The 57,671-nt window shown below is 41.3% G+C and carries 52 protein-coding genes (1 of these 52 running past the window's edge); 28 read left to right on the forward strand and 24 right to left on the reverse strand.

Annotated features, from left to right (window positions below; all coding sequences use genetic code 11):
- Positions 1-248: 248 nt before the first annotated feature.
- Both LX92_RS14300 and LX92_RS14305 read right to left on the reverse strand, forming a co-directional pair.
- A complete protein-coding gene (locus LX92_RS14300; protein WP_109652391.1) occupies positions 249-1,673 on the reverse strand; it encodes an L-serine ammonia-lyase in 1,425 nt (474 codons plus the stop codon).
- A 777-nt stretch (positions 1,674-2,450) separates the two neighbouring features.
- Entirely contained in the window at positions 2,451-3,938 is a 1,488-nt protein-coding gene (locus LX92_RS14305) for a hypothetical protein (RefSeq protein ID WP_109651923.1), read from the reverse strand.
- A gap of 535 nt (positions 3,939-4,473) precedes the next feature.
- On the opposite strand from LX92_RS14305, the gene dnaK reads away from it, so the two are divergent.
- On the forward strand, positions 4,474-6,381 hold the full coding sequence (gene dnaK, locus LX92_RS14310) for a molecular chaperone DnaK (RefSeq protein WP_109651926.1): 1,908 nt from the start codon (positions 4,474-4,476) through the stop codon (positions 6,379-6,381).
- Between the two features lie 170 nt (positions 6,382-6,551).
- Here the strand turns inward: dnaK and LX92_RS14315 are convergent, their stop codons facing one another.
- Positions 6,552-7,454, reverse strand: coding sequence for a metallophosphoesterase (locus tag LX92_RS14315; protein ID WP_109652394.1), 903 nt, complete (start codon positions 7,452-7,454; stop codon positions 6,552-6,554).
- A gap of 160 nt (positions 7,455-7,614) precedes the next feature.
- Here LX92_RS14315 and LX92_RS14320 point away from each other — a divergent pair, with 160 nt between their 5' ends.
- Positions 7,615-8,568 carry a hypothetical protein gene (locus LX92_RS14320; RefSeq protein ID WP_109651929.1) on the forward strand — a complete coding sequence of 318 codons (954 nt, stop codon included), beginning with the start codon at positions 7,615-7,617 and terminating at the stop codon, positions 8,566-8,568.
- Here the strand turns inward: LX92_RS14320 and LX92_RS14325 are convergent, their stop codons facing one another.
- The 4 genes from LX92_RS14325 to LX92_RS14340 are packed head-to-tail and all read right to left on the reverse strand — an operon-like array spanning position 8,569 to position 10,758.
- Positions 8,569-8,961, reverse strand: a complete 393-nt coding sequence (locus LX92_RS14325) for a VOC family protein (RefSeq protein WP_109652400.1) — start codon at positions 8,959-8,961, stop codon at positions 8,569-8,571.
- Positions 8,958-9,533 (reverse strand): GNAT family N-acetyltransferase, encoded by a 576-nt coding sequence (locus LX92_RS14330; RefSeq protein WP_262509849.1) that lies wholly within the window; start codon positions 9,531-9,533, stop codon positions 8,958-8,960. The genes LX92_RS14325 and LX92_RS14330 overlap by 4 nt, the downstream gene beginning before the upstream one ends.
- 12 nt (positions 9,534-9,545) lie before the next feature.
- Positions 9,546-10,112: a GNAT family N-acetyltransferase gene (locus tag LX92_RS14335; RefSeq protein WP_109651932.1), complete on the reverse strand. Its 567-nt coding sequence runs from the start codon at positions 10,110-10,112 to the stop codon at positions 9,546-9,548.
- Position 10,113: 1 nt separating this feature from the next.
- Positions 10,114-10,758 carry an alpha/beta hydrolase gene (locus tag LX92_RS14340; protein ID WP_109651935.1) on the reverse strand — a complete coding sequence of 215 codons (645 nt, stop codon included), beginning with the start codon at positions 10,756-10,758 and terminating at the stop codon, positions 10,114-10,116.
- A 66-nt stretch (positions 10,759-10,824) separates the two neighbouring features.
- On the opposite strand from LX92_RS14340, the gene LX92_RS14345 reads away from it, so the two are divergent.
- From LX92_RS14345 to LX92_RS14390, 10 genes are all read left to right on the forward strand, one after another.
- On the forward strand, positions 10,825-11,247 hold the full coding sequence (locus LX92_RS14345) for a PaaI family thioesterase (RefSeq protein ID WP_109652405.1): 423 nt from the start codon (positions 10,825-10,827) through the stop codon (positions 11,245-11,247).
- Positions 11,228-12,355 (forward strand): chorismate-binding protein, encoded by a 1,128-nt coding sequence (locus LX92_RS14350; RefSeq protein ID WP_223308382.1) that lies wholly within the window; start codon positions 11,228-11,230, stop codon positions 12,353-12,355. The genes LX92_RS14345 and LX92_RS14350 overlap by 20 nt, the downstream gene beginning before the upstream one ends.
- 54 nt (positions 12,356-12,409) lie before the next feature.
- The gene (menD, locus tag LX92_RS14355) at positions 12,410-14,182 is read left to right on the forward strand and encodes a 2-succinyl-5-enolpyruvyl-6-hydroxy-3-cyclohexene-1-carboxylic-acid synthase (RefSeq protein WP_109651941.1); all 1,773 of its coding nucleotides are present in this window, start codon (positions 12,410-12,412) and stop codon (positions 14,180-14,182) included.
- A gap of 14 nt (positions 14,183-14,196) precedes the next feature.
- Positions 14,197-14,535: a DUF2853 family protein gene (locus LX92_RS14360; protein ID WP_109651944.1), complete on the forward strand. Its 339-nt coding sequence runs from the start codon at positions 14,197-14,199 to the stop codon at positions 14,533-14,535.
- A gap of 88 nt (positions 14,536-14,623) precedes the next feature.
- On the forward strand, positions 14,624-15,460 hold the full coding sequence (locus tag LX92_RS14365) for a CvfB family protein (RefSeq protein ID WP_109651947.1): 837 nt from the start codon (positions 14,624-14,626) through the stop codon (positions 15,458-15,460).
- 189 nt (positions 15,461-15,649) lie between these two features.
- Positions 15,650-16,249 (forward strand): SPOR domain-containing protein, encoded by a 600-nt coding sequence (locus LX92_RS14370; protein ID WP_109651950.1) that lies wholly within the window; start codon positions 15,650-15,652, stop codon positions 16,247-16,249.
- 1 nt (position 16,250) lies between these two features.
- Entirely contained in the window at positions 16,251-17,168 is a 918-nt protein-coding gene (gene menA, locus LX92_RS14375) for a 1,4-dihydroxy-2-naphthoate octaprenyltransferase (RefSeq protein WP_109651953.1), read from the forward strand.
- 23 nt (positions 17,169-17,191) lie between these two features.
- Positions 17,192-17,950, forward strand: a complete 759-nt coding sequence (locus tag LX92_RS14380; protein ID WP_109651956.1) for a LytR/AlgR family response regulator transcription factor — start codon at positions 17,192-17,194, stop codon at positions 17,948-17,950.
- A 711-nt stretch (positions 17,951-18,661) separates the two neighbouring features.
- On the forward strand, positions 18,662-20,629 hold the full coding sequence (locus LX92_RS14385) for a sensor histidine kinase (RefSeq protein WP_109651959.1): 1,968 nt from the start codon (positions 18,662-18,664) through the stop codon (positions 20,627-20,629).
- Positions 20,630-20,664: 35 nt separating this feature from the next.
- On the forward strand, positions 20,665-21,345 hold the full coding sequence (locus LX92_RS14390) for a metal-dependent hydrolase (protein WP_109651962.1): 681 nt from the start codon (positions 20,665-20,667) through the stop codon (positions 21,343-21,345).
- Here the strand turns inward: LX92_RS14390 and LX92_RS14395 are convergent.
- Complete coding sequence (locus tag LX92_RS14395; protein WP_109651965.1) at positions 21,338-22,132, reverse strand: SDR family oxidoreductase; 795 nt, start codon at positions 22,130-22,132, stop codon at positions 21,338-21,340. The genes LX92_RS14390 and LX92_RS14395 overlap by 8 nt on opposite strands.
- Positions 22,133-22,179: 47 nt before the next feature.
- Between LX92_RS14395 and LX92_RS14400 the strand changes: the two genes are divergently transcribed.
- The 3 genes from LX92_RS14400 to LX92_RS14410 are packed head-to-tail and all read left to right on the forward strand — an operon-like array spanning position 22,180 to position 25,215.
- The gene (locus tag LX92_RS14400) at positions 22,180-23,232 is read left to right on the forward strand and encodes an o-succinylbenzoate synthase (protein WP_109651968.1); all 1,053 of its coding nucleotides are present in this window, start codon (positions 22,180-22,182) and stop codon (positions 23,230-23,232) included.
- Positions 23,223-24,158 (forward strand): CPBP family intramembrane glutamic endopeptidase, encoded by a 936-nt coding sequence (locus LX92_RS14405; protein ID WP_109651971.1) that lies wholly within the window; start codon positions 23,223-23,225, stop codon positions 24,156-24,158. The genes LX92_RS14400 and LX92_RS14405 overlap by 10 nt, the downstream gene beginning before the upstream one ends.
- On the forward strand, positions 24,142-25,215 hold the full coding sequence (locus LX92_RS14410; protein WP_109651974.1) for an AMP-binding protein: 1,074 nt from the start codon (positions 24,142-24,144) through the stop codon (positions 25,213-25,215). The genes LX92_RS14405 and LX92_RS14410 overlap by 17 nt, the downstream gene beginning before the upstream one ends.
- A gap of 123 nt (positions 25,216-25,338) precedes the next feature.
- On the opposite strand, the gene LX92_RS14415 is transcribed toward LX92_RS14410, so the two are convergent.
- On the reverse strand, positions 25,339-26,967 hold the full coding sequence (locus tag LX92_RS14415; protein WP_109651977.1) for an acyl-CoA carboxylase subunit beta: 1,629 nt from the start codon (positions 26,965-26,967) through the stop codon (positions 25,339-25,341).
- A 77-nt stretch (positions 26,968-27,044) separates the two neighbouring features.
- On the opposite strand from LX92_RS14415, the gene LX92_RS14420 reads away from it, so the two are divergent.
- The 3 genes from LX92_RS14420 (at position 27,045) to ettA (ending at position 30,014) form a co-directional block, all read left to right on the forward strand.
- Entirely contained in the window at positions 27,045-28,028 is a 984-nt protein-coding gene (locus LX92_RS14420; RefSeq protein ID WP_109651980.1) for a Gfo/Idh/MocA family protein, read from the forward strand.
- 74 nt (positions 28,029-28,102) lie between these two features.
- Positions 28,103-28,285: a CAL67264 family membrane protein gene (locus LX92_RS14425; protein ID WP_109651982.1), complete on the forward strand. Its 183-nt coding sequence runs from the start codon at positions 28,103-28,105 to the stop codon at positions 28,283-28,285.
- 37 nt (positions 28,286-28,322) lie between these two features.
- Complete coding sequence (ettA, locus tag LX92_RS14430) at positions 28,323-30,014, forward strand: energy-dependent translational throttle protein EttA (RefSeq protein WP_109651985.1); 1,692 nt, start codon at positions 28,323-28,325, stop codon at positions 30,012-30,014.
- A 55-nt stretch (positions 30,015-30,069) separates the two neighbouring features.
- On the opposite strand, the gene LX92_RS14435 is transcribed toward ettA, so the two are convergent.
- Entirely contained in the window at positions 30,070-30,882 is an 813-nt protein-coding gene (locus LX92_RS14435; protein ID WP_109651988.1) for an MBL fold metallo-hydrolase, read from the reverse strand.
- A gap of 584 nt (positions 30,883-31,466) precedes the next feature.
- On the opposite strand from LX92_RS14435, the gene LX92_RS14440 reads away from it, so the two are divergent.
- On the forward strand, positions 31,467-32,354 hold the full coding sequence (locus tag LX92_RS14440) for a hypothetical protein (RefSeq protein WP_109651991.1): 888 nt from the start codon (positions 31,467-31,469) through the stop codon (positions 32,352-32,354).
- Between the two features lie 84 nt (positions 32,355-32,438).
- Here the strand turns inward: LX92_RS14440 and fumC are convergent, their stop codons facing one another.
- Positions 32,439-33,836, reverse strand: coding sequence for a class II fumarate hydratase (gene fumC / locus LX92_RS14445; protein ID WP_109651994.1), 1,398 nt, complete (start codon positions 33,834-33,836; stop codon positions 32,439-32,441).
- Positions 33,837-33,993: 157 nt separating this feature from the next.
- Here fumC and LX92_RS22455 point away from each other — a divergent pair, with 157 nt between their 5' ends.
- Positions 33,994-34,170, forward strand: coding sequence for a hypothetical protein (locus tag LX92_RS22455; protein WP_170117854.1), 177 nt, complete (start codon positions 33,994-33,996; stop codon positions 34,168-34,170).
- A 49-nt stretch (positions 34,171-34,219) separates the two neighbouring features.
- Here the strand turns inward: LX92_RS22455 and LX92_RS14455 are convergent, their stop codons facing one another.
- From LX92_RS14455 to LX92_RS14490, 8 genes are all read right to left on the reverse strand, one after another.
- A complete protein-coding gene (locus LX92_RS14455) occupies positions 34,220-36,733 on the reverse strand; it encodes a TonB-dependent receptor domain-containing protein (protein ID WP_109652000.1) in 2,514 nt (837 codons plus the stop codon).
- Positions 36,734-36,746: 13 nt separating this feature from the next.
- Positions 36,747-37,268, reverse strand: coding sequence for a hypothetical protein (locus LX92_RS14460; RefSeq protein ID WP_109652003.1), 522 nt, complete (start codon positions 37,266-37,268; stop codon positions 36,747-36,749).
- A gap of 153 nt (positions 37,269-37,421) precedes the next feature.
- On the reverse strand, positions 37,422-37,769 hold the full coding sequence (gene arsC / locus LX92_RS14465; RefSeq protein WP_109652006.1) for an arsenate reductase (glutaredoxin): 348 nt from the start codon (positions 37,767-37,769) through the stop codon (positions 37,422-37,424).
- A gap of 13 nt (positions 37,770-37,782) precedes the next feature.
- Positions 37,783-38,400 carry an HAD family hydrolase gene (locus LX92_RS14470; RefSeq protein ID WP_109652008.1) on the reverse strand — a complete coding sequence of 206 codons (618 nt, stop codon included), beginning with the start codon at positions 38,398-38,400 and terminating at the stop codon, positions 37,783-37,785.
- A gap of 17 nt (positions 38,401-38,417) precedes the next feature.
- Positions 38,418-39,516 (reverse strand): peptide chain release factor 2 gene (prfB, locus tag LX92_RS14475; RefSeq protein ID WP_109652009.1). Its coding sequence is split into 2 segments (ribosomal slippage): positions 38,418-39,452 and positions 39,454-39,516, totalling 1,098 coding nucleotides; the frame shifts between segments, so codons are not numbered across the junction.
- A 64-nt stretch (positions 39,517-39,580) separates the two neighbouring features.
- On the reverse strand, positions 39,581-40,438 hold the full coding sequence (locus LX92_RS14480; protein ID WP_109652408.1) for a transglutaminase-like domain-containing protein: 858 nt from the start codon (positions 40,436-40,438) through the stop codon (positions 39,581-39,583).
- Between the two features lie 41 nt (positions 40,439-40,479).
- Positions 40,480-41,427, reverse strand: coding sequence for an alpha-E domain-containing protein (locus LX92_RS14485; RefSeq protein WP_109652011.1), 948 nt, complete (start codon positions 41,425-41,427; stop codon positions 40,480-40,482).
- A gap of 6 nt (positions 41,428-41,433) precedes the next feature.
- Positions 41,434-42,897, reverse strand: coding sequence for a circularly permuted type 2 ATP-grasp protein (locus LX92_RS14490; RefSeq protein ID WP_109652013.1), 1,464 nt, complete (start codon positions 42,895-42,897; stop codon positions 41,434-41,436).
- 193 nt (positions 42,898-43,090) lie between these two features.
- Here LX92_RS14490 and LX92_RS14495 point away from each other — a divergent pair, with 193 nt between their 5' ends.
- Both LX92_RS14495 and LX92_RS14500 read left to right on the forward strand, forming a co-directional pair.
- Complete coding sequence (locus LX92_RS14495) at positions 43,091-45,487, forward strand: zinc-dependent metalloprotease (RefSeq protein ID WP_109652015.1); 2,397 nt, start codon at positions 43,091-43,093, stop codon at positions 45,485-45,487.
- A gap of 53 nt (positions 45,488-45,540) precedes the next feature.
- Positions 45,541-46,563, forward strand: a complete 1,023-nt coding sequence (locus LX92_RS14500) for a threonine aldolase family protein (RefSeq protein WP_109652017.1) — start codon at positions 45,541-45,543, stop codon at positions 46,561-46,563.
- On the opposite strand, the gene LX92_RS14505 is transcribed toward LX92_RS14500, so the two are convergent.
- Positions 46,558-46,881 (reverse strand): YegP family protein, encoded by a 324-nt coding sequence (locus LX92_RS14505; RefSeq protein WP_109652019.1) that lies wholly within the window; start codon positions 46,879-46,881, stop codon positions 46,558-46,560. The genes LX92_RS14500 and LX92_RS14505 overlap by 6 nt on opposite strands.
- Positions 46,882-47,103: 222 nt before the next feature.
- Between LX92_RS14505 and LX92_RS14510 the strand changes: the two genes are divergently transcribed.
- Positions 47,104-48,204: an OmpA family protein gene (locus LX92_RS14510; protein ID WP_109652021.1), complete on the forward strand. Its 1,101-nt coding sequence runs from the start codon at positions 47,104-47,106 to the stop codon at positions 48,202-48,204.
- Positions 48,205-48,482: 278 nt separating this feature from the next.
- Here LX92_RS14510 and LX92_RS14515 read toward each other — a convergent pair whose 3' ends face one another.
- Together LX92_RS14515 and LX92_RS14520 are read right to left on the reverse strand one after the other, a co-directional pair.
- Positions 48,483-48,935, reverse strand: a complete 453-nt coding sequence (locus LX92_RS14515; protein ID WP_109652023.1) for a thioredoxin family protein — start codon at positions 48,933-48,935, stop codon at positions 48,483-48,485.
- Between the two features lie 42 nt (positions 48,936-48,977).
- Positions 48,978-49,304, reverse strand: coding sequence for a YbaB/EbfC family nucleoid-associated protein (locus LX92_RS14520; RefSeq protein ID WP_109652411.1), 327 nt, complete (start codon positions 49,302-49,304; stop codon positions 48,978-48,980).
- A gap of 141 nt (positions 49,305-49,445) precedes the next feature.
- Between LX92_RS14520 and LX92_RS14525 the strand changes: the two genes are divergently transcribed.
- From LX92_RS14525 to LX92_RS14535, 3 genes are all read left to right on the forward strand, one after another.
- The gene (locus LX92_RS14525; RefSeq protein WP_109652025.1) at positions 49,446-51,503 is read left to right on the forward strand and encodes a S9 family peptidase; all 2,058 of its coding nucleotides are present in this window, start codon (positions 49,446-49,448) and stop codon (positions 51,501-51,503) included.
- A gap of 78 nt (positions 51,504-51,581) precedes the next feature.
- Positions 51,582-52,622 (forward strand): PLP-dependent cysteine synthase family protein, encoded by a 1,041-nt coding sequence (locus tag LX92_RS14530; RefSeq protein WP_109652027.1) that lies wholly within the window; start codon positions 51,582-51,584, stop codon positions 52,620-52,622.
- A 125-nt stretch (positions 52,623-52,747) separates the two neighbouring features.
- Complete coding sequence (locus LX92_RS14535; RefSeq protein ID WP_109652414.1) at positions 52,748-54,007, forward strand: aminotransferase class I/II-fold pyridoxal phosphate-dependent enzyme; 1,260 nt, start codon at positions 52,748-52,750, stop codon at positions 54,005-54,007.
- A gap of 59 nt (positions 54,008-54,066) precedes the next feature.
- Here LX92_RS14535 and LX92_RS14540 read toward each other — a convergent pair whose 3' ends face one another.
- Both LX92_RS14540 and LX92_RS14545 read right to left on the reverse strand, forming a co-directional pair.
- On the reverse strand, positions 54,067-55,185 hold the full coding sequence (locus LX92_RS14540; protein ID WP_109652029.1) for a GTP cyclohydrolase: 1,119 nt from the start codon (positions 55,183-55,185) through the stop codon (positions 54,067-54,069).
- Between the two features lie 104 nt (positions 55,186-55,289).
- Entirely contained in the window at positions 55,290-56,354 is a 1,065-nt protein-coding gene (locus LX92_RS14545) for a transporter (protein WP_109652030.1), read from the reverse strand.
- 87 nt (positions 56,355-56,441) lie between these two features.
- Here LX92_RS14545 and LX92_RS14550 point away from each other — a divergent pair, with 87 nt between their 5' ends.
- Both LX92_RS14550 and LX92_RS14555 read left to right on the forward strand, forming a co-directional pair.
- Entirely contained in the window at positions 56,442-56,705 is a 264-nt protein-coding gene (locus LX92_RS14550; protein ID WP_109652033.1) for a DUF4834 family protein, read from the forward strand.
- Positions 56,706-56,739: 34 nt separating this feature from the next.
- Positions 56,740-57,671 carry the 5' portion of a YfhO family protein gene (locus LX92_RS14555; RefSeq protein WP_109652036.1) on the forward strand. 1,507 nt of this gene lie beyond the right edge of the window, so only the first 932 of its 2,439 coding nucleotides appear in the window; its start codon is at positions 56,740-56,742; the stop codon falls past the right edge of the window.

Consider the following 57,671-nt stretch of genomic DNA (forward strand, 5'->3'; position numbering starts at 1 on the left):
AAGGTCGGGTACGGCCGGCCCTAAAAAGAACCCCTCCCTTTTTCCGCAAACCTTGGAAAAAAACGACCCTCCCGGATCGATAATTGATGACAACATAGGAATATAGATCATATGATCTATATATCTTTTATATGTTCATTCCTTAAAATTCCTACAAAAAACCGAAAGAACCAAGTGATTCAGCAGAAAAGGGCGATGTAAGCAATTACAAATGAGTACAAATGTTTTTAAACGGATAATCAAAAAAATCAACAATCACTTAGGTAAACCCCAACAGCGAGTCCGCCTTCCGAGGTTTCCTTGTATTTGGTGTTCATATCCTTGGCGGTTTCCCACATGGTCTGTACTACCTTATCCAAACTTACCTTGGCTTCCTTGGGGTCAGAACCCAAAGCCAGTTCCGCGGCATTTATGGCCTTTATGGCGCCCATGGAGTTTCGTTCTATACAAGGTACCTGCACCAATCCCCCAATGGGGTCACAGGTAAGGCCCAAATGGTGTTCCATCGCAATTTCAGCGGCCATCAATACCTGTTCGGGACTTCCGCCCAAAAGTTCGGTCAAGGCACCTGCGGCCATGGCCGAGGACACACCGATCTCTGCCTGGCAACCTCCCATGGCTGCGGAAATTGTAGCTCCTTTTTTAAAAAGACTTCCTATTTCACCGGCTACGGATAAAAACTGCTTAATGTCCTTAAAATCGGCATCGTGGTTTTCTATGACCAGATAATACATGAGTACGGCCGGGATTACGCCGGCACTACCGTTGGTAGGGGCAGTAACGACACGGCCCAAAGAGGCATTTACTTCGTTTACGGCCAAGGCAAAGCAACTTACCCATTTTAAGATCTGTCGGAATTTGACCTCGGTATGTCGAATGGTCTCCAACCATTCCTCAGGATTTGAGTAGGGCATGTCACCTTTTAGGTTTTGGTGCATGGCAAAGGCACGCCGGCGCACGTGGAGTCCACCAGGGAGAATACCTTCGGTATGGCAACCGATATACATACATTCGAGCATGGTATCCCAAATGCGGCGCATTTCGTGGTCTATCTCGGCATCGGTACGAAGGGAGCGCTCATTAAGGAGTACAATTTCTGAAATACACTTTTTTTCCTGTTCACAATAGGCCAGGAGTTCATGGCCTTTGGTAATGGGTAAGGGAAAGGTTTTGAAGGTCTCCCTATTGCGCTTGGCATTCTTTCGTTCTTCGACAACCACAAAACCCCCACCAATGGAGTAGTAGGTCTGTGACTTTTTCTTACCATCGGCAAGCGTCGCCACAAATTTTAACCCGTTGGCATGAAAGGGAAGGAATTTCCGATTGAAAATAATATCGGTTACCGGATCAAAGGGTAAGGGTACCGCATTATTGAAATTTAATATTTTAGTGTTTTTAATGTTTTGTACAATGGCATGTATGTCATTCACAGGCACATATTCGGGATTGGCCCCGGAGAGTCCCAACATAACGGCATAGTCCGTGGCATGGCCTTTTCCGGTTAGGGAGAGGGAACCGTACATATGTATTTGAATACCCGCTACTTGGTCGAAGATGTTTTCCGACCTGAGTTTGGCAATCCAACGTTCGGCAGCACGCCAAGGTCCCAAGGTATGGGAACTTGAAGGACCGATGCCGATTTTCAACATATCAAAAATACTGATACACTCTATCTTAACATCCATCTTTTCCATCATGTAAAGATATAATTATTGTTGGATGAAACCCCGTATTATATTTTTCTTGTAGACAAAATTCCACATTGGTTTTACAGGGTTTGGCAGCGTATATATTCCTGTGGGAAAGCTTGTTTTTCGTTGTGATGTTTCTTTAAGGCTAAAACGAAATGAAAGGGAACTTCAAAAGTTTATGGTCAGGTAGAAGACCATAGTACTGACTAGATCTTATGATAAAGTCGGTTTGTCCTTCAAACGAAAACAGGAAGTCAGGGAACAAAATCCCTTCAATCACCCCGTAAAATGGGTGTTTCCCTATAATTCAGCAGTATCTTGAATGACATGCTGTCAGTTTATTGTTGACGAAACTATATGTGGGAATATTATTTCCATTCCCCAACAATGTTATTTTATCAAAATAAATAAGTCGTTTTCACCAAAGTCATAGATTGGTAATTGGGTTGAATTTTTGGTTCCTAGTATTATAGGGTCGTGGTAATTTATTGTTTTTAATCCCCTAGGATGGTTAAACAAGCATGTTCAACGTGCCTAAATTTTTATAGAAGTGGTAATGTTTTGGTTTCTTTGATGAATATGCCGTTATTTTATTTGATCCATTGACGCGTTACATGATGTCAAATAGGTTTTGAATTGAAAAAAAGCCGCTCTAAGCGGCTTTTTATTAGTACTGAATGTATAAAATAAAGGTTTTTGCAACACGTATCGATTCAAGTTGTTGTGTTCTGTAAATCAGATTCGATCTTTTTCTTTCGTTTAAAATTTTACAGCTTTATTTTTTTTGATTGTATGTATGTTCATGTTTGCTTTCTGTATTTTAGGTTTATTGCATGGATGGTTTTTAACATCCCTGATCATAGGATTTACGACGATCATTTTTTCTATTAGAGCATCGTAGTAAGCTTTATCCTTAATTTTGCATTGTTCATTGTATCTTACCCCATTTACATCAGTTATGTCGGATAATCCCATCGATTTCCCAGCTGCGGAATTGTCAACTAAAACGCAATCATACTGAATCCTGTTTTTAGCAGGATTCTCTGCAATGGTATTAGCCCTATCTTCCCGCCTTAGGTTGTTAAAACTATTAAAAATATCCACACCCTTTTCTTGGATTAGATCCAATTGGTCATACGTTAGGTATTCAACTTCCGCAAATAATTCTAAAAGTATATCTGAGTTCGTAACATACATTGGTATGTAGGATTCACTTGTGGGATCGTTTTGTTCACAATAATCAGGATTAGGGCCTCCATCCCTGCCTTGTCCCCCAGGTAAATTCTTATTAGTAGTTTGAGGTATGTACATACATGATGGAAATGATAAACATTGTCCTGCTAGGAATGCAGGAATATTTAGTTTTGGTAAAATGATAACTGGTGGATCCTCTCCTTCTTCAATGGGTTCTAAACATAAAAAATCCAGGCTTGGGGTGCTTATCTTCTTTAAGATCAATCCATATTGGGGAGTTTGATCCATAACCTGGGCTTTAATTGCAGCTCCATTGATAATACCTAAATTATTTAGGACATTCAACCAACTTGAAGATAATCCTCTAACATCTTCTACAGAATCGCCCCATCCAGAGCTTTCTCCCTTCCAAAGTCTTATAGCATCGTAAGTATCTAACCATGGAGCATCTGCCATTAAATCAGCAATTGAGAATCTAGTGTTACCTTGTTGGACTAAATCGGCATTTCCACCATTACTTCCACTTTGATGACTACATCCAAGGGCATCTGAACAAGAAGAGGGTATTGCTCCGCCGTTTGAAACATTTTCCAATTTGGACTTATAAATATTTAATACTTCACTAGGGTTGGTAAATCCTGATAGGTCGATAGGTACGTTTTGAACATATACAGCTATGGTACTACTCCAAGGATTTCTATTACCTTTTGTAATCGTATAATAGTAATCTCTGGGTGACACGTAAAAACCCGTTTTTAAACAAACTTGATTAGGTTCTACTGGTGCTTGCTTTTTAACATAAGACTCACTATAGGGATTGAATGGACTCCAACTGGTTATTTCAGAGACATCCATATATATAGTGCCACTACCATAAAATGAAACAGAGGCAGTACCATCATCAAAGTTACGCAGTTGAATATTAAAACCACCCTGTGAGCAAACAAACCCTTTAGATTCAATCGCTACCTTATCATTGGTTTGCGCTTTGTTTTGTTGTGCATTTAATAAAATGGAGTTGATAAATAAAAGGATTAGTAATAATTGTCTCATAAATTTATTTTTACTTTAAGTATATCTAACGGGTTGTTAAATAATTTGTTGCGTGGTCAGATCCCTGATTTGGTAAAAAAGCCGAAGGTTTCTAAAAGATATAAATCTTTTCTTCAATGTTTTATGTCATAAGAAGTTTTCATAGGACCGCCTTTCCAAACAATAAATAATTCTAAGGTTTTAAATATTATTGATCGATCAGAAAGAATAAAAGAGGAAATTAAGGGTGTTTTATACTTGGGGGTTAAAACTTTGTCAACACGGTTTATCCCCCCTGTTTTTCGTTTAAGACTTGTTACGTTCTGTTGGCCTTGGAAATTCGGGTCACCCTATCAAAATTAAAGTCGGTTTGTCTTTCAAGGCTATGAAGTAAGTTGTCAAACAAGAATATGACAAACACCCCGTGAATGGCTATTTTATTGGTGGTGCTGCCGCATCATGGATGACATCATGTCAGTATGTCGGCAATTGGCATATTGTTTGTCATTCCCTTATCGACATATAAAAGTAAGCACTAATATTTAAAACATAAATAATGAGCAAGATTATAGGTATAGATTTGGGTACGACCAACTCCTGCGTTTCCGTAATGGAAGGTAACGAGCCTGTTGTAATTCCCAATGCCGAAGGTAAGCGAACTACACCATCAGTAATCGCATTTGTTGAAGGTGGGGAAATCAAAGTAGGGGATCCTGCAAAAAGACAGGCAGTGACCAACCCACATAAAACCGTTTACTCGATCAAACGTTTTATGGGTAACAAGTTCTCCGAATCTCAAAAAGAGGCGCAACGTGTTCCTTATAAAGTGGTAAAAGGGGATAATGATACCCCAAGGGTTGATATAGACGGACGTTTGTATACGCCCCAGGAACTTTCAGCGATGATCCTTCAGAAAATGAAGAAAACCGCTGAGGATTATTTAGGCCAGGATGTTACCAGAGCGGTAATTACCGTACCAGCCTATTTTAACGATGCACAAAGACAGGCTACCAAAGAGGCCGGTGAGATTGCCGGACTTAAGGTAGAACGTATCATCAACGAACCTACCGCGGCTTCTTTGGCCTACGGTATGGATAAAAAGGACACTGACCAGAAAATAGTGGTTTTTGACTTTGGTGGTGGTACCCATGATGTTTCCATCTTGGAATTGGGTGACGGTGTATTCGAAGTATTGTCTACCGATGGGGATACCCACTTGGGAGGTGATGATGTTGACCAAAAAATCATTGACTGGTTGGCTGAAGAATTCAAAAAAGATGAAAGTATAGATCTTCGTGATGATGCCATGGCATTACAACGTTTGCGTGAAGCTGCCGAGAAAGCGAAAATCGAATTGTCTTCTTCTTCACAGACCGAGATCAACTTGCCTTACGTTACAGCTACGGCTACAGGACCTAAACACTTGGTGCGTTCTTTGACACGTTCCAAATTTGAGCAATTGATCGCTGATTTGGTGAAAAGAACCATTGATCCCTGTGAGTCGGCCTTAAAAGCTGCCGGACTTTCAAAAAGTGATATCGATGAAATCATCTTAGTAGGTGGTTCAACACGTATCCCTGCCGTTCAGGAAGCTGTTGAGAAATTCTTTGGTAAAAAACCATCGAAAGGGGTGAACCCGGATGAGGTTGTTGCCGTAGGTGCTGCCATTCAAGGTGGTGTATTGACCGGTGATGTTAAGGATGTATTGTTATTGGATGTTACACCATTATCATTGGGTATCGAGACCATGGGTAGTGTTATGACCAAGTTGATCGAGGCCAACACCACGATCCCTACCAAAAAATCGCAAGTGTTCTCTACAGCGGCTGACAACCAGCCATCGGTTGAGATCCATGTGTTGCAAGGGGAAAGACCAATGGCAGCGGATAACAAAACAATAGGACGTTTCCATTTAGACGGAATTCCACCTGCACCAAGAGGTACACCTCAAATTGAAGTGACTTTCGATATTGATGCCAATGGTATCATCAAGGTTTCTGCAACCGATAAGGCTACCAATAAAACACAGGATATCCGAATCGAGGCTTCCTCAGGATTGACTGAAGAGGAAATCAAAAAGATGAAAGCGGAAGCAGAGGCAAATGCTGAAACCGATAAAAAAGCCAAGGAAACCGCCGATAAATTGAATGAGGCCGATGGAATGATCTTCCAGACCGAAAAACAATTGTCAGAGTTTGGTGATAAACTTTCCGATGATAAGAAAAAGCCGATTGAAGCAGCTTTGGAAGAATTGAAGAAAGCTTATGAAAGCAAGGATCTTGCAGTCATTACACCTGCCTTGGACAAAATCAACGAAGCTTGGAAGGTAGCTTCTGAGGAAATGTATAAGGCCCAAGCGGAAGGTCAACAAGCCGGAGCTTCACCCAATGGTGAGGAAACAGCCAGTGCCGATGCCGGTGAAGGTGATAACGTTGAAGACGTAGACTTCGAAGAAGTCAAGTAGCCTGTCCTGAGCGCAGACGAAGGGTAGACTTCGAAGAAGTCAAGTAGCCTGTCCTGAGCGCAGACGAAGGGTAGACTTCGAAGAAGTCAAGTAGTTATAAAGACTACGTTATAGTAAAAAGCATCCTGATGATACTATCAGGATGCTTTTTTTATGCAATGCGTTTGCGTTCAACGGATGCGCAATCCGCGATCAGGCTCCCGACCATAGCCTTTTACGAGGAGTGAATCGTTATGGAAAGTGACCCTGGCAAATGAAGTACTGTCTCGGGTGTCGAGCATACCTTTGAAGTTCAGGTAATGTACACCGTCTTTCTGAACATAGCTTCCGTAGTGGTTATGGCCATTAAAATAAAACTTTACACAGTCGTACTTATCAATGATTGCCAGGAGATGTTCATAATTCCAAAGATTATGGTCATTGGTTTCCCCAAGCGCGGGAAAGTGACAATAAAAGCCCACACGTTCGTTCTTTTCGGTGGCCTGTTTCAATTCATTTTCCACCCATTGCAATTGTTCGGTACCCAAGCCGCCATTCCAATGTTTCAAATTGGGTAACTCCCTTTCGGATAATAGGTTGAAAAGGGAATCGGTCTGTTGTTTTTTTGTTTCCGTTAAGGCGCCATGTACACTTAGGTCATTTCCATCCAAAACAATAAAACGCCATTTGTTCTTAACGATGCTGTAATACCGTTCCTTTAGGTCCATTTTGTCAAAGACCATGGGTTTTAGGGAGTCGGCAACTTTAAAATCATGGTTGCCCAACACATGGTACCGGTCCGATTTGAGTCCGGCCCAAATAGGGATAAGGGTATCGAAGCTGTTAAAGTCCCTATCGATAAAATCCCCAAGGTGGATGGTATAATCCAAGGTATGGGTGTTGAGCTCATTTACGGCTTCCTGCAACTTCCCCGAGGCTTTCTTGTAAAAACGGATTTCGGAAGGTTCACAATAACAGTATTGGCAGTCGGCAATTACCCCAATCTCAAAGTCAGGATATTCCGGTACGGGTTTTTCCTTGGTGTTGCATCCTATGATCAGGAGTAAGGGAATAAAGGCGGCAAATTTTTTCATTTTGTTGGTTTTTCTTGGTTTCGCTATCATTAAAGGTTTAAAGATACAGGACAATTCATTTGAAAATACATGTACGGTCAACGAATTTTCATGGCATACCACAATATTAATGGTACGGATTTTGTTTTATTGTTGCAGTATTATAAAGTACTTTTGATCTATGGTGAAAAACTACACGACTTCTTTTTTACATTCCTTGATGACGATAACAACCCTTTTGGGTGTTGTTCTAGTAGGGTATTCCCAACAACCTAGGATTTTTACGATCGCCGATTTCGATTTAAAGGGCCCTGTAAAATCATGTCTGGTCATTACATCCTATGGAAAGGAAGCCTATGATTTTGATATGGAAGGCAAATTGACCAAGTCGGTTACCCGGTATAGCGACACCGATTATGATGTAACCTATTACAAATACAAGGGGGAGGAGCTTGTGGAAAAACGTTTTGAGAATTATAGGAACAACATCTTTGAAAGCAGCACTTCCTATGCCAATTTTTATGAGATAGATACCATACCTGTACGTAAGGTCACCGAAAAGATAATCTCATACGATAAGGAATTCCTGGACCGCTATGAGTATATCTATAATGCCGATAATATTTTGGTCAAGATCATTAGGACCAATAATGATGGCAATGACGAAACGTTGATTGAATACGCTGATTACAAAGGGGAACAGACCCAGACCAATTCATTGAATGGAACGGTTTTGAAATCGGTTCGAAAATCAACAAGGATCGGAAAGGATAAAAAGAAGCAGAAGGTGGTGTTGACCAAGAACTTTCTGGAAGGGGAGCCCCAATCAGCCACGGAAGCCATTTATGATTTGGAAGGGAAATTGATTGCTGAGACAAAGTTTAAACAAGATCCTAAGAAGCAGCAGTTTGTTCCCGTGGAAAAAATCATTTACGAACATGACGAAAAGGGGATGCTCGTTAAGTGCACATCCAAAAAAGGTAAAGTGGTCGATGTGAAGGAATACATTTACCAGTACGATAATGGGGAGGAAGGCAATTGGATCAAAGAGATCATTACCCCCCAAAACAGTTATACGTCCCGCAAGATCGAGTATTACAAGGTAGCCGAGGAAAAACCCCCTGTGAAAGAGTAATTATCCCTTGGGCTGTAAAAGGTCCCATAGATTGCCATAAAGGTCTTGGAAAACAGCGACCGTGCCATAGGGTTCTTCCCGTGGTGCTTCATTAAAGACAACACCTTTCGCTTTCATCCGCTTATAATCCCTCCAGAAATCATCGGTATGAAGAAAGAGTAAGACCCGGCCACCGGTTTGGTCACCAATACGTTCTTTTTCCTTGTCAGAGTCTGCCTTGGCCAATAACAAAGCGGTACCCATGGCTCCGGCAGGGGACACCAAGACCCAACGTTTATCACCCTCCAAGGGAATGTCTTGCCGTAGTTCAAAACCCAATTTTTGGGTGTAAAATTTAAGGGCCTTGTCATAGTCCTCAACAATAAGGGTAATGTTCGCGATTATTTGGTTCATAGGGATTTTCCTTGGGGTTTGTTTTGCCATTCTTCCTTTAAAATACCATAGCAACAGGTATTGCGCTTAAATCCATCCAAAAGATATACGTTTTTACGTAAGATGCCCTCAAGGACCCCACCTAATTTTTCAACGGCCTTACGTGAGCGTACATTGCGCTCGTCGATACGGAATTCTATTTTTTCAAAGCCCATGGTATCAAAGGCGTGATCGATCATCAGGTTTTTCATATGGGTATTGAGTCCGCTTCCTTGGAAATCCTTGCCAATCCATGTTGAGCCGATATGAAGCACCTTGTTTTTCCAATCGATATGCATATACCTTGTGCATCCGGCAAAGGACTCCTTTCTTTTGTCGTACACCAAAAAGGGAATACCCTGGCCTTCACTTTGCTGTTGCAATGCGGTTGCCACATAATTTTTCAAGGCTTCGGGGGTTTCGATATCCGAAGGGGAAAATTGAACCAACTTTTTTTCTGAAGCTATGGGTATAAGATGCTTATAGTTGTCCATGGTCAACGGTTCGAGCCGCACATGGTCATTTTCCAAAGTGATTGAAGGGGTATTTGGCACGGGTACGTTTATTTACAGGGATTCATATTCATTTTTGGTCATGCGATATTGTATTAATGAAACATAACGGTTGTCGGCAATGGTATATCCTCTTTGTACATCGTGGTCTTTGAATTCGGCTTCTTTGATCATACCGTTTTTGACCATTACTTTGCCCGATGCTTCATTGGTGGTTAAATAAACAGCGATGATCTTGTTGAGTTGCAGTTCTTCGAATCCGAACGAAATAATGGCTTTGGCCGCTTCTGTGGTTATGCCCTTGTTCCAAAAAGGTTCAGCTAGCCAATAGCCTAACTCCGCCCGGTTGTTTTCCTTGTTGATGTCGAGTCCGATAGCTCCGATCAAACCAAGGTTGTCCTTAAGCCGAATGGCAAACATATAGTTGTCTTTTTCCTTGAAACCGGCATTTGCGATTTGGATCCAGGCAATGGCATTTTCCTCGAGATAAGGGTGTGGTATACTCCGCGTATTCTCCGCGATTTTTATATTACCGGCATAGGTAAGGATATTGGGGATGTCAGCGGTTTTTATCTGATCTAAAATAAGTCGTTTGGTGGTAAGTGTAGGAAACTGGTCCATGTTAAAGAAATTGATTTAGGAGTTCTTTTTGTATCTCATGCTTACCAACGAAGATAATCTGTTTGGCCCTTCCAGAAAACAAAGTCACCATTCTTTTTGATTCCAGTTGCAACCGTTCCGGGGTAATGTACTCGTCTTGGTCACCCACTAATAAGGTGACCTGGGTCTTGTTCTTGGCCAAAAATTCGAAATCGTCCGGTACAAGTTCCTTGGGAAGTCCCCCGGCATATAAAACCAAATGGTGGCATTTCAGCTTACGGTGTGCCACCCACCTTGTGGCAATGGAGACCCCTTGTGAAAAACCGAACACAATCAGCTTACAGGTTTCGGGAATGTTTTCCCTTGCCCAAACAGCATCTAGGTAGGCCAGAACATTAGTGGTTTCCATGGCGGTATTCTCTTTGGTCAACCAACTGGCCCCGACATGGCGGTATTGGTTGTTCAAATAGTATTTTGAGGGGGCTTGGGGGGCAATGATATAATTTTCATCGGGCGGGAGCTCGTTAAAATACTTAAGAAAGTACCTGCTTAAATAGCCGATACCATGAAAGACCACCCATACATTTCTTGTTTTTGCGGTAAGCGTATTCAGTGTTTCGTACGAATTCGTAGCTTGGAATGTCACCTGTTTTTCAACCTGATCCATATAAATTCAATTATTCTGCGGGAGTTTGTTGCCTAAGTTATGCTTAATTTTACAAAAAATTATTTGATGGACGAATACAAAGAAAAGATCCTAAAGGTTTGCAATGAGTCCTCCAAGAATACTTTGATGCAAACGTTGGATATAGAATATGTTGAAATAGGGGAGAATTTTTTAGTGGGCAAAATGCCAGTAACCCCTAAAGTGCACCAGCCCGATGGGGTTTTACATGGTGGCGCCATGGTGGCATTGGCCGAGAGTGTTGGTAGTATGGCTTCCTATATTTTTCTGGATGCCCAAAAGTATTTTGTCCGGGGTATTGAAATCTCGGCCAACCATATCAAGAGTGTTTCATCGGGTGAGGTGTTTGCCAAGGCGACCATTCTGCACAAAGGAAGGACCACCCAACTCTGGGATATAAAGATTACCGATGCTGAAGATCAGTTGATATCAATCTGTAAATTGACTACGATTGCCTTACCCAAAAAATAGGATGTTCCCGGAAGTGTTAAAGCGGGTAGGGGAGCAGTTGTCGAATGCCCTGCCATTTGTGGTTTATCGAAAACCAAATAGGAAGGAGATCCATGCCATTTTACAAAAGGATGACATGGTACACCATACCTCGGATTTTAGTGAAAAGGGATTCGTTTTTGCCCCGTTCGCAAAGCAATCCCCGGTTATTTTATTGCCATACGACGAACAGCTGACAGCCGAGATTCCCAGCGATAACCCATTTGTCATGGGGGCCGTGGATACCTTGGAATCGGTTGCCCAGGATAAAGATTATCATCTGCATCTTGTGGCCCAGGGTATTCAGGAAATACATAAAGGGAGGTTGGACAAGGTTGTACTGTCAAGAAAAATGGAAGTGGATTGTCCGAGTGCCCCATTGGAGGTTTTTCAGCGCTTGTTGGCTACCTATGATACGGCCTTTTGTTATCTGTGGTACCACCCTAAGGTGGGCATGTGGTTGGGGGCAACCCCGGAAATTTTATTGCGTACTTCGAATAACAGCTTAACGACCATGTCCTTGGCCGGTACAAAACCTTTTGTTGAAGGCGTTCGCCCTGCATGGGGGAAGAAGGAATTGGAAGAGCAACGCTTGGTTACCGATTATATCCTAAGGGCCTTAGAAGACAAGGTATCGAACATCAGGGAATCGGAAGTGGAATCTTCACAGGCCGGGAATCTTTGGCACTTACGCACGAGGATCACGGCCGTGTACAAAAACAACCTAAGGGCCATTATAGAGGCCCTTCACCCAACGCCTGCCGTATGTGGTATGCCTTTGCAGCCTGCCCAAAGATTCATCGCGGAAAACGAACAATACGATCGGGAATATTATACGGGGTTTTTGGGGGAATTGAATTTGAGGCAGGAAATATCCCGGGCTAAAAGTGAACGGAACCAAGAGAACAAATCATACAAGGTAATTAAAACGGCTACCGAGCTCTTTGTCAACCTTCGTTGTATGAAATTGACCGATAGCAAGGCTACCGTTTTCATAGGGGGCGGTATTACACGGGATTCCGATCCGGAAAAGGAATGGCAGGAAACCGTCGCAAAAAGCAATACCATACTAAGGGTGATCAATCCCTAACAGTATTTTAGGTTAGATTGGGTTAAGAACAATGGGCGTTGTATTTTTGTTTCAATGAATTATTCTAGCATACCGGTGGCCCAAACCGTGGTCCAGCATTGTAAGGCCAAAGACATACGGGATATTGTCATTTCCCCAGGCTCAAGAAGCGCCCCTTTGACCATTGGTTTTACCGAAGATCCTTTTTTTAATTGCTACAGTATTGTTGATGAGCGTTGTGCGGCCTTTTTTGCTTTAGGCATGGCCCAACAACGGCAACGACCGGTTGCCGTACTCTGTACCTCGGGGAGTGCTTTGTTGAATTACTATCCGGCTGTGGCCGAGGCTTTTTATAGTACCATACCCTTGGTGGTCCTTTCTGCGGATCGCCCGTTATATAAAATTGATGTCGGTGATGGTCAGACCATACGGCAAGACCATGTCTTTGATAGGCATATCGGTTATTCGGCCAATTTGAAGCAAGATGTTTCCCATGCCACGGAGAAGATTGAAAAGTACGCCCCACACTATCTTGAAGGGGATATGGAAGCGATACAGAAAGGTATTCAAGCCTATAATGATGGGGAATTGAACAAGGCCATCAATCTCGCTTTTGACAAAAGATTGCCGGTACATATCAATGTGCCTTTTGAGGAGCCTTTGTATGACAAGATAACCCTACCGTTGGTGCATCCAAACATCGCTGGGGATAAAAGTGGGGCGATTGCCTTGGAGGAGCTGGACGACTTTTCCAAAATATGGAATGCATCCACGAGAAAAATGGTTTTGGTAGGGGTGAATTATCCCGATTCCGTGCAAAGGGAATTCTTGGAGACCTTGGCCCAAGACCCATCAGTCATAGTGTTGACCGAAACGACATCGAACATGCACCATCCCAACTTTTTTCCTAGCATAGATAGTATTATCGCCCCGATTGAGAAATCGAGTCATACGGAAGAGCTGTTCGCGGCATTGCAGCCCGACATACTGCTTACGTTCGGGGGACTCGTGGTGTCGAAAAAGATAAAGGCATTTTTAAGAAAATACAAGCCGAGGCATCATTGGCATATTGATCCACTGAGGGCTTATGATACCTTCTTCGCCCTAAACCACCATTATAAGGGTAGTGTCAATGATTTTTTCGGGCTTTTTGTCCCTAAGATACATGCTGTCGAAAGTGATTATTACGGGTTTTGGAACCGTATAAAAGAGGATTGCGAAGCGAAAAGGAAGGAATACCTCGAAAAGATACCTTTTTCGGATTTCTTGGCCTTTAAACATATATTTGAAAGCACCCCTGGGGGAGTGCAGTTGCAATTGGCGAACAGCTCTACGATACGGTATGCACAGTTGTTCGATTTAAAGCCCTCGCAAGAGGTTTTTTGCAATCGGGGCACAAGTGGTATCGACGGTAGCCTTTCCACGGCGGTAGGGGCCGCGATGTACAATGGTAAACAAACGGTACTTATAACAGGTGACCTGAGTTTTTTCTACGATAGCAATGGTTTGTGGAACAACTATCTAAAATCGGATTTCCGGATTATCTTGATCAATAACGATGGCGGGGGTATTTTCAGGATCCTTCCGGGACAGGAGGAATCTGACACCTATGCCACTTATTTCGAGACCACGCATAAATTGGATGCGGAACATTTATGTGCGATGCATGGCGTCGGTTATACCTGTGCCAATGACGAAAAATCGCTCATAAACCAATTGGATGGCTTCTTCGAAAGTTCTGTAGAACCCAAGCTTTTAGAGATAAAAACCCCTAGAATATTGAACAATAAAATTTTGATGCAATACTTTGATTTTATATCTTCGGGTATTATTAATCATATTCTATAAGAACACTAACTATTATGAGCAAAAGAGACGATTTGATCAAGAAGTATGCCGAAGACATTAAAGACAAATTCGGTGAGTCAGCAGACATGGATCTTTTAACCAAAGTGACTATTGGTTTAGGTCCATCCATTTACAATATTGATGCCTCTAAAGTTTCGGGTTCCGATGAAAAGGAATTGGAAACGGTTAAGAAAAACTACTTAATCAAGAAATTAGGAATGAGCGATAGTCCTAAGCTGATGGAAGGTATCAAAACCGTTATGGACAAGTATGGTTCATCAAACAGGAACAAACACAGGGCAGTGGTATACTATATGCTTTGCAAGCATTTTAAAAAACAATCTGTCTACTAGATAGAGGCTTGTTCAATAAGAAATGGAAAACCGCTCATTTTATGGGCGGTTTTTTTAGGTCCACACTTTTAAATCTTACTTTTGCAGTATGATAGCATTGGGAACATATAATACACTTGAGATCTTACGCGATACAAGTGTCGGTCTTTTTTTAGGGGATGGAGAGGGTAATGATATACTACTGCCCAATAAATACGTTCCGGAGGACTATGAAATTGGACAGTCGTTAACCGTTTTTTGTTATCTGGATCATTCGGAAAGGCCTGTGGCCACAAACTTGGAGCCCGATATCGTCGTCAACGAATTCCAATTGTTGAAGGTCGTTGAGGTTAATGAGTTTGGTGCCTTTATGGATTGGGGCTTGGAAAAGCATCTATTGGTGCCTTTTCGCGAACAACGCAATAAAATGGTGGAAGGCCATTGGTATGTGGTGCACTGTTATCTAGACCAACAAAGTAACCGATTGGTGGGGTCCAATAAAATAGATAAGTTTTTGAGCAATGAAACCCTTTCGGTAAGTGAAGGGGATGTGGTCGAATTGGTGGTTTCGCGAAAAACCGATCTGGGATATGAGGTAATCATCAACAACCAGCATAAAGGGCTGGTCTATTTGAATGAGATCTTCAAAACCTTGGCCATTGGGGATAATACCAAAGGCGTTATAAAGAGAATCCGTCCCGATAATAAGATCGATGTATCCTTACAGCCCTTGGGTGAAAATATCCTCGAACCTGCCGCCAACAAGATTTATGAACAACTGAAGGCCCATGGTGGTTTTTTGGGGTTGCATGACAAGTCGGACCCCGAACTGATCAAGGAAGAGCTACAGATGAGCAAGAAAGTGTTTAAAAAGGGGATAGGAACGCTTTACAAGGCAAGAAAGATCGAGATCAAGGATGACGGCATTTATGATATTGATTCATAAATGATTGGAATCAATGGAATTACGGTTTTAAAGGGCTAATTGTCAACGTGGTATCGATAAAATACATCGTTATTTGTGTATATAACCACGAAATATTATATTTTTGCAACTTTGAAAGGAGTTTTCATTAGATCATTGAACATTTTTGGTTACCTTTAACCGATAAGACCCCTAAAAACATAACATTACATGCCATTTATAGAAGAAAGCGATCTACTCGAATTGCATAAGGATATAGACAAAGCGCAAATTATAAACGAGCGTCTTTTAGATCAGATCAAAATAAAGAACAAAGAGCTTAAAAGAAGCAAGGTACAGCGTAATTTTTTGGCTGTGATCACCGGTTTGTTCCTTGTGGGGACATTTGGGATAACAACCTATACCGCTGGTTTAAGTACTTCGAATAACCTTGAGAACAGAAACAACCTTTTGGTATCCATCGATAGTCTGGAGGCCCATAAGGCCCGAATCGACAATCTGAGACGACAAAATGAGGAGTTGAGCCTGGTAAAGGAATTTTATTTGGCCAAGAGCTTCTTGGATAAGGAAACCATCTATTCCGTACAGATTAAATCTTTTGTCGATAATAACGTAACCTTGGCTTCAGAGGCGTTGACAAACACGCTTTTTGTGAAGACCAATCCCTTTTATTCCTATTCACTCGGTAATTTTGAAACTTTACAAGAGGCCCAGAAATTCCGCAAGCAATTGGTTGATCTGGGATTCAATGATGCTTTTGTGGCGTCATATAAGGAAGGTAAACGATTACAAATAGAAGATCCATACTAGATTGCCGAAATTATCAACTTGGGTAAACGCTGCGCGATTGCGAACGCTCCCCCTTTCGGTTTCCGGGGTCTTGGTAGGTACTGCCCTAGCCGGTTTCTACGGTAGTGGTAACCTCACTATTTTTATCTTGGCGCTTTGTACAGCCATCGGTTTTCAGATCACATCGAATTTTGCCAATGATTATGGCGACGGGGTAAAAGGTACCGATAATGAGGAGCGTATTGGGCCGAAGCGTGTTCTTCAGAGCGGCTTACTCACCCGTAAGGTGCTAAAAAGGGGAATCATCGTCTCTATCATTGTGAATGGTATCTTGGTGGTCTCAGTGGTCTATCTCGCATTCGGACCGGAAAATTTAGGGTATATATTCCTTTTTATGGTCCTTGGGGCCTTTAGTATCTGGGCTGCGATCAAATACACCGTCGGGACATCGGCTTATGGTTATCGGGGATTGGGAGACGTTTTTGTTTTTCTTTTCTTTGGATTGCTTGCTGTTTTGGGAACCATGTTCCTTTTTACCAAAAATATTTCATGGCCGGCCGTACTTCCTGCGATTTCGATAGGTGCGTTGAGTACCGGGGTTTTGAATTTGAACAACCTGAGGGACCACGAATCCGACAAGGCTTCCAACAAGAATACCCTGGTAGTGCAAATGGGATATGAAAAAGGTCTGATCTACCATACTTGGCTCATTGGGGTCGGCTTGCTGAGTTTATTGATTTTTATTGTTTTGGAGTTCCAATGTTATTTTCAACTCCTACCGTTCATTGTTTTTATACCCATTTTGTTGCAACTCAAAAGAGTGCGCGGGACCCGTATACCTTCATTGTTGGACCCCGAATTGAAAAAACTGGCCATAGGCATATTCCTGCTTTCCGCCTTGTTTTATTTGGGTAATAATATTTTTTGTAATTTTGAGTGATAACTTACTAAACCACAAATGTCTTGGAACAACCCATTAGAATATTGATCGTTGAGGATAACGTGATTATTGCCGACGATATGCAATCAATGCTTGAAGAAATAGGCTATGAGATTGTTGACAACGTCATAGTGTATGAACAAGCGGAAAAAGTATTGAAAACCGAACAAGTCGATTTGGTTCTGATAGATATTATTCTGGCATCCGATAAGACTGGGATAGATTTGGGTAAACATATTCGGGAGAATTATGATATTCCTTTCATCTTTGTTACTTCCAACTCGGACCGGGCAACGGTGGAAAATGCCAAAACAGTGAAACCGAATGGGTATTTGGTGAAACCTTTTGAACAACAAGATCTTTATACCTCCATCGAGATTGCTCTTTCCAATTTTACATACGGTACCAATAAGCAGGCTCCCGTTGAAAATAAGGTCAATGACGATGACGTACCCATGTCCAACTCTGTTCTTAAGGATTCCATTTTTGTAAAAAAACAGCATTTGTATTACAGGATCCAATTTGGGGATATCCAATTTATAAAAGCGGACAATGTATACTTGGAAGTGAATACGGTTGACAAAAAATTCCTGGTACGTTCACCATTGAAGGACTATCTCGAAAAATTACCTAAGAACAAGTTCTATAGGGCACACAAATCCTATATCGTCAATGTGGATCATATTGATGCCATCAACTCCAAGGATATCATGATCAACAATAATTTGATTCCGATCAGTAAGGATTTTAAGGAATTCATTATTTCGGCAATGAATTCCTAGGGTTAAGGAAACCATAACTATAAAGAGGTGCATATCAGCACCTCTTTTTTTTTGTGATAACGGTATAGCCCACGTTCACCACAGAAATCGCATTGTTCACAACATTAAGTTTTGGAAAGTGGTGAATGCTTCTATATTAGCCATGTGATACGAAACAAGGTATTACCGCTTAAAAAAGTATAAAATTTTTCATTTTCATATAGTGTTCTCGTAAAAGAGCCTTGTTTTAACGACAAGGCTCTTTTTAGTTGTAAAAGTTTCTTTTGGCCATTCGTGGAATGGGATGCCTTGGAGACTTCCTGTTTTCCTACAAAACTCCATGAAATGCAATAAAAAGACGACGAAATACATAGGAATGTCCCAATTCATCGTTTCACAACAGAAAAAGGCAGTTTCACAACATAATTGCCGGGTCAGCCGACCTATGCCATAATTTTATGGTTCAATTAGTTTCCCCAAACTTACTTGATAACGGAATAAAACCTGCGTTTTTGTGGGGTATTGATGTTGCATATCAACCAAGGGGGACAAAACCCTTTTTAGTGGAATGCCTTGCATTTTGTTAAAATAGGGTACGATTTATTAAACGAGGACAATCACAGTTGTAAAATTTCGTTCTAACGATACGCTAATACGAGTATGGAAGGATTTGATTTACAACAAAAAACTTATAAAACGGATTATATAAAATAATCTGGTTTTTTATTACATATGAAAAAGCTGCTTGGCAATTTTTTATTTTTTAGCATTCTTAGCTTATTTATAGCTCCTACGGCGCTATCCCAAGATTCGGTCCCATTGGTTGACGATGTTTATCTCAATTTTAAGAACCAGGATCAAAACGCCGAACGGTTTTCTTATTTTTTCGGGGCTCCCAACAGGTATAAACAGAATTCGGCCTATGATTGGTTGGATGCCGTGAACCAATATTTGAATGAGGCCATCAAACAAAAAGATTCCATAGCCATACGGGATTATATGTTGATGCAATCCCAGGTCTATTATGACTTGGGTGATTACGATAAGAGTTTGGCTATATCAAGCGAATTGTATGATATTAAGGAACAACTGAGCCTTGATTTTAAGGCGAAGCTCTTGGGATTGATGGATCAGAATTATTCCCAGCTAGCACTCTACGCAGAACAAATCGATATACGTAAAGAAAAGAAAGATCTCGGCCTTACCGATGATATTGCCTTTTATGACATATATTCCAATTTGGGTTTGCACCGAAAGGCAATGAAGGATTATATCATCGAGGTGCGGAAAACCTTTCCCGACGATGACGAGTTCAGCCAGGCCAAATACCATAACAATATTGGTAATTATCTGCGATTGGACAATTCCCCATCGGTTGCACTCAATAAATATAAAGAGGCCAAGGGCCATTTAACGGTATATCTTAACAACATTACCGTAGTTAAGACCGAAAACGAACTGATCAGCGCCAATAGCCTTATGGGCGTCATTGATGGTAATATCGGTAAGTGCTATTCCCAATTGGGGCAATATGAGGTGGCCATTCCTTTTCTTGAATCTGGGATTGAGCAAATCATGGAGAACAGTAAAGGGAAATATTCCGATGATATTGTGGAAAACACCTTGGAAATCGCCAACTGTTACTTGCAATTGGAGGATTATGAAAAGGCTGTGGAATATTTGAGTTCTGATGTGAACCTCACGAAAACCGAACATATTCTCAAAAGAAACCGTTTGCTGGCGTCTTATTATGACAAAACAGGGGATTACCAAAATTCCGCGGCATACCTAAAACGGAATATGCGTATTAGGGACTCCATAGACATTAATGAGTCTGAACTCAGAACGCAACAATTGGCTACCGTAATGGGGCGTGATCTCGCCAATACCCAAGCCATGTTCGAAGAACAGAAAAAGAGTTTAGAGCAACAACGCTTGGAAATGACGGCCCAGGATGAAAAGATCAGCTTGGTGTTCATTTCATTGGTATTCACGCTCTTAGGTTTTGCAGGTCTTGTATATGCGTATTTGAAGAGTATTAAGAATCAACGTTTGATTGCGGAACAAAAACACATTATTGAAAATTCACTGATAGAGAAGGACTCTTTATTGAAAGAGATCCACCATAGGGTAAAGAACAATCTCCAGATGGTCTCAAGTCTATTGAGCCTACAGACCAAGAATACGCGGAGCAAAGCTGCCATAGAAGCCCTGGAAGAGGGTAAGAGTAGGGTAAAGGCTATGGCGTTGATACATCAAAAACTGTATCAGAATGACGACCTTTCCGTAATTGAGATGCAAGGCTATATCGAAAGTCTGATCAATAGCGTACAATCCGTTTATAAGAAGGGTGGACACAACATTAACATTACCATTGATGCCGAGGGGGTCGAATTGGATATCGATCGGGCCATACCCTTTGGATTGATATTGAACGAATTGGTTTCCAACTCATTTAAATATGCCTTTCCAAACGATGAAGAGAATGGAAAGATCTACATCCATATCCGAAAAGTGAACGGACAGGAAGGATTTTTCGAATATACCGATAATGGGGTGGGCCTACCCGAGGATACCGACATACGTGCCCAATCCTCTATGGGTATCCGACTAATGAATCGTTTGGCAAACCAGTTACAAACCAGTTTAAATGTGGATAAAGTTTCGGAAGGGGTTCACTTCTGGTTTAATTTTAAATAGAGTTCTGTAACTTTGAAGTACTAAAAACTTCAAAAATGAAAATTACTTTCCTAGGTCATGCTTCACTCATGATTGAAGCTGAAAATTCGTGCATCTTAGTCGATCCCTTTATTTCTGGAAACGAAAAGGCTTCCGGAAAAATCAATATCAAGGATTTGAATCCGGATTATATTCTCGTTACCCATGCACACCAAGACCATATTTTGGATGTGGAGGCCATTGCCAAGGCTTCCGGTGCTGTGGTGGTCAGTAATTTTGAGATAGCGACACATTTTGAATCCATGGGTATCAAGGTCCATCCTATGAACCATGGGGGCAATTGGCAATTCGATTTTGGGAACCTCAAGTACGTGTATGCCATTCACACCTCTTCCTTTCCCGATGGGTCTTATGGAGGGCAACCAGGGGGATTCATTCTCTCTACCGAGGGAAAACATATCTATATCGCCGGTGATACGGCCTTGACCATGGATATGAAACTCATTCCCATGACCACATCATTGGATTTGGCCGTTCTTCCGATTGGGGACAACTTCACCATGGGGATTGATGATGCTATCCTAGCCTCGGACTTTGTGGCATGCAACAACATATTGGGATATCATTTCGATACTTTTGGATATATTGAAATCGACCATAAAGTAGCCATCGATAAATTCAAGAGTGCCGGCAAGAAATTACATTTGTTGGATATAGGGGAGCATATCGTTATATAACCTGGCTCTTTAAGACAAACTTGTGCAGTAGCCTTGGGAAAAAGCGTTTGAGATAAATACCCATGGTCTCTTTTCGGCCAATATAGGCCTCGAACTTTTTCTTTTCGATGGCCCGGATCATTCTTTTGGCAAAAACAACGACCGGAAGACCGTTTTGGGTAGCGACATCGTCCTTGATTTGTTGGCTTCCGTTTGCGGTAAGGGCATTTTTGGCAATATTGGTCTGTACAAACCCGGGACAAATAAGGGTTACATCGACCCCATCCCTTTCGTGTTCCATCCTCAGAACGTCAAAGAACCCGTGTAGGGCATGTTTCGCACCACAATAACCCGACCGATAGGGAGAACCGAATTTCCCCATTAAGCTGGTCACTGTAACAAAATGACCTATATTCCTTCTAATGAAATAAGGGAGTAGGGCTTTGGTCAATGCGACGGTGCCCAAATAGTTAATATCAATCAATTTTTTGTACACCCCCAATTCGGTATCGATAATCAAGGAACGTTGGCTAATGCCCGCATTGTTGATCAGGATATCAATTTCGTTGAAAAAGGTGAGGGCTTTGGTCACATGGGCTCCCATCGTATCCAAATCCCCTAAATCCAAGGGTAAAATCCTTATATGATCGGTCTGGACACAACGGCTCTTTACCTTTTGTAAGGCACTTTCATCCCTGGCGGAAAGGATCAGTTTGCAATCTTTTTTGGCCAATTCATAGGCCAACGTTTCACCAATACCGGAAGATGCCCCTGTAATCCAAATAACTTTACCCTCGATACTTTGCATTTCTTTAGATTTTAGACCTAAAATATAATTAAATTTGGCAGCATCGAATGCAAGCTAAAGTAAAAAAATACACATTAGATTTTAAAAGACCCAGTGGTACTTCACGGGGGATTCTCAATCAAAAGGAAACTTGGTTCCTGATCTTGGAAAAAGAAGGTCGTTTTGGAATCGGGGAATGTGGCATGTTTAAAAGCCTCAGTTATGATGATGTGCCTGAATATGAAGCCAAGCTTCAATGGACTTGTGACCATATAGAAAGAGGATTGTCCCAATTGTGGGAGGAACTGAGGTCATTTCCGAGTATCCAGTTTGGACTCGAGCAGGCCTTTTTGTCCTTGGAGTCAGGGGATCCCTATAGGTTGTTTCCCTCGGCTTTCACCAGTAAGGAAGCATCAATCCCTATAAACGGACTCATTTGGATGGGGGATAAGGGGTATATGTTGGAACAGATCCAACAGAAATTGGAGGAAGGGTTCCGTTGTCTTAAAATGAAAATAGGGGCTATTGACTTTCAATCTGAAATTTCCCTTTTAGAGGCTATTCGTAAGGAGTATTCCGAAGACCGGATTGAATTGCGGGTCGATGCCAATGGGGCATTTAAACCGGAAGAGGCCTTGGGTAAACTTACGGAATTGTCCAATTTCGGATTGCATTCCATAGAACAGCCCATACGGCAGGGCAATATTCTGGAAATGAAAGACCTATGTAAAAGAACGCCGTTGCCCATTGCCTTGGATGAAGAATTGATCGGGGTTATTGATGTAACGCAAAAGGAAGAGCTGTTACAAACCGTAAAACCCCAATACATTATTCTAAAACCTACTTTGGTTGGGGGGTACAAGGGGAGTGGGGAATGGATTGAAATTGCCGAACGTATGGGGATTGGATGGTGGATAACCAGTGCCCTGGAAAGTAATATTGGTTTGAATGCCATTGCGCAATGGACCTATACCTTGAACAATACAATGCCACAGGGGTTGGGAACCGGTGGCCTTTATACCAATAATTTTGAAAGTCCACTTGAAGTAAAAAAAGGATATATTTATAGCCGGGCGAATAAGGGTTGGCAACCAAATTTAATAGCGAAATTATGTATATAGAACAGGGATACAGAGGGAATTTGGGATTATGGAAATATTGGGTTCCTATTTTGGGGTTTTCAGCGATGATGGTGATAAATTATATTATGACCATTAATTCGCCAGTGGATGTCGATGTGATGATGGCCGATATCATCGATAAAATTGGGCTTAATGTATTCTTTATCTTGGCAATCGGTCCTTTGGTGGCCGGTTTCTTTGTTATCCTGGGCTGGGTGTATTTGGTTCACGGACAGTCCATCACCTCCTTGACGACTTCCCGAAAAAAGGTGGATTGGAAACGTGTAATGTTTTCCTTTTTGCTTTGGGGAGGTATAACCACCGTAATGATGTTGGCCGATATCATGATGTCGCCAGATGATTATGTCTTTAACTTTAAACCCGTACCTTTTTTAATATTGTTCGTGATGGCGGTAGTCCTGGTACCACTACAAACCAGTTTTGAAGAGTATATGTTTCGGGGACATTTGATGCAAGGCCTCGGGATCATGGCCAGGAATAGATGGGTGCCTTTGATCGTCACTTCCGTTCTTTTTGGGGTTATGCATGCCGCCAATCCCGAAGTGGGTAAGATAGGATATGGCATCATGGTATTCTATATAGGAACCGGATTCTTTTTGGGGATACTGACCTTGATGGATGAGGGACTTGAACTGGCACTTGGTTTTCACGCAGCGAATAACCTGACAGCAGCATTGCTGGTAACCGCGGACTGGACGGCTTTTCAGACCAATTCGATTTATAAGGATGTCTCACAACCCACATTGGGATGGGATATTTTTATTCCTGTCTTGGTGATCTATCCGATCCTTTTGTTGATTTTCTCAAAAAAATATGGTTGGACGAACTGGAAAGAGAGACTCACGGGAAAAGTAATGGATAAGGACGCTTTTATCGCACAAAATACAAATGAAACACATGTATAGGGATATTCATTATAAATTCAAATGGAACGGGGCATCCATTGATTACAAAGATTTAGGGGAAATAAGCTATAGCTTGATCAAAGAAGGCAAGTCATACCAAAAGGCAATGGGTGAGTTTTTATTGGATTGGATCGATAAGAACGATTATATCCCCGTAAAGACATCAGGTTCAACCGGGGAACCAAAAGAAATATTGTTAAAAAAACAAAATATGGTCAATTCGGCCAAAATTACGGGTTCTTATTTTGATCTATGGCCTGGGCAGTCTGCTTTGCTTTGCCTTCCCGGGGATTATATTGCAGGGAAAATGATGTTCATAAGGTCAATGGTCCTTGGTTTGGAATTGGACTGGGTGCCGCCTTCCTCGACCCCTTTAAAAGATTCGGAACGTTGTTATCATTTCAGTGCCATGGTTCCCTTGCAATTGGAAAATTCCTTGGACAAAATCAACCATATCAAAACCTTGATCGTCGGTGGTGCTCCAGTGTCCTCAGACCTTAAAGCGAAGATTCAGGATAAAATGACAGATATATATGAGACTTATGGTATGACGGAAACCATAACCCATGTGGCCGTGAAGAAAATCAACAATGGTGCCAAGGATTGCTTTGAAACATTGCCCAATATCTCCATAGAAAAAGACAATAGAAATTGCCTAGTATTACATGCGCCCAACTTAAATAATGAACGAATTGTCACAAATGATATCGTAGAACTGGTTTCCAATAAAGAATTTAAATGGTTGGGGAGGTATGATAATGTGATTAATTCAGGAGGAATTAAGTTGTTGCCTGAACAGATAGAAAGTAAACTTAATTCCGTTTTGAACCAAAGATATTTTGTTACAGGTTTGCCGGACGATCTATTGGGGCAAAAATTGATTCTTTTGATTGAAGGAAAACAGGAGGATGATCATCTTTCGGAAAAAATTAAAACCTTGCAGACATTGAAAAAGCATGAGGTTCCTAAGGAAATCATATTTGTTGAAAAATTCGTTGAAACTATAAATGGCAAGATTTCACGAAGGGATACCTTGGCTAAAATACAAAGCATTTAAAAGCGAATAGGGCGTATACCGTTAAGGGGGGTTATTATTGCCCTACTTTATGGCATCGTGATATGCGTATTCCGTACGAAGCGTCTCGATGTTAAATTCAAAAAGAATTTCGACCTCTAACCACTATACTTGCAACACCCCCATATTGAATTGTTTTTCTATGGGCGCATGGTTGGCCGCCTCTATGCCCAGTGATATCCATTTACGGGTATCCAAGGGGTCTATGATGGCATCTGTCCATAATCTCGCAGCAGCGTAATACGGGGAAACCTGATCGTCGTATCGCTCCTTTATTTTGTTGAAGAGGGCTTCTTCCTTTTCTTTGGTAATTGTTTCCCCTTTTTTCTTTAAGGAGGCTTTTTCAATCTGCAATAAAACCTTGGCGGCAGAATTGCCACTCATAACGGCAAGTTCTGCACTGGGCCAGGCTACAATCAATCTTGGGTCGTATGCCTTTCCACACATGGCATAATTACCTGCGCCATAACTATTGCCAATCACGATAGTGAATTTGGGAACAACGGAGTTACTCACGGCATTCACCATTTTAGCCCCATCCTTGATAATGCCCCCTTGCTCACTTTTACTGCCTACCATAAATCCGGTAACATCCTGTAAAAAGACCAACGGAATTTTCTTCTGGTTGCAATTGGCGATAAAACGGGTGGCTTTATCCGCGGAGTCCGAATAGATCACACCCCCGAATTGCATTTCGCCTTTGGCTGTCTTAACCACTTTGCGTTGGTTGGCGACAATCCCTACGGCCCATCCGTCGATACGGGCGTAGCCTGTTACTATGGTTTTTCCATAACCTGCCTTGTATTCCTCGAATTCCGAATTATCGACCAATCGACTGATGATTTCTCCCATATCGTACTGATCCGTTCTCGAACCGGGAATGATCCCGTAGATATCGGCAACGTTTTCCTTGGGGTTTTGGGCGGGTTTACGATTAAAGCCGGCTTTGTCAAAATCCCCGATCTTATCCACGATATTTTTAATTTTATCCAAGGCGTCCTTGTCATCCTTGGCCTTGTAATCGGTTACTCCGCTTATCTCACTATGGGTCGTTGCCCCCCCTAAGGTTTCGTTGTCGATCTGTTCCCCGATAGCGGCCTTAACCAGATAACTTCCGGCCAAGAAAATACTACCTGTTTTATCAACGATCAAGGCTTCATCACTCATGATGGGCAAGTAGGCGCCACCGGCAACACAACTCCCCATGACCGCGGCAATTTGGGTGATGCCCATACTGCTCATAATGGCATTATTCCTAAAGATGCGACCAAAATGTTCCTTGTCAGGGAAGATTTCATCCTGCATGGGTAGAAATACGCCTGCGCTATCGACCAAGTAGATGATTGGCAATCGATTCTCTATGGCAATTTCCTGGGCACGAAGGTTTTTCTTTCCGGTAATCGGAAACCAAGCGCCCGCCTTAACGGTGGCATCATTGGCCACTACGATACACTGCTTGCCTTGTACATGGCCTATTTTAACCACTACGCCACCTGAAGGGCAACCCCCGTGTTCCTCATACATACCTTCACCCGCGAATGCACCAATTTCTATACTTTCCCCATCGTCATCCAACAAATAGGCGATACGTTCCCTTGCGGTCAACTTTCCCTGTGCGTGTTGCTTCTCGATTCGGGATTTTCCCCCACCCAATTTCACTTGGGCCAGTCGCTTGCGTAATTGGGATAATTGCAACTTGTTTTGATCTTCGTTTTTGTTGAACTTAATGTCCATATACTATCGGATTTGTGAAATATTTGGTTAAAGATAAGGAGTAAAATTGATTACTTTTGGGTATAATTTAAATCAACATGGAACAAAAGATACGATGGGGAATTATCGGATTGGGAGGTATTGCCCATAAATTCGCCAACGACCTCAATTTGGTGGATGGTGCTGAAATTACTGCAGTTGCCTCAAGAAGTATGGACAAGGCAGCGGTATTTGCCAAACAATACCAGGCAAAACATGCCTTTGGTAGTTATAAGGATTTATTTGAATGCGATGAAGTGGATGTGGTTTACATTGCCACACCGCATACGGGTCATAAGGAATGGAGTATTATGGCGATGGAGCATGGGAAACATGTCCTTTGTGAGAAACCCATGGGAATAGACCGTTCGGATATTGAAACAATGATCGCCGTTGCAGGGAAGCACCAGGTTTTTCTTATGGAGGCGCTATGGTCACGCTTTAATCCTTCGATTAGGAAGGCAAAAGCGATGGTTGATGCCGGGGAGATAGGGCCATTGGGTTATTTGCATGCCGATTTTGCATTTTATGCCTTGGATAGGCCAGAGGAAGGTCGATTGTTGAATCCCGATTTGGGAGGGGGCTCTTTGTTGGATATCGGTATATATCCCGTTTTTCTTTCCTATTTATTGTTAGGGATGCCGGAAACCATTAAATCATCATCCAAGTTTTATAAAACAGGGGTGGAAATCCAAACTTCGATGATCTTTGATTATCCCAAGGCCCAAGCCATTTTGTATAGTGGGTTAACCTCCGAATCGAAAATGGAGGCAGAGATTTCGGGCAGTACGGGATCTATATTCCTCAACGGACAATGGCATATCGCACAAGGGTATAGCCTAAAGAAAGGGAAGCAGATCGATGCTGTTGAACTACCCACACCAGGTAACGGTTATACGTATGAGATAGAGGAAGTCAATTCCTGTTTGCGAAAAGGGAAGTTGCAGAGTGATTTATGGTCCCATCAAAACAGTTTGGATTTGGCCGAATTATTGGAAACCATTAGGGTCCAAAATGGGATAAAGTTTCCCTTCGAGCAATAAAATAGGGGTGTTTAGGATACTTTTTATCTAAAAATTACGATATTTGGAGTTACCAAAAACCTAACGAACTTAAAATGGGAATGAATAAAAATACTGTATTGGCATGGGCTACCTTTATTATGATATTTGTTGGCCTTGCACTTATAGCTTTAGGGGCTTTTAGATATGACGAAGTTGCCGGATGGGGATTTGCATCGGTTGGTGTTGGTTTTTTTGCCATTGCCTGGGTTTTCAATGCCCTTAAGGGACGCGTTTAACCACTACATTTTCCAATAATTTAATACCCAATATCAAATGTCCGACGATAAGAAAGTCATTTTCTCTATGTCCGGGGTTACCAAAACGTATAAAAATGCGAATACCCCAGTATTAAAAAACATTTATCTAAGTTTTTTCTATGGTGCCAAAATCGGTATCTTAGGATTAAACGGCTCAGGTAAATCCACGTTATTGCGCATCATAGCCGGTCTCGATAAGAATTACCAAGGCGATGTGGTGTTTTCACCAGGCTACAATGTGGGGTATTTGGAACAGGAACCTCAATTGGATGAGGATAAGACGGTCCTTGAGGTCGTGCGGGAAGGAGCAGCCGAAACGGTAGCGATTTTAGACGAATACAACAAGATCAATGACATGTTTGCCTTGCCTGAAGTTTATGAGGATGCGGATAAGATGCAAAAACTCATGGATCGACAGGCAGTGCTGCAAGATCAAATCGATGCTTCCAATGCTTGGGAGTTGGATACAAAGTTGGAAATTGCCATGGATGCGCTTCGGACCCCGGAACCGGATAAAAAAATCGGGGTACTTTCTGGAGGGGAAAGAAGAAGGGTAGCCCTTTGTAGGCTGTTGTTGCAAGAACCGGAAATACTTCTTTTGGATGAGCCTACCAACCACTTGGATGCTGAATCCGTACATTGGTTGGAACATCATTTGGCACAATATAAGGGTACGGTAATTGCCGTGACCCACGACCGTTATTTCTTGGATAATGTTGCAGGTTGGATCTTGGAACTTGATCGAGGTGAGGGTATACCGTGGAAAGGAAACTATTCCAGTTGGTTAGACCAAAAATCGAAACGAATGGCCCAAGAGAGTAAAACCGCATCAAAACACCAAAAGACCCTGGAACGGGAGTTGGAATGGGTGCGTCAAGGGGCTAAAGGTAGACAGACCAAGCAAAAGGCGCGTTTAAAGAATTATGACAAGCTCATGAGCCAAGATCAAAAGCAGCTCGATGAGAAATTGGAAATCTATATTCCCAATGGGCCACGCTTAGGAACCAATGTCATTGAGGCCAAAGGTGTGAGTAAGGGATATGGTGATAAATTATTGTACGAGGACCTGAACTTTAAATTACCCCAGGCAGGTATCGTTGGTGTTATCGGACCCAATGGTGCCGGTAAGACGACAATTTTTAGAATGATCATGGGAGAGGAAACCCCGGATAAAGGGGAATTCATAGTAGGGGATACCGCGAAAATAGCCTATGTGGATCAAAGTCATTCCAATATCGATCCAGAAAAAACGATTTGGCAAAATTTCAGTGATGAGCAAGAGTTGATCATGATGGGAGGAAGGCAAGTAAATTCAAGGGCCTATTTAAGTCGATTCAATTTTTCGGGTAGTGAGCAGAACAAAAAGGTAAGTATGCTTTCCGGTGGGGAGCGTAACCGCTTGCATTTGGCCATGACCTTAAAGGAAGAAGGGAACGTACTCCTTTTGGATGAGCCTACGAACGATTTGGATGTGAATACCTTGCGGGCCTTGGAGGAAGGTTTGGAAAACTTTGCGGGTTGTGCCGTGGTCATTTCCCACGATAGATGGTTCCTAGACCGTATTTGTACCCATATTTTGGCTTTTGAAGGGGATTCCCAAGTATATTTCTTTGAAGGTTCATTCTCTGATTATGAGGAGAACAAGAAAAAACGTTTGGGTGGTGATTTGATACCGAAACGAATCAAGTATAAAAAACTGATACGATAATAAAAAAGACCCTTCAAGATTTTTTGAAGGGTCTTTTCTTTTACAATCACTTCCGCTAATATTCGTCATTCGGGTACCAATCCAGTTGGATAACCTGAATATTCGGATCTCCCTTTTCAACTATGGTTTTGAATTTAGCAACATCACTCACCTCAGGTTTCCCCCTGTAATGATAAGGATATACTTGTTTGGGCTTAAATTCCAACACCGCATCGGCAGCACTTTCAACCGTCATGGTATATGGCAGGTTCATACAGATAAAAGCCCTATCGATGTGTTGTAGTGCCCTCATTTCTGGAATGTCCTCGGTATCCCCGGAAAAATAGATGCGCTCATTACCGATATTCAGTACATAACCATTGCCACGGCCGGCTTCATGGAATTTTTTCGCTTCTTCCCTAAGGTTATACATCGGAATGGCCTCTATATTTATGCCGTATCGTTCTTTGCTTTCCCCATTGTGCAGCACATCGATTTGGGGCGTGAATTCTTTGGGCATTTTGTCGGCCACGGCTTGGGGGGCGATTATTTTTGCTTTTTCGGTATCCAGGGCCTGTAAGGTTTCAATATCCAAATGGTCCCCATGAATGTCGGTGATCAAAATCAAATCAGGTTGTTTTTGGCCTTTAAAAGCCTCGGCACCACCTATTGGGTCTATGTATATGGTAATGTCGTTCCATTCCACAACCGCTGTGGCGTGTTCTATGGGAATGATTTTAACCGTTGGGCTAACAGATGGACTTTGGGAGGGCACACCATCGGCCTCGAGCTTGGGTTCTGTGTCGAGTGTGTGACTAATATTCTTTTTATCCTTACAGGAAATACTACAAAGGGTGATGACGAATGTGAAAAGTATAAGTTTTTTCATTTTTTCAGGTTTAATGATTCTATTCCATCCTTAAATAAGAATTTGCGATATGGGTATTTTAGTATCTGATTTTTAACTTCAATATAATACAATTTTGTGCCATGGCTTCTTTTTTACATAATCAATGGTGGTTTTTAATAGTTTCTTGCCCGTTTTTGTTTCCGGAATGTAGTCAGACGGTCATTATTTATACGGGCTTGAACGTTATGGTTTACAGTAATGAAGGGGAAACCACCTACAATCCATCCCATATGCTCCACAAAAAAAAAGAACAGCCTTGTCGTTTATCGATTTTTTGGGAGACACCAAAATTCGGGTATTCTTTACTTCGTATTAAAGTGATCTTCAGCCGACGTCAATTCCAAAATATGGAAGTTATTGATAATCTTACTGTTAAAAGGAGTTGTTTTCGTTTTTAAAATGATGGAAAACCAAAACATCCTTAAAAGTCAGGGATCGGGGAGGTCTAATATTTTAAGAATGTTAATTTTTTTTAATCCAAAAAAATCCAATCGGAAAATTGAACCGTATATAAAACACGAACAAACACTTTTATAAAGTAAAAGTTAATTAATTTTTAGATTATGACTGAAACAAAGAATAACAATGGATTAAAAGTATTGGCAGGTTTGCTAGGGGTTATACTTTTAGGTGTGATCATCTACACTGTGAGTCTTTACCAAGACAAGAAGGAGACCGAGTCTGTACTTACAAAAGAAAAAGAATTGGTTGTTGAAGACCTTAATAGTCTTAAGTCTGAATACGACAAAGCTATTTTGGAAAGCAATGCGACCAATGAAGAGTTGGTTACTGCTAGGGATAACATCGCAAAATACTTGGATTCAGTACAAACAATGAAAGCTGATATAGCTTCTTTATCAAGATATAGAAGACAAGTTAGTGTTCTTAAAGCTGAAAGGGAGCAATTGCTTAAACAAGTGGATTCGTTGACACGTTCAAATACGATGATTGCCATGCAACGTGACAGTACGTATGTTGAATTGGAAAAACAAACTGTCTTCAATGATTCCTTGGTGGTACAAAACACCCAATTGGCCGATGTGGTTGAAAAAGGTTCTGCCTTGAATCTTTCCAAATTCAACGTTGATGCCGTTAAGGAACGTAGCAGTGGTAAATTGGTTTCTACTTCAAGGGCAGGAAGAACCGATAAGTTCAAAATCTGCTTTACCGTAGCGGATAACATTATAGCCGAAGCAGGTGACAGGGAATTTTATGTAGAGGTTTTAGACCCACAAGGAAATGTTCTTGGAGAAAGTTTTTCAAAAACCAATGAAAGTGGAGCTTCCGTAACGTACAGTAAAGGCACAAATTTCTACTACGAAAACAAGTCTTTGGATGTTTGTGATTACATTGGTAAGCCAGCGGGTGATTTCCAAAAAGGAAATTACATGGTAAACGTTTATGATGACAAATTAAAATTATTGGGAACTTCCAAGTTCACTCTAAAATAGATAATACACACTATCCATTTAAACGAAAAGGGGCAATCTTAATTGATTGCCCCTTTTTAATATTTCAAATATGGAATAGGTACGCTATTTTAAACTACCTACCATATCCTCAGGTTTTACCCATTCGTCATATTCCTCAGCGGTAACATAACCAAGATTCACGGCTTCTTCTTTTAAAGTAGTACCGTTCTTATGGGCTGTATTTGCAATTTCAGCAGATTTATAATATCCTATTTTAGGATTAAGGGCCGTAACCAACATTAAGGAGTTGTTCAATAATTGTTTGATCACTTCATGGTTTGGTTCAATACCTATTACACAATTGGTTTCGAAACTTAAGCAGGCATCACCCAATAATTCGGCAGATTGTAAAAAGTTCGCCGCCATAACCGGTTTAAAGACATTTAACTCGTAGTGTCCTTGTGTACCACCAACAGAAATAGCAACGTCGTTACCCATTACCTGTGCGCAGACCATGGTCAATGCCTCACATTGGGTAGGGTTTACTTTCCCGGGCATGATGGAACTTCCCGGTTCGTTGGCAGGAATAATGATTTCACCGATTCCTGAACGTGGACCGGATGCCATCATACGTACATCATTGGCAATCTTATTCAATGAAACCGCCAACTGTTTTAATGCCCCGTGACTTTCGACAATGGCATCATGGGCAGCTAGGGCCTCAAATTTGTTTTCAGCCGTTTTAAAAGGTAATCCGGTGAATTTGGCAATATATTGGGCTACGAGTACATCGTATCCTTTAGGAGTGTTCATACCGGTACCTACAGCTGTTCCCCCAAGGGCGAGCTCACTTAGGTGGTCCAACGTATTGTTCAATGCTTTTAAACCATGTTCCAATTGTGAAGCGTAACCGGAAAACTCTTGGCCAAGGGTTAGGGGAGTGGCATCCATTAAATGGGTACGTCCTATTTTAACCACATTTTTGAATTCCTTGGATTTTTTCTCCAAGGTCTCCTTAAGTTTGGTGACACCGGGAATGGTGACTTCAATAATTTTCTTGTACGCGGCAATATGCATACCGGTAGGGAACGTATCGTTGGAGGATTGTGATTTATTCACATCATCGTTTGGTTGAATGGTCTTTTCCCCTTCACCGATAACATTACCCGCCATTTCGTGTGCACGGTTCGCGATGACCTCGTTGACGTTCATATTGCTTTGTGTACCGGATCCTGTTTGCCAAATAACCAAAGGAAACTGGTCATCGTGCTTACCATCCAGGATTTCATCACAAACAGAAGCGATTAAATCTCTTTTTTTCTCATCAAGTACGCCCAATTCGTGGTTAGCGTATGCTGCTGCTTTTTTTAAATACGCAAAGCCGTAAACGATGTCCAAGGGCATTGATGCCGAAGGTCCGATTTTAAAATTATTTCGAGAACGCTCAGTCTGTGCGCCCCAGTATTTATCGGAGGGCACCTCGACTTTTCCCATCGTGTCTTTTTCGATTCTGAAACTCATATGTAAGGTGTTTTTTATTTCCTGCAAAGGTACTCCATTACGGGATTTTAAGAGAGGCAGGGAAACCTTAATTTTAGAAAAATCAACATTTTTTTTGAATTTGATTTGTTCTTTTGAATCTTTTCAAAGTATATTTGTTTTTAATAAACAAGTACAGATGTTTGATTTTGACCAATATTTAGGATTTTTAGCGTTTTTAACCATATTGACCATTGGTTTCTGGTTGATGATTTTCTTATTGACCTTTGTTGTACCTTATTGGTTATTCGGTAATATTCGTGAACTGATAAAAGAAAAGCGCAAGGCCAAAGCGGCTGCGCGATTAGAGGAATAAAAAAAAGAAGCCATTTGGCTTCTTTTTTGTTTTGGACATATTCATTCTTTTATCCTTCAAAATCCATATCATCGTCCCCACCGCCATTTCTTTGGCCGTTTCTTTCACCTTTTTGGTTCTGGGGCTGATTGAACCTGTAGAGGAAAGATAGGGTAACTTGTCTTTCCCTACGTTGAAATTCACTATACGTAAAAACGTTGTCGGTTCTGGTTTCACCCCTACGCTTACGGGTATTGAATACATCACTCACATTCAATGAAACCGTGGCCTTATCCTTAACAACATCCTTGCTAAAGGCTAAGTTGGTGCTCAACATGCTTTTGTATTTTGATTGTGCACTCTCCGAGGGTCCCATATAAAAAAGGTTGGATTGGAAATCAATGGCTCCCGGTAATGGTAATTTAGCACTGAATCTCGTGAAATAGGCAAAATTGTCCACGTCAAAATTTTGTACTATCAGTTCATCCTGATAATTGGTGTATTCATAATCCCCGGTTAATTTTTGTTGGAATAGATTCAAATTCCAACTTAATCTCCAATTTCTTTTAGGAACAAAGGATGTGGTAAACTCCATACCATATCGACTTTCGTCCGCCAAATTGATGGGTGTTCGCACTTGAACGGGAACAATAACCGGATTTGCTGGGTCATCCGGATTTTCTATCTCAACAAAATCCCCGGTTTCTTGGGTAATAAACTGGAATACTCCAGTGGAGTGATTGTAATAGGCAGAGGTGTTAAAGGTAAATTTATCCCACCTTCTTAAATAGCCCAAATCAAAGGCATTGGTATAGGTAGGGTCCAAATCGGGATTTCCTTGGAACAGGTTGGTGTTACTCGATCTTGAGGGAAACGGATTAATGAACCTGGAACGTGGCCTACGCAATCTTCTACTATAACTGATGGTCAATTGTTCCTTTTCGGAAAATTCATATCCTAAAAACAGGGAAGGAAACCAATTTACATAGGTTTTGTTGCTTACCTCGTTGGTATTTACCAATTCGACGCCTATATCGGAAGCCTCCATACGAAGTCCGCCCAAAATATTGAATTTACCGGCCTTGGTTCCCAATTGGGTGTAGGCCGAGTTCACATATTCCTTATAATTGAGCTCGTTACTGAAATCCGGGTCGCTGGCCAGAACCCCGTTGCTAAGTATGCCGTAATTAAAATCGGTATTGAAATTATTGAAAGTTCCTCTATAACCTATTTCAAACTGGGATTTACTGTCCTTGCCAAAAGGCAGAACGTAATCCATTTGTACCAATTGCCTAACTTGACTTTCATCGTTGATGGTCTGTTCTGTGGGTAGCTCATCATTTTCGCCCACAACGGTCTCTTCTATTATGGAATTTTCGAGTTCGCTTCCCGAGGAATATTGATAGTCGATGGTTAGTTCATGCCCGTCTTTATCGAAATTTTTCTTATAGTTGACCGAATACTGCACATCCTCATCATCATCACTTTCGGTTGAGAACCGGTTTCTTAGGATCGTAGGGTTCATCAAAGCATCGAAATTGAAAAAATCAATATTCGTATTATCGTCCCCTCCTGACGTTCTATAAACCAAGGAATTGGTGATACTACTGGATTCATCAATGAAATACTCAAAACCGATATTGGTATTAAAACCATCACTTTGTCTTTGATAATCCCTGATTTCATCTTGGAAGCTTGCGGTGGAGCCATCGGCATTAAAGTTTTCCTGTTCAAAAAGGGCATTTCCAGGACTATTACGGTATCGATAGGAGGTATTTGTGAAAATATTGAACTTGTCCCTTCTTAGATTGAGGCTAACATTGGCTCCATAAGACTCAGGGTTTCCTACGTTTAAACTTACTGAACCATTGATCCCGGCTGTCTTACTTTGTTTTAGGATGATGTTCAGGATTCCGGCTGTTCCTTCTGCATCGTAACGGGCAGAAGGGTTGGTGATGACTTCCACTTTCTCGATAGCTTCGGCGGGCAGTTGTTGTAAAGCGTCGGTACTTAGTCCGGATAGGGCAGACGGCTTACCATTGATTAGGATCCGCACACTTTCATTGCCACGAAGACTGATATTTCCTTCAACGTCAACGGTAACCGATGGTACGTTATCCAAAACATCCGTAACGGAACCTCCCTTGACGGTAAGATCCGATCCTACATTATATATTTTTTTATCGAGACGAAGTTCAACGGTGGTTCGCTCTGCGGTTACCTCAACTTCCTGTAACTGCTCCACATCAAGGGCTAACTTGATGGTTCCTAAATCCGTGGAGGTCCTGAAGGTCTGGGCATCGAGGGTATAGGTCTTATAGGATATGTATTCTATCCTTGCGTTATATTTTCCGGGCATGACCTCGACATCGAACTTACCGGATGTATCGGTAATGCCACCGGTCACTTTATCGGGATTACGAAGGCTTTGTAGGATTAGGGTCGCATATTCAAGGGGTTCGCCCGTATCCTGATCTAGAACTATTCCTGTTATATTTATGGGTTCAGGGGATTGCCCTTGGGGTCTTTGCGCTGTTGCAATGAATGTTGTTAACGATAAAAATAACGGAAATAGTTTTTTCATGTATTGGATGTATTTAGCCTTTGTCCTTCTTTTTTTTCTTTTTCTGCTTTTTTTGCTTCTTCTTTTTCTCCTTTTTGGTTTTTGAAACCCCTTTTTTCTGTAATTCCACGAATGCCTCGTATTTTTCCAAAGGCAATCCTGCTTTCAGCTCCTCTGTCTGCCGCACCGTAATTTTGTCCATCTGCTCTCGCATTTGCTCTGGCGTCAACTTAAGTATTTGCATTTCGATACGTTCTTGCACGTACTTCTTTAAAATGCTACTTAGAACAGCGGTTTCAAATTCATTCAATTCCAAGGCCGAAGCAATTTCCGGCATTTCATTATCCACAATTTGATCAGCGGTCAGGGGTTCCGGTTCTTTTTGCGGTGCTGTGGCCTGTGGTATGGAATTACGTGCCCTACCATAACCATATCCGCCCCTACTTCCATATCCGCCATAGCCGTAGCCATTGCCATAACCATATTGTGCTTGTACTTCCACTCCTGCCATTAACAGGGTAAACAGTACCATCAAAAACGATTTATTGATTTTCATTATGTGGTATATTAGATTTCAAAAATAGTTGAAGGTTTAACCCTTAAAGGTTAAAACTTTGTTAATTCAAATGTCGTGTATTCCCAATACAAACAAGAAAGGTGCCAAAATAGGGTGTTTGGTTCTAAACCACTAAAAAAATCAAGTGGTTTCTCACTCTTTTAATAGCTCAAGTATGTTTTCGGTGGGTCTCCCGATAACGGCTTTGTCCCCCTTTACGACAATAGGACGTTCTATAAGCTTGGGATGTTGAACCATGGCCGTGATGATTTCATCCTCGGTGAGGTCCTTTCCTCGGTATTGTTCTTTCCAAATAGCCTCATTCTTGCGCACCAATTCCCCTGCAGGCAGGTTCAAATACCCCAATAGCTCCTTCAATTCCTTTTTGGTAGGAATGTCCTCAAGGTATTTGACAATCTTAAACGGCTCTCCGGAGGCTTCCAAAGCACTTAAGCCTAGGCGCGATTTGGAGCATCTTGGATTATGGTAAATTTTGATCATGATGTTTTACTTATTATATTTTAATGCCCAAGGCATTTAATTCACTATGTAATTGGTCAGGGTTCTTGAAATGTATACCCGTGATACCCATTTGGTTGGCAGCTTCAACATTATCGATGTTGTCATCAATGAAAACCGCTTTTTCTGGGGTGATACGATATCTGTCCAGCGTGATTTCATAGATTTCTTTGTGGGGTTTTCTGGTGTTTTCATCACCGGAAACAACAATTCCCTCGAAATCATTCAAGAATTCAAAACGTTCCAAGGCCACGGGAAAGGTCTCGTTACTCCAATTGGTCAACGCCAACAGGTTGTAGGTTTCCTTTTGTTTTAGCTGTTTTAGAATGGCAACCGTTCCTGAAATAGGGCCTCCTAACATCCTAGGCCATTCGTCATAATATAGCCTGATCCAAGATTCGTATTCAGGAAACTCCTTAATCAGTAGATCCGTACCTACCTTTAAGGGCCTTCCGGCGTCGTGTTCCATATTCCAATTGTAGGTGCAAATGGTGTTAAGAAACCAATCCACTTTTTCTTCATCGCCATCAAAAACATCGCGATAGAGATATTTCGGATTCCAATCAATCAGAACCCCACCCAAATCAAATATAATCGTATCGAATGCGCCCATGTGATCTGTTTACAGGATTAGTCTTCTTCTTTTTGTCCCATCATCATGAGAAAGGCCTTTAGGAATTGATCGATATTGCCATCCATAACGGCGTCGACATTCCCGGTTTCCTCACCGGTCCTAACATCCTTGACCAATTTGTATGGGTGCATTACATAATTTCGGATCTGTGATCCCCATTCAATCTTCATCTTGGACGATTCAATTTCCTCCCGGGCTTCCATTTTCTTGCGCAATTCAATCTCGTACAATTGGGATTTCAACATTTTCATGGCCGTGGCCCTATTATCGTGTTGGGAACGCGAATCGGAACATTGGATCTGTATGCCTGTAGGCTTGTGGACCAATTGGACCTTGGTTTCCACCTTGTTTACATTCTGACCACCGGCACCACTGGATCTTGCCGTGGTTATCTCTATATCGGCAGGGTTGACATCGATTTCGATACTATCGTCGACCAAAGGATATACATAAACCGAAGCGAAAGAGGTATGCCTTTTGGCATTACTGTCAAAAGGGGAGATGCGCACCAAACGATGTACACCATTTTCGCCTTTCAACCACCCAAAGGAATATTCACCCTCAATTTCAAGGGTCACCGTTTTAATACCGGCCACATCACCTTCTTGGTAGTTGAGTTCCTTGACCTTGTACCCGTTTTTTTCGCTCCACATCATATACATGCGCATAAGCATAGCGGCCCAGTCACAACTTTCGGTCCCACCGGCTCCTGCGGTAATCTGTAAAACGGCGGTCAGTTCATCACCCTCTTCGGAAAGCATGTTCTTGAACTCTAATTTTTCAATGAGATCCACGGCTTTTTCATATTGGGCCGTAACCTCGGATTCGGGTACTTCGCCTTCTTTTTGGAACTCGATTAAAACCTCGAGGTCGCCGACCATGGTCTTGGCGGCATTGTAATCATCGACCCAATGCTTTTTCGATTGGATGAATTTCATTTGCTCCTGCGCTTTTTTGGGGTCATCCCAAAAATCCGGGGCAAGTGTTTTTTCTTCTTCGTTCTCTATCTCTATAAGCTTGGCATCTATGTCAAAGATACCTCCTTAACGCACCAAGGCGCTCTATAAGATCTTTGGATTGATCTACGGTTATCATATTTTTCGATTTAAACACAAAAATAATATTCTTTAAGGGACTTATAGCGGTATGGTCAAAAGTTTTACTGCTGCTGCTGATGGGATACCAGTACGGAATGTTTGGTTTCGTTACTGCCACTGGCATAAACAACTCCCCTCAGTGGGGAACAATCGTTATAATCCTTTCCGTGGGCTACTTTAATATGGCTATTGTTTGCCAGGATGTTATTGGTAGGGTCAAACCCTATCCACCCTAAATTTGGAATATAAGCCTCTGCCCACGCATGCATTTGTGAGTCGCCAAAATATCCATTGCCCTGATGAAGATATCCCGAGATATAACGGGCCGGAATATGGTTTTGTCTAGCAAGTGCACAGAATAAATGGGTGAAATCTTGACAAACACCTTGTCTGTGTTTTATAATTTGGTCGAGCGTGGTGTAAACGTCTGTCACCTCGGGAGCATAATATATTTTTTCAAACACCCATTGATTTAAGGCTTGAAGGTTTTCGAAAATCGATTTATGGGTATCAAACGAGAATAATGTTTTTGTTTCGGTTGGAATGGACGTGTAATGGGTTTGTCGTAAGAAGGGTTCGAAATCTACCTTGAAATCCAGTTCCATGACCTTTTGGTAATCTATGGCAATATCTGAATTAGGTTCAAAATCAAAGGGATTTACATTGTTTTTGATGAGCTTAAAAGAAGCTTCAAAGGTGATATGTTTGAATTTGGACTTTGGCTGTACCCTAATGGTTTTAAATCCATACCCATTGATAGAATGTTCGTTGTAGGCATCAATCGAGTTTTTAAAATCGACCGTTATGAATTCTTGGTTGATGTTATGTTCAGGAATGATCAGAAATTGCCAATGGGCATCGTTTACCATACTTTCATAATGGTTTTCAGCCTTGTAGGTAATAAAGTATTCTAATGACATAGGTTTTATACAGGCTGCTAAGTTAAAGGAATGTTCCAACATTAATGGTTAAAATACTCCATTTCCATTTTTTGACTTATTTGTCCTAAACTGTTAAGGATATTCTCAATGAAAGATTGGATGTTGTCCTCGATTTCCTCAATGTGTTTATATCGATATTCGGACCTTGTTTTGCCTACAAGAAAGGCTGTTGAGTTTTTATTATAATGTTTACTGGTATCCAAGATCAAAATATGTGCATATACCTGATTTAAACAGTTCATTACCGATCTTGGGCAGTTGGGATTCAAGATCAAAAACTCCAAAGTTGAAATACTGGTTGGGGTCTTTTTGTATAAACGGCGCATCATATCATAGGATTCCGTGCATTTCAATAGGGTAGTCCATTCGAAACTTTTACTGAACTTGTCGCCATAGCTTCCTTGTGCCTTTAACGCATCATTATATTTTGCATTTATTATACGGGTAATCTGTGTAGCTCTTTCAATATTCATGCCCATCATTATTAGGGCATAAACTTCATTGTGTAATAGGGTTCCTCGAATTTTACCACGCAATACGGCAGTGATCTCGGTGATATTAACCGTAAAATCATAGAGTCCATTTTTTACGAAGGATCCCACGGGGTAGTTTAATCCGAAATGATAGAATTTGTTTATGGATTCATAGAGTTCGGTAGATATTAAATCCCGTGCACTATTGGCATTCTCCCTTGCATGTTTAATATTATTGATGATTGAATAGGATGTATCAATGTCCAGACCGATCTTATAGAGCACATCTTCTTCATTGAGTTCAACCGAGAGGTCTTCCGTTTGGTCACCCACCATATATAACATGGATTGAAGAACGAATTGTCTGGATTGGGACAATTTATTGGGGGCATCCAATGAAGAAAAATAGTTGACATTCAGATAACGGGCAATATGTTCGGACCGTTCAATATAACGTCCCATCCAAAAAAGGTTATTTGCTACACGTGCAAGCATAATCGATTATTTTTTTAATACCCAAGTATCTTTAGATCCACCTCCTTGGGATGAATTAACAACAAGATTGCCTTTTTCCAAAGCCACTCTTGTCAGGCCTCCTTTTAATACGAATTCTTTGTCCTTTCCCAACACCGTAAAGGTTCTGAGGTCAATATGACGTTGTTCAAAAGATTCGCTTTCGTCTATATAGGTAGGGTGCACAGAAAGTGACATAATTGGTTGTGCAACATACTTCCTTGGATTTTCCTTTATTTGTTTTTTGACTTTTTCAATTTCATTCTTGGTCAGTCTATTGCCTATTGATATGCCATAACCCCCGGCTTCATCAACAGGTTTTACCACCAATTCATGAACATGTTCCAGTACATATTTTAACTCATCCGGCCTACTACAATGATAGGTGTGTACATTGCTTAATATAGGTTCTTCATCAAGATAGTATTTGATTATTTGCGGCATATAGGTATACACGGCCTTGTCATCGGCCACACCGGTACCCGGGGCATTTGCCAGGGTGACATTGCCTTTTTTATATGCGGCAAAAAGACCGGGCACCCCTAAGGAGGAGTTAGGTTTAAATTCAAGTGGGTCTATGAATAGATCGTCAACACGCCTGTAAATCACATCAACCTTTAATGGGCCACGAATGGTTTTCATGTATACAAAATCATTTTCCACGAACAGATCTTTCCCTTCTACAAGCTCAACGCCCATGGTTTTCGCCAAATATGAGTGTTCATAAAAAGCGGAATTGAACATGCCAGGGGTTATGACCACACATACAGGATTGTCGACACCTTTGGGTTTGACCGTTTCCAAAAGGTCAAGCAGGTTTTCGGCATAGTTTGTCACGGTATGTGTTTGGTAGTGGTTAAACACACCAAAAAGAGCTCTTTTAAGGGCGGTTCTATTACAGATGACATAGCTTACCCCGGAAGGACATCTGATGTTGTCCTCGAGAACATAGAATTTACCGTCTGTGTGTTTAATGACATCAGTGCCCGATATATGGTTGTAAATTCCTCCAGGGGGGTCTAAATCCATCATTTGATGAAGATAATTATTGGAAGAACTGATAAGATCCAAAGGAACAATTCCTTGTTTGATTATTTTCTTTTCGTGATAAACATCCCAAAGAAAAAGGTTCAAAGCCTTACTGCGTTGAATAGATCCACGCTCAATAATGTCCCATTCATTTGCATCAATGATTCTTGGAAAAAGGTCAAATGGAAAAATTTTCTCATGGCTTTCTTTTTCACCATAAACCTGGAAAGTAATCCCTTGGTTAAAAAAGGAAGCCCTGGCTTTTTTATTCAAATCAGCAAATTCCTTAATCGAATGCCCACCATAAATATCGAACAATTTTTGGTAAACCTCTTTTATGTCCCCTCCCTTTGTATAGATTTCATCATATAAATCAGGGTTTTTATTATAGAAAGAAAATATAGGATGTTCGGCTTTCCCCATAGAAAATTATTTTTCATCAAAATACTTTATAGCTGGCACTTATCCTATAATGATTTGATATTAGTTTAGTAAATAATATAAATATACTGGATAAAAGTAAGTGTATTATTATCATATTCTTACTAAAATCAAGAATTGATCAAGATACTTATTTAATGGAATTTTGGTTATTTTTAGACCATAATACACAACTATGAAAATAAGGCTACTGCTACTCGTTTTTTTGATGCTTTCCAACACGATTGACGCACAATTCAAAGGAAATAAGGAAGATTATAAAAAGTACGACGGCTTGTTCAACTTTTATCTGGATGATAAAAACGATAGAATCTATTTAGAGGTCGAGGACTTGGAAAAGGAATTTCTATATGTTTATGCATTAAGTAGCGGTATTGGGAGTAACGATATAGGCTTGGATCGTGGACAGCTCGGTAACGAACAGGTTGTTTTCTTTAAAAAGGCAGGCGGTAAACTGTTGCTGGTTCAACCCAATTTAAAATTTAGGGCTCTGACCGATAATGCCTTGGAACGGAAATCGGTGGAGCAGGCATTTGCGAAATCCGTCCTTTACGGTTTTAAGATCGAGGAGGAAAAAGACGGAAAATATATTATAGATATTACGGATTTCCTACTGCAGGATACCCATGGTGTTGCCTCAAGGTTAAAACAATCCGAACAGGGGGTCTATAGCTTGGACAAAACTAAAAGTGCCTTTGACATGGACAGGACCAAGGCATTTCCAAAGAATGTTGAATTTGATGTGACTTTGACTTTTAAGGGGGAAGCCAAGGGGCAATACATCAAATCCGTTACCCCGAACCCTAATTTGGTTACCGTGGCCCAACACCATTCGTTGATCGCCTTGCCCGATGAGGGCTATAAAAAACGGATTTTTGATACCCGCTCTGGATCGTATCCTATGAGTTATTATGATTATTCCACGCCGGTACAGGATCCAATTGTCAAAAGGTTCATTACCCGACATCGGTTGCAGAAAAAAGACCCGAATGCCCCAATCAGTGAAGCCGTAGAACCAATTATTTATTATTTGGACAATGGTACACCCGAACCCATTCGTTCCGCACTTTTGGAAGGAGGGAGATGGTGGAACCAGGCTTTTGAGGCTATTGGATATAAAGATGCCTTTCAGTTGATCATGTTGCCCGATGATGCCGACCCCTTGGACGTACGTTATAATGTGATTCAATGGGTGCATCGATCGACCAGGGGATGGAGTTATGGTGGTAGTATCACAGACCCTAGGACAGGCGAGATCATTAAAGGGCACGTAAGTCTTGGCAGTCTGCGTATTAGACAGGATTTTCTAATCGCCCAGGCATTAATGGATAAACCCTTCGCGGAGCGGGACGATAATGACCAACCCATGTTGGATTTGGCCTTGGCACGTATTCGACAGCTTTCTGCACATGAGATAGGGCATACCCTTGGTTTTGCCCATAATTATGCGGCTTCAACCAATGACAGGGCTTCGGTAATGGATTATCCGCATCCACAGTTTACCATGAAAAATGGGAAAATTGATTTTTCTGAAGCCTATGCCACAGGTATTGGGGCATGGGATAAGGTTACCGTTGCCTACTCCTATACCGATTTTCCTGAAAATAAGGATGAAAAGCAGGGATTGGAGACTATTTTGGGAGCTGCCAAAGAACAAGGACTGCGATATATCACCGATCAGGATGCCCGCCCAGGGGGAAGTGCCCATGTTTTGGCACATTTGTGGGACAATGGAAAAAATATTACAAAGGAATTGGATGCGATGTTGGATTTGCGGGCTCTTGCCATTGCTAATTTTTCCATCGATAATATCCGAAAAGGGGAGCCCAATACCGTTTTGGAGGATGTTTTTGTACCCCTTTATTTCTTTCATCGTTATCAAACGGAAGCGGTGGCCAAGGTTGTGGGCGGTATGGATTATCATTATGCGGTAAAAGGGGATGGACAGGCAGTCGTCTCCATTGCGGACAAAAAAATGCAGCAAGAGGCGCTGTCGACTCTTTTAAAAACATTGGATGCCCAGTGGATGGCCATTCCTAAGGAAAAGTTGGAATTGTTTCCTCCGAGGGCTTTTGGGTATCCAAAAAACAGGGAATCCTTACAAGGGAAGACCGGGGTTGGTTTTGATGCGTTATCGGCACCGGAAACCTCCGCGGATATGACCTTGACTTTTTTATTGCACCCGGAAAGGGCTTCTAGGTTGATTCAGCAAAAGGCCTTACAGCCCAAGAATTTGGGATTGGCCGATGTACTCGATGCCGTAATTGAAAATACCATAGACAAACAGCATAAGGATGCCTATTTTTCTGAAGTCCAGTGGAACATCAATTTTCGGGTGGTATATCATTTGATGAATCTTGCGGCCCATGATAAGGTCCATCCCCAAGTGAATGCCATTGCCTTTCAAAAATTAAAAAGACTTAGACAGCAACTATTGGCCAAAAATGACCCCTATCCACAAGAAATGATAAGACGGATCGATGGGTTTTTGAAGGCTCCGGAGAAATTCCAATTGATTGCTGCCCCAAAGATTCCTGATGGTTCCCCAATAGGAATGGACTGTATGCATTAAAACGAGTCGAAAAACGTGCAGATAAAGGAGTATCCAAATAAATAAATTACAAAGTGAATATCAATTTGATCAGTGATACGGTGACCCAACCTTCCAAGGGAATGTTGGAGGCCATGATGAATGCCCCAGTGGGCGATGATGTATTTAAGACCGACCCCTCGGTCAATGCCTTGGAGGCCAAGACAGCGGAACTATTCGGTAAGGAAGCCGCTTTGTTTTTTCCTAGCGGCACCATGGCGAACCAGACGGCCATAAAACTGCATACCCAACCTGGGGAGCAATTGATATGCGATAAATATGCCCATGTATATAATTATGAGGGTGGGGGAGTCAGTTTCAATAGTGGCGTTTCCTGTAGGCTAATCGAGGGCCATCGGGGAATGATGACCGCAGGACAAGTGGAGGCAGCTATAAATCCGCCCGATTTTTACCACAGCCCATTGACTACCTTGGTGTGTATTGAGAATACCACCAATAAGGGTGGTGGTGCGTGTTGGGATATTGAGGAGTTGAAGAAGATCAAGAATGTTTGTAAAAAGCATAACCTGGCCTATCACTTGGACGGTGCGCGAATATGGAATGCAATGGTCGCCAAGAATGAGACCCCGCAACAGTTCGGACAATTGTTCGATACCATCAGTGTTTGTTTCAGCAAGGGGCTCGGTTGTCCCGTAGGTTCCGTGCTGATGGGTAGTAAGGCGATGATGGACAAGGCCTTGAGGATACGGAAGATCTTTGGAGGGGGCATGCGACAAGCGGGTTATTTGACGGCGGCGGCATCCTATGCCTTGGATCACAATATCAACCGATTGGCAGACGATCATAGGAAGGCATTTGAAATTGGGGAGGTATTGGAAGGATTGTCCTTTATAAAAAAGGTGGAACCGATTGAAACCAATATTATCATTTTCGAGATCGATGAAAATACGTTGTCCGAAGAGGGCTTTTTAAAAAAATTAAGCGAACAAGGAATATCGATCATAGGTATGGGACAAGGAAAATTGCGCATCGTCACCCATATGGATTATACCGACGGAATGCATGTGCGATTCCTCGACATCCTGAAAAAACTATAATTCACCTAAATGGGATAAGGTGTCAATTCTTTTCATCAAGGTTTTGATGCCATTTTCCATTCCGGCCTCAGAAGTATAATATTGGCTGTGACCGATCAGTTGGCCATTCGGATTTTTGATGTCGAACAAGAATAATCCGTCGTTACTGGTTTTTCGTTCAAACCGTATACTTTTAATATTGGTGGGATTTAGGTTTTGTACGGTATGCTGCATTTCTGCCTTATCGAAATACTCAACACTTCTCAAAAGGGTATGCCCACTTTGTGATTTAAGTTTGAAACTATATTTGTTCGTGCCTTTTTTCTTTATTTCTATCATAGCGAAACCCTGTAATACTTAAAAGTAACACATTTTGATCAAATAATTTTTAATTCTTTTTCTCAAAAAGTAATAAAAATCCTACGTAATTGTATTTCATCGAAGAAATATGTTGTTTGTCGACACTTGAATCGGTCATTTTTTTAGTTCCTCTATAAAGGTTTTGTGTTCATCTACTTTCGCAGCAAGTAACAATACAATAACAAACACTAAATTTTTATTATGAGAAAAATTCTATTCCTTTTTGCAGTTATGACTGCGTCTATTACAATGGCACAAGACTTGCCAGCCAATCCTGAGCCGGGAAAATGTTACGTTCGTTGTACCACTCCGGATGTATACGTTAATGAAACCGTGACTTTAACGGTAAAGCCTGCTTACAAGGTTTTAAAAACTGTTCCTGCCACTTTTAAGACAATTACTGAAAGGGTTGAGATAAAGGCTGCTGGTAAAAAATTGACCGTTGTTCCAGAGAAATGGGGAACTGAGACCATTACATATGTATCCAAAGAAGGCGGTAACACCTTGCGTGTTAGTACGGCATCCTTTAGACCAAGTTCTGAAACCATTGAAATTAAGCCCGCTTATGCACAATGGGAATTGGGAGCTGCAGCACCTGATTGTGCCTCTGGTAATCCTGATGATTGTAGATACTGGTGTTATAAAGGGTATCCTGCTGAGTTCACTACTATTTCAACTGAGGTCTTGGGAACGGATGCTTCTGTTGCCAAAACACCAATAGGTTCCAAAAACGCTTCCTATACCAAAAGGGTATTGTTAGAGCCGGCCAAAGTTATCGAAGAGGTGATTCCTGCCCAGTACGACGAGATCACTAAAACGGTATTGGATAAAGATGCTTATACTGTTGAAGAAACCGTACCTGCTGTAACAAAAACAATTACTAAGGAAGTGTTGAAGCAAAAAGGTGGATTGACTACATGGACAGAAGTTGAATGTTCTTTAGTGGAATACCAAGCTTTGCCTATCAACTGGAACTTGGGTAGTGCTACTTTGACTGCTGAGGCCAAAAGAATCATCGATACACGTTTAATGCCTGTTTTGCAACAAAACCCAGGTGTTAAATTGGAGATTGCTTCCCATACCGATGTAAGGGGTAATGCTTCTTCCAACCAAGATCTTTCTGAAAGAAGGGCTAAGGCTGTCGCTGATTATTTGATCACCAAAGGAATTAACTCTAGCTTATTGGTAGCCAATGGTTACGGAGAGAATAAAGTTAAGAACAGATGTGCAGAAGGTGTTTCTTGTACCGAAAGAGAGCACGCGGTTAACCGAAGAACGGAATTCAGGTTGATCAACAACTAATACAGGTAAAACACTAACCTATAAAAAGGACCTCCATATCGGGGGTCCTTTTTTGTTGAACCGTAATTTGAAATCTAAATGCTTCAATAGGTAAAAAGACCTAATCGGTAACCATTGATTATAATAGCTTTAAAACAACACATTGTCCTGTTGTTGGTAAAGGACTAATACACCTAGCTACAGCCTATCGTATCGTACATGCCAACACAGGGTTGGTCCATAAAAACAAAAGGCTTCCTGAATGGGAAGCCTTTTGTTTTATAAAGGTAATCGATGTATTATTTATACCTGCTCAATAAGTCTAGATGATAGCGGATCTCACCATTCATGCTATAACCAGAATATTCGTCCAACGCCTTCCCTTTTGCATTGACTATTTTTAGAAGGGGGAATACTCCCTTTTTGTTGTACTTCTTTAAAAGATCCTTGTTGTGTTGCCTCTGCTCTGGGGAAAGTAAATCCCTATTTCTTGGCATATCAATATATAAAAGGACATAGTCTTTGGAAAGCGCCTTGAATTCCGCTGAATCGAATAAATCGGTCTTTAGCATTTTGCATGGGGGACACCAATCGCTTCCCGTAAAATAGACCAAGACATTCTTATGGTCTTTTTTTGCCACTTTTAGCGCCTTTTCAAAATCAGTCAACCATTTCGTATCCTTATCCATGTCCGTATGCATCTCGGTGGTAAGGAATAATGGGACTAGGAATAGGAATAACAAACTTTTCATGATGTCGTTTTTTATGAGCTTTTCAAAAACCCTGCCAAGGGTCTATTTGAATAACGAATCCATTCCTGGAATATTGGGCATGCCTTCCTTGGCAACTGCCGCAAGTTCGGTTTCGTTGACTTTCGTGGCCTTTTCTATCGCCGTGTTCAAGGTTAGGATAAGGTAATCCTCTAGCTGCTCCTTGTCCTGCAATAAACTTTCATCCAATTTGATTTCCTTTATGACCCTATTGGCTGAAATCGAAACGGATAATAGGCCATCGGATGATTCTTCCTGAAGGTAAACGGTATCCAATCTTTTTTTTGTGGCTTCTACTTTTTCTTGGGCTTCTTTGAGTTTTCCCATCATTCCCATCATATCTCCAAACATGTTGTCTATTTTATATGTTACGGAGTCAAAATTACTAAATTGTACCGATACCCCAATTATATGATCCACAGGGTAAAAAGAATGCTTGTTTCTATGGTAAGTATTACTTTTGCATTTTCTTTCCATAATGAATAGATTACCATGACAAAAAATGTTGCCCCCGTTGCCAAAAAAGTAAAAAAGGAATTAGTAAAACATAATGATATAAGGGTAGATGATTACTATTGGATGAACGATAGGGAGGACCCGGAGGTCATAGCCCATCTCGAGAAGGAAAATGCCTATTATGAAAAATTGACTGCGCATACCAAGGATTTCCAAAACGTTTTGTTCGAGGAGATGAAGGAAAGGATCAAGGAGGATGATTCCTCGGTACCTTATAAGAAAAATGGATATTGGTATGTTACCCGCTATGGGAAAGGCAAGGAATACCCCATTTATAGCCGTCATAAAGACACGTTGGACGCCCCGGAGGAAATCATGTTCGATTGCAATGAAATGGCTGAAGGGCACGAATTCTTCAATTTAGGGGGGATTGCTATCAGTCCAGACAATAAATTGGCGGCATTTGGTATAGATACGGTTTCGCGAAGGCAGTATACCATTCAGATCAAGAATCTTGAAACTGGTGAAATTTACAGTGATAAAATAGAAAACACCACGGGTGGCTCTGTTTGGGCCAATGATACCAAAACCTTGTTCTACAGTAAAAAAGACCCAGTTACCCTTCGTGCAGATAAGATTTACAGGCATACCTTCGGTACCGATGCCAAGGAGGACCATATGGTGTATCATGAGGAGGATGAGACGTTCGGAACCTTTGTCTATAAAACAAAATCACACAAATATTTGGTCATAGGTAGCTACAGCACATTGACGTCCGAATTCAGGATATTGAATGCTGATACCCCCATGGATGATTTCAAGGTATTTTCCCCACGGAAAAGGGGATTGGAATATTCCATAGCGCACTATGGCGATTCATTTTATATTCTAACCAATAAGGATAAGGCAAGGAACTTTAAACTGATGAAGGTAGGGGAAGTGCAGACTTCTTCGGAATATTGGGAAGAGTTCATCCCCCATAGGGAGGAGGTCTTGCTAGAGGATATTGATATCTTCAAGGATTATTATGTGCTTTCCGAACGGGAGAATGGGTTGAATAAACTAAAGATCACCCGTTGGGATAAAACGGATAGTTATTATTTGCCCTTCGAAAGTGAAACCTATACGGCTTATGTGGGTGCCAACCCAGAGTTCGACACGGAGATCCTACGCTATGGCTATAACGGGATGACGACACCCAGTTCGGTTATTGATTTTAATATGCGCACCAAGGACAAGGTGGTAAAAAAAGAACAGGAAGTCTTAGGGGGTAAGTTCAAAAAGGAGGATTATCGATCAGAGCGAATATGGGCCACCGCCCGTGATGGGGCAAAGGTCCCGATGTCTATCGTGTATCATAAGGACACTGAGGTCAACAAAAACACACCCGTATTGCAATATGCCTATGGTTCTTATGGGTCAACCATTGATCCGTATTTCTCAACGGTCCGTTTAAGTCTTTTGGATCGTGGTTTTGTTTATGCCATTTCCCATATAAGGGGCGGACAATATTTGGGTAGGCAATGGTATGATGATGGTAAACTCCTAAAAAAGATGAACACGTTCACCGACTTTGTTGATTGTTCGAAACATCTGATCAAAAACAACTTTACAAGTCCTGACCATCTCTATGCGATGGGGGGGTCTGCGGGTGGACTTCTGATCGGGGCAGTGGTGAATATGGCACCCGAACTTTATAATGGGGTTATTGCCGCTGTGCCTTTTGTGGATGTGGTAACTACCATGTTGGATGATTCCATTCCGTTAACGACAGGGGAATATGACGAATGGGGGAATCCCAATGAGAAAAAATATTACGATTATATGAAATCGTACTCCCCTTATGATAATGTAACTGCCCATGAATATCCTAATATATTGGTAACTACGGGATTGCATGATTCCCAAGTGCAATATTTCGAACCTGCAAAATGGGTGGCGAAATTACGGGAATTAAAAACTGATGATCATTTATTGTTGTTCAATATCAATATGGAAGCTGGCCATGGAGGTGCTTCCGGTCGTTTCGAATCCTTGAGGGAAGTGGCTAAGGAATATGCATTTATATTGGATTTGGAAGGGAAAATCGAATGATAATAAAAAAAATAGTAGTTTTGTCGAGGAATTTGATCAATTTGATAATTGTCAAGGGTCAAAACTTAGATTGCCTTTATGGAACATAAGATAAATGCCTACGATAGTGTCCTAGACTTAATAGGAAACACTCCCCTAATCAAACTGAATAAATTAACGGCCAACCTTCAAGGTAATTTTTATGCCAAAGTAGAGGCCTTTAACCCAGGACATTCCACTAAGGACAGAATAGCATCCTATATAATAGATCAAGCGGAAAAGAAAGGTATCCTAAAGGAAGGGAACACCATAATCGAGACCACTTCGGGGAATACAGGCTATAGCCTTGCCATGGTGAGTATCATTAAAGGGTACGATTGTATTCTTGCGGTCAGTTCTAAATCCTCTGCCGATAAAATTGATATGCTGCGTTCAATGGGTGCCAAAGTTTATGTGTGCCCTGCCCATGTTAGTGCTGATGATCCACGGTCTTATTATGAGGTGGCAAAAAGATTGCATAAGGAAACAGAAGGTTCCGTGTATATCAACCAATATTTCAATGAATTGAATATTGATGCCCACTATGCATCAACAGGTCCCGAGATTTGGGATCAGACCAATGGAAGGATTACCCATTTGGTTGCCTGTAGTGGCACCGGCGGTACCATCTCTGGCATAGGAAGATATTTAAAGGAAAAGAATTCCGATGTAAGGGTCATCGGGGTTGACGCTTTTGGTTCAGTATTGAAAAAATACCATGAAACCGGTGAATTCGACAATAAGGAGATTTACCCATATCGCATAGAAGGACTAGGGAAAAATCTGATTCCTACTTCGACCGATTTCAGTGTTATCGATGAATTTATTAAGGTTACCGACGAGGAAAGTGCCCATTCTGCACGGGAATTGGCCCGTACCGAGGGTATTTTTGCCGGTTATACCAGTGGGGCGGCCATGCAGGCCATAAAACAATTGGATGCCCTTGGGAAATTTGACAAGGATAGTAATATCGTGGTGGTGTTCCCTGACCATGGGTCTCGATATATGAGTAAGGTCTACAGCGACAAATGGATGGAAGACCAAGGATTTATGGGGGCTGAGGTAGAACAAGAAACCCACAGTGTACAGTTTATAAAATAGGGTTTAAAATTATCTAAACCAATAAAAAGCAATGATTTAAACATCATTGCTTTTTTTTTGCGTACCAATATGTTATGAATGCTGATGAAAAATCTCTACTTTTGCAGACAAACCAATTAGGTAAAATGAGAGATATATTTGAAAGAATTATTGAGAATAAAGGTCCGTTGGGAAAATGGGCTTCTCAGGCAGAAGGATATTTTGTTTTTCCAAAATTAGAAGGACCTATTTCCAATAGAATGAAGTTCCAAGGAAAAGAGGTGATTACTTGGAGTATAAATGATTACTTGGGACTATCCAATTTACCGGAGATTAAGAAAGTTGATGCGGAAGCCGCTGCAGAACATGGTTCTGCGTACCCTATGGGGGCGAGGATGATGAGTGGACATACTGATTTTCATGAGCAACTCGAGAGGGAATTGGCAGCGTTTGTTTCCAAGGAATCTGCATATTTATTGAATTTTGGGTATCAAGGTATGGTTTCGGCCATAGATGCTTTAGTGGCGAAGGACGATATTATCGTATATGATGTAGACGCCCACGCTTGTATCATTGACGGTGTACGTTTGCATATGGGTAAACGTTTTACCTTCAAGCATAATGATATGGAGAGTCTTGAGAAAAATCTGGAACGTGCCAAAAAAATGGCTGAACAGACCGGTGGAGGTATATTGGTTATTTCGGAAGGTGTATTTGGTATGCGTGGGGAACAAGGCAGGTTAAAGGAAATCGTTGCCCTAAAGGAAAAATATAATTTCAGACTGTTCGTTGATGATGCGCACGGATTCGGTACCCTAGGTAAAACGGGTGCTGGAGCAGGGCAGGAGCAAGGTGTACAGGATGATATTGATGTGTATTTTGCGACTTTCGCAAAATCAATGGCGGGTATAGGCGCTTTCTTGGCTGCTGATAAGGAAATTATAGATTATCTAAAATACAATCTTCGTTCACAAATGTTCGCCAAGTCACTTCCTATGATTTATGTGAAAGGTGCCTTGAAACGTTTGGATATGTTACGCACCATGCCACAATTAAAGGCCAAACTTTGGGAGAATGTAAATGCATTGCAAAATGGTCTTAAGGAACGAGGTTTTGATATCGGTAGTACCACAAGTTGTGTGACACCTGTTTATTTAAGCGGAAGTATTCCTGAGGCAATGGCTTTGGTTAAGGACCTACGTGAAAATTACGGAATATTCTGCTCAATTGTAGTGTATCCTGTAATCCCTAAAGGGATGATCTTATTGCGTTTGATTCCTACAGCTACACATACGATGGCTGATATTGAAGAAACTTTGGAGGCGTTTTCAGCAATACGCGAGCGTCTTGAAAATGGTACGTATAAAAGATTGTCAGCTGCAGTTGCTGCTGCCATGGGAGAGTAAACGTACTTATTATACCATTAAAAACCCCCAGCATTCATGGAACGCTGGGGGTTTTGTTATTATAGCTCTTTGCGATACGTTCTTCTGCGTTTATATATTTCCGGGTCAAAATGCTTCCATAATTGCTTTATGGCAATATTGTCTGCCAATTCAGGGGTTCGGACACAGTGCTGTATTTTTTTTGCCGTAAACGTCTTGTAGTACTCTTGGAACATGACGGCTGTAACCCCTTTATTTTGATAATCGGGGTGTACCCCGATCAAGTAAAAAATAACTTCTTTACTATATTTTTTGGCCATAAGCATATGAAAGAGACCGAATGGGAACAATTTGCCTTTCGATTTTTGAAGGGCTTGGGAAAATGAGGGCATAACAATACCAAAGGCAATTAGCTTATCATTCTTATCAAGGATGAATTTGATGTATTCAGGATTGATAAAACTGATGTATTTCTTTTTGAAATAGGCCTTTTGTACCTCTGTTATCGGAACAAATGAGGATAAGGAGGAATAGGATTCGTTGAAAAGATCGAACATGGTATCCGCCATGGCCATTACATCCTTTGTTTTGGTATAACTCAATGGTTTTACACCATACCTTCTTTTAACCAATTCACCGGCCTTATCATAGAATTTAGGATGGGCATTGGCAAAAGGGAATCTATTTTCTTCATATTCCTTTTCCTTTACAAAGCCCAATCGCTCATAATGTTTTTGGTAATAGGGATGATTGTACCAGGTAATCATGGTGCCTATTTCCTCGAAGCCCTCGACGAGCACACCCACCTTGTCCAAATTGGAGAACCCTACAGGTCCTTCCATATATTCCAGGTTGTGTTGATGGCCTATGGCCTCAACTTTCTTCAGTAAGGTTTCCGACACCTCGAAATCATCGATAAAATCGAACCATCCAAAACGCATTTTGCTTACTTTTTGTTGGTTGATCTCTATCCAGTTGACAATAGCTGCGACCCTACCTACAGGAATGTCGTTCTTGTATGCCAGGAAAAAACGGGCCTCTGCATTTTTAAAGGCCGGGTTTTTTGATTTGTCAAAGGAATCAAGTTCTTCATTGATAATGGGTGGGACCCAATACGGAGAGTCTTTGTACAATGAAAAAGGAAACTTGACGAATTTTTTTAAATCGGCTTTAGAGGTGGCTTCTTTTAGGGTGACCATACGAATTTTTTGTAAGGTCAATATTAGCAATATTAATCAAGATCAGAAAATTAACCCGTCAATTTTTCATGGTATGGGTGAAGGTTTTTACCGAACATTGGGCATTATCGTCCATTATCCTTTTTTTGCTCCTTTTTAAGTTTTCGAAGTTGCTTTTTGGTCGGACCGAGATCGATGTCCTCTGCACCCCTGCCATTATTCTTTTTCTTTTTTACCTTCTTATTCTTCTTCATGGAGTTTTTCTTGATTTCCCCACCATTCCCATCGGCATTTTGATCCTCGATGGCCTTGGGTTGGTCTTTATGGAAATCAAAGCGGTACGACACACCGGCACTTATAAAAATACGGGAAGGTGTATTCTTGAAACTGGCACCAAGATTTAAATCCGCCTGTAGCTCTTCAGTGAACAAATGGGCCACCCCGCCACGTAGCAGAACATCGGAGTAACGGTCACTGTCGATACCTTGGTTTTCCACGAACACACTCCACTTAGGATTTCTAAAGGCGTGGGAGAGCGAGATGATATAACTCATTTCAGGGAAATCGGTTCCTATACGGTCGTATGCAAGGTTGGAGATAAGGACAAACCTAGGCGATAATCGACTCTGGGTAGCTACCATTACCCGTGGGGATATGGTAGGGTCGCCAACATAGAAAGGGTTGTCGCCCAAAACAAAATTAGCACCGGCATACAGGGCTATTGACGGAATCAAGTTTTTCAATTGAAAAACGTTATTGGCCTTCCAGCTATATAGATTGGGTTTGTCATCCTTGTAACGATCGTAGATCAAATATTTCAATCCAATCCTGTTTCTATAAAAATCGGTTCTGGTTTCACTAAGGTCAAAATTCGCAAACGTAATATTTTGGTTTTGAAACGTACCTTCCCAATTCAGTTCCAATTGCTCGAACAACAAACCATATCGTAAGGAGATGTCGGTGCCTATAATATCACTTTGTGTATTCAATAAATTGTGGTCCTGTTGTTCATAGAACAGACCGGATTCCAACTGAATCACATTCTTACCCACAGCATAAGCACTAACAGATAAGCCAGGTCTATTGGAATTAATGACATCTGTATATTGGGATCTTCCAAGGAAAGGGAGGACCAGACTTATAAAAAGGATATAAAACGTTGATTTTTTCAACTCAAAACAACCGCCCATAGTTTGATTTTATTATTATTTTAAGACTTTTACGTTATTATTACAACGTTAGAATTGTACTTTTGATATAAATTACTGAAAATTAATATGGCTTTTCTGAAAACGATTTTAATAATTCTCTTGGTGTATTATCTGCTAAAAATTTTGGCAAGGTGGTTTGCCCCAAAGATTTTCAGCTATGCAGCAAGAAAGACCGAAGAGCGATTTCGTGAGAACTTCGGTGGTTTTCCCGAACAAGGGAATACCCATGAGGAAAAAGTTGGTGATGTCATAATCGACAAAAAACCATCAAAAAGATCTTCATCCTCTAAAAAAGTTGGTGAATACATCGAGTTTGAGGAACTAGATTGATTATTTTAGCGAAACCAACCACATCCGTAAACCAATGAAGTCAGGTTTAAAAGCTTTTTTTATCCATTTTTTTGTTTTTGTTTTTTTTGTAATCGTTGCCTTGGCATATTTCAGCCCTGTACTACAGGGCAAGGTCATTGAGCAATCCGATATTCGTCAGTATACCGGAATGGCTAAGGAACAGAACGATTTTCGAAAGAAAACAGGGGAAGAACCTTATTGGACGAATAGCGCTTTTGGCGGTATGCCAACCTATCAATTAGGGGCCTATTACCCACATGATTATGTCAAGAAACTGGATCGAGTGATTCGTTTTCTGCCGAGACCTGCCGACTATCTTTTTATTTACTTTTTGGGATTCTATATTTTGCTGTGTTGCCTAAAGGTGGATTATAGGCTGGCAGCCATTGGGGCGTTGGCTTTTGGGTTTTCGACCTATTTGATCATAATACTCGGGGTAGGCCATAACGCAAAAGCCCATGCATTGGCCTATATGCCCATGCTCTTGGGGGGCATCGTACTTACCTTCCGAAAGAAATACCTATGGGGATTTGTGCTGACGGCCATTGCCATGGCTCTTGAAGTAGGTGCCAATCATTATCAAATGACCTATTACTTTATGCTTTTGGTATTGATTTTGGGACTGGTCTATTTATTTTTTGCAATCCGTAAGAATGAATTGCGAAATTTCTTTACTTCTGTAGGGTTACTGTTGGTTGCGGTTGTTCTTGGTATAGCGGCCAATGCCACAGGTTTGATGGCTACAAAGGAATACGCCGATTGGAGTACCCGAGGTACATCCGAACTGACCATTAATCCCGATGGTTCTGCAAAGACAACGGCCAAAGGACTTGATAAAAATTATATTACACAATACAGTTATGGTATCGTGGAGTCGTTGAACTTGTTCGTTCCCCGCTTATTCGGCGGGTCCAATTCCGAGGATTTGGGCAGTGATTCCAAAAC

The sequence above is a fragment of the Maribacter polysiphoniae genome (assembly GCF_003148665.1).
Lineage (GTDB): Bacteria > Bacteroidota > Bacteroidia > Flavobacteriales > Flavobacteriaceae > Maribacter_A > Maribacter_A polysiphoniae.

Coding starts and splice junctions, on each gene's coding strand:
- LX92_RS14305 (WP_109651923.1), bottom strand. CDS start 3,938: ATGAGACAATTATTACTAATCCTTTTATTTATCAACTCCATTTTATTA.
- dnaK (WP_109651926.1), top strand. CDS start 4,474: ATGAGCAAGATTATAGGTATAGATTTGGGTACGACCAACTCCTGCGTT.
- LX92_RS14315 (WP_109652394.1), bottom strand. CDS start 7,454: ATGAAAAAATTTGCCGCCTTTATTCCCTTACTCCTGATCATAGGATGC.
- LX92_RS14320 (WP_109651929.1), top strand. CDS start 7,615: ATGGTGAAAAACTACACGACTTCTTTTTTACATTCCTTGATGACGATA.
- LX92_RS14325 (WP_109652400.1), bottom strand. CDS start 8,961: ATGAACCAAATAATCGCGAACATTACCCTTATTGTTGAGGACTATGAC.
- LX92_RS14335 (WP_109651932.1), bottom strand. CDS start 10,112: ATGGACCAGTTTCCTACACTTACCACCAAACGACTTATTTTAGATCAG.
- LX92_RS14340 (WP_109651935.1), bottom strand. CDS start 10,758: ATGGATCAGGTTGAAAAACAGGTGACATTCCAAGCTACGAATTCGTAC.
- LX92_RS14345 (WP_109652405.1), top strand. CDS start 10,825: ATGGACGAATACAAAGAAAAGATCCTAAAGGTTTGCAATGAGTCCTCC.
- menD (WP_109651941.1), top strand. CDS start 12,410: ATGAATTATTCTAGCATACCGGTGGCCCAAACCGTGGTCCAGCATTGT.
- LX92_RS14360 (WP_109651944.1), top strand. CDS start 14,197: ATGAGCAAAAGAGACGATTTGATCAAGAAGTATGCCGAAGACATTAAA.
- LX92_RS14365 (WP_109651947.1), top strand. CDS start 14,624: ATGATAGCATTGGGAACATATAATACACTTGAGATCTTACGCGATACA.
- LX92_RS14370 (WP_109651950.1), top strand. CDS start 15,650: ATGCCATTTATAGAAGAAAGCGATCTACTCGAATTGCATAAGGATATA.
- LX92_RS14385 (WP_109651959.1), top strand. CDS start 18,662: ATGAAAAAGCTGCTTGGCAATTTTTTATTTTTTAGCATTCTTAGCTTA.
- LX92_RS14390 (WP_109651962.1), top strand. CDS start 20,665: ATGAAAATTACTTTCCTAGGTCATGCTTCACTCATGATTGAAGCTGAA.
- LX92_RS14395 (WP_109651965.1), bottom strand. CDS start 22,132: ATGCAAAGTATCGAGGGTAAAGTTATTTGGATTACAGGGGCATCTTCC.
- LX92_RS14400 (WP_109651968.1), top strand. CDS start 22,180: ATGCAAGCTAAAGTAAAAAAATACACATTAGATTTTAAAAGACCCAGT.
- LX92_RS14405 (WP_109651971.1), top strand. CDS start 23,223: ATGTATATAGAACAGGGATACAGAGGGAATTTGGGATTATGGAAATAT.
- LX92_RS14410 (WP_109651974.1), top strand. CDS start 24,142: ATGAAACACATGTATAGGGATATTCATTATAAATTCAAATGGAACGGG.
- LX92_RS14415 (WP_109651977.1), bottom strand. CDS start 26,967: ATGGACATTAAGTTCAACAAAAACGAAGATCAAAACAAGTTGCAATTA.
- LX92_RS14420 (WP_109651980.1), top strand. CDS start 27,045: ATGGAACAAAAGATACGATGGGGAATTATCGGATTGGGAGGTATTGCC.
- LX92_RS14425 (WP_109651982.1), top strand. CDS start 28,103: ATGGGAATGAATAAAAATACTGTATTGGCATGGGCTACCTTTATTATG.
- ettA (WP_109651985.1), top strand. CDS start 28,323: ATGTCCGACGATAAGAAAGTCATTTTCTCTATGTCCGGGGTTACCAAA.
- LX92_RS14435 (WP_109651988.1), bottom strand. CDS start 30,882: ATGAAAAAACTTATACTTTTCACATTCGTCATCACCCTTTGTAGTATT.
- LX92_RS14440 (WP_109651991.1), top strand. CDS start 31,467: ATGACTGAAACAAAGAATAACAATGGATTAAAAGTATTGGCAGGTTTG.
- fumC (WP_109651994.1), bottom strand. CDS start 33,836: ATGAGTTTCAGAATCGAAAAAGACACGATGGGAAAAGTCGAGGTGCCC.
- LX92_RS22455 (WP_170117854.1), top strand. CDS start 33,994: ATGTTTGATTTTGACCAATATTTAGGATTTTTAGCGTTTTTAACCATA.
- LX92_RS14455 (WP_109652000.1), bottom strand. CDS start 36,733: ATGAAAAAACTATTTCCGTTATTTTTATCGTTAACAACATTCATTGCA.
- LX92_RS14460 (WP_109652003.1), bottom strand. CDS start 37,268: ATGAAAATCAATAAATCGTTTTTGATGGTACTGTTTACCCTGTTAATG.
- arsC (WP_109652006.1), bottom strand. CDS start 37,769: ATGATCAAAATTTACCATAATCCAAGATGCTCCAAATCGCGCCTAGGC.
- LX92_RS14470 (WP_109652008.1), bottom strand. CDS start 38,400: ATGGGCGCATTCGATACGATTATATTTGATTTGGGTGGGGTTCTGATT.
- LX92_RS14480 (WP_109652408.1), bottom strand. CDS start 40,438: ATGTCATTAGAATACTTTATTACCTACAAGGCTGAAAACCATTATGAA.
- LX92_RS14485 (WP_109652011.1), bottom strand. CDS start 41,427: ATGCTTGCACGTGTAGCAAATAACCTTTTTTGGATGGGACGTTATATT.
- LX92_RS14490 (WP_109652013.1), bottom strand. CDS start 42,897: ATGGGGAAAGCCGAACATCCTATATTTTCTTTCTATAATAAAAACCCT.
- LX92_RS14495 (WP_109652015.1), top strand. CDS start 43,091: ATGAAAATAAGGCTACTGCTACTCGTTTTTTTGATGCTTTCCAACACG.
- LX92_RS14505 (WP_109652019.1), bottom strand. CDS start 46,881: ATGATAGAAATAAAGAAAAAAGGCACGAACAAATATAGTTTCAAACTT.
- LX92_RS14510 (WP_109652021.1), top strand. CDS start 47,104: ATGAGAAAAATTCTATTCCTTTTTGCAGTTATGACTGCGTCTATTACA.
- LX92_RS14515 (WP_109652023.1), bottom strand. CDS start 48,935: ATGAAAAGTTTGTTATTCCTATTCCTAGTCCCATTATTCCTTACCACC.
- LX92_RS14520 (WP_109652411.1), bottom strand. CDS start 49,304: ATGTTTGGAGATATGATGGGAATGATGGGAAAACTCAAAGAAGCCCAA.
- LX92_RS14525 (WP_109652025.1), top strand. CDS start 49,446: ATGACAAAAAATGTTGCCCCCGTTGCCAAAAAAGTAAAAAAGGAATTA.
- LX92_RS14530 (WP_109652027.1), top strand. CDS start 51,582: ATGGAACATAAGATAAATGCCTACGATAGTGTCCTAGACTTAATAGGA.
- LX92_RS14535 (WP_109652414.1), top strand. CDS start 52,748: ATGAGAGATATATTTGAAAGAATTATTGAGAATAAAGGTCCGTTGGGA.
- LX92_RS14540 (WP_109652029.1), bottom strand. CDS start 55,185: ATGGTCACCCTAAAAGAAGCCACCTCTAAAGCCGATTTAAAAAAATTC.
- LX92_RS14545 (WP_109652030.1), bottom strand. CDS start 56,354: ATGGGCGGTTGTTTTGAGTTGAAAAAATCAACGTTTTATATCCTTTTT.
- LX92_RS14550 (WP_109652033.1), top strand. CDS start 56,442: ATGGCTTTTCTGAAAACGATTTTAATAATTCTCTTGGTGTATTATCTG.